This is a genomic window from Microcoleus sp. B7-D4 (assembly GCF_036705125.1).
Classification (GTDB): domain Bacteria; phylum Cyanobacteriota; class Cyanobacteriia; order Cyanobacteriales; family Microcoleaceae; genus Microcoleus.
This window is the reverse complement of record NZ_JAUBTT010000042.1, coordinates 1-57,671: the sequence shown is the minus strand read 5'-3', so window position 1 is coordinate 57,671 and position 57,671 is coordinate 1. Positions and strand designations below refer to the sequence as shown.

Genomic DNA, 57,671 nt, shown 5'->3' with positions numbered 1-57,671 from the left:
TTTGTTTAAATGAAATATTCCGTCAAATGTTGTAGTGTATCCCATGATTTCTACCTATTATAAATGTATGCTTTTTTTGTTTTAAAGACAGTTTATTGTTTGTGGAACGGGCTTCTAGCCCGTTGCTAATCTTGGCACAAAATGTAAGTTTAATCTCGTATGTTCAAATATTATAAAGAACGGGCTCTCCGGCCCGTTCCACAAGAATATTGATTTTTTTGGGTAACGGATTGCAACCCTATTTAGTCTTGTCCAAACTCCGCGACTCCAACCAAATAGGAATTGCAATCCAAGCAACTGCTAACAGCAAAGCAAATACCGCAAATTGAGCAGCCCAAGCTACCAATTTCTCTAAAGACACAACTTGTCCCAAGAAGTAGGATAAACTCACCATTACAGATGCCCAGCTTGCAGCACCCAGAACATTGAACAGCGAAAATTTCCAAAAAGGCATTTCGGCAATACCCGCTAGGGGGCTGGCAAAAATTCGCAGCAGTGCGATGAAACGACCCAAAAATACGGCTTTAGCTGCATTTTTGCTAAACTGTTCTTTTAAGTCAAACAGTTGTTCTTCTCGAAAGCGGAAAAATTGTCCCAGCTTCAGCAGGAGTGGCCAGCCGCCGTACCTGCCGATCGCATAACCCAAATTTCCCCCCACAGTCGCACCCGCGATCGCACTGCCGAGCACAAACCAGTAATTCAGTTCCCCACTGCCAGCTAAAAACCCGCCAGCAATCGTAATAGTCTCGCCTGGAAGAGGAACTCCCAGATTTTCCAGCAAAATTCCCAGAAATACTGCCCAGTAGCCGTAATCGCGCGCAAACTGCTGAATAGTCTCTAACGATAAAAACTCAAAAGACATTCGATACTGCCTTCGTAAACTTTTGCAAAGCTCAATACATTTATATATTGGCTCGATTCAGCCAATAGTGCAATCTTTCGCTGTGATGAAAAACACACTGTTGTCGCGATCGCTGGCCCCACTAAAAATTAGGCTTTCAGGCATACTAGAGGAATAGAGAATTGTTGCGGTTGCGTTCCGCGCGATCGCCAGCCAGTTTCCTACTAAATTTATCACGACGGCTCTCCCCACGGATTCCCACAAGGGCGAGCGGGCATCCTAAAACATACGCGGAAATCCCCTGAGTCTCTCAAGAGAGTCAGCAACTAAACTAACTTATTCATACTTTACGATCGTAGGATAACTGCTATGGAATTTCCCAACTTCAACCAACCCATCGTCCTTCAACCTCACAACTGCCTCGACTCCCAAGCCGGCAGCCTCCTCCAGCAACAGCTAGCCGAGATTGTGCCCGATCGCCACAAACTCTGGGTAATAGACATGGCCGCCGTAGATTTCATCGACAGTTCCGGGCTGTGTGCCTTAGTCGGCGGACTCAACGCCGCCCGCCACCGGGGATGCCGCCTCGTCATCTGCAACCTCTCAGCAACAGTCAGGCTAATATTTGAAATTACTCAACTCGACCAACTCTTTGAAATCTTCGACAGTTTCGAGCAAGTTATCTCCACTGAAACTCCGGCTTTAGTTGCCTGATTAAAATTAGCTGCCCAGTTCAAATCTCAAGTTTCCAATAGACTTCAAGCAACCGCAGAGCTAATTTCAATATCATAAATAGGTTGATTTGTCAAGCAATACCAATGACAAACAAATAAATCCGGCACTTGAACGCCGACAGAAGCGATCGCAGGTGCAGCCGGAAAAGGCCAAAGTCGATCGAAACAAATCCTTTCCCCTACAAACCCGAACTGCATCAAATAAGTCGCTGGCGGCGCATTTAAAAGATTCAGCAAGCGGTAAGCCAACTCATACAACTGCTGTCGCCAAACATCCGACAAATGCACCGGTTGAGAGTAACTCAACTCGCCAGACTGCTTAGAAGGTTCCCCACCAATCACCTCAGCATAGAGTGGGCCCTTTGCCGTCAACACCACAGGCAGCCAAAAATTGCCACCGCCGACGGGAAAAAGCAACTCCTGGGACACTCGATCGCGCGCCGCCGAAACATTGCTACAAAATCGAAACACATCTTGAGCAGGAAAAACCAGAGTTTCGGGTACATCCAGCGTCAAAGGACAAAAGATCGCCCCACCCGGAGCGATCGCGCCAGAATGGAGTTCAGAAACCCCACAGATATTGACTTCAGTTAAAGGATCAGATTGAGCGATCGCCGCCTTGAGACTTGCGGCCGGATCTTTCTCACCACCCGCGACAATCAAAACCTTAGACATTGCCAAAGCTCGGCATTTGAATTCCCCGATCGTCCTCAGCATCGACGCTCGGCAGATCCAAGCCCTTAGCCTTGCGGCTCCGCACCGCGAGACGGTAAGTTACGCTTTGCAACTCAGTGTGCAACTGGCGGTTTTCCTTTTGCAATTGCTCCAACTTTTCCTTAATCGGATCGAGCCGCTCGGCAAACTTCTGGCGGTAAACCCCCGGCAATTCCTGAACCACCTGTTCTAGCATCCGAGAGCGATCCGTCAATTCTTGCACCGACTGTCGCAGTTGGTAAACCTCAGCATCCCGCTCTGCGATTTGTTCCTGATAAAAACTCACCTGTTCTTCAACAGCTTGGAGTTGTTCCCGCATTGCCTGCATTTGAGCTTGGTGGCGATCGGAAACTTCCGGCGCCGGCACAAAATTAGAATTGCCCTTCACCAGCCTGAAAAGTTCTTGAGACAACTGCTGCACCAATTGGTCGCGCATTTGCAGCTCTTCGGTGAGACGAGATACCTCTGATTGCAGTTCTTTTGAGCTTACAAGTTTAGTTTGATTCATAAAAATGCTCCTCGGTAAGTGGGAAAATCAGAGGCTTGAGCCCTGAGAGGTAAACGACACGGGCGGTTTCAATATATTCGACGGAGTTTATCCTGAGCGAAGCCGAAGGGCGAGCGTGACCACAGGCTTGAATCCGCTTTCCCCTCCGGCGAGGGGTAGAGGGGTATAATTACCCCTCTGTGGAGATATGGTTATCTCCGGCTCCCTTTCGGGGTAATGTTCGCTTCGCCAATGTTATAAGAGCTTGTTAAGCTTGCAGCACTGCCTCAGTGACCTTAAGGCTGTTTAACTACAAGCGACAGATCGGAAAACTAGCGTCGCATTCAAGGAGTGTCATGACCCAAATAACGTAGACCTCTAAAGTCTTAGGCTGGTCAGTACAGCTTGCTCAATCAGTCGCGACCAAGCTCAGTCCCTTTAGGGCTGGGTTACTGACAATGACTCTCAGCTTTTACGATTGAATATAGTATATATCTGCTCTTTAGGATATCTTTCCATTAGCACAGAGGCAAGAGGCACTTGGCAATTTTTGAGCTGGTTGCGAGAGTTTGATGCTCGATCTTTACCACAACCCAGGCGATGGATCAACCGTTCGAGAGATCAACGCTCAACTCCAATCTCATTAATCACAGCCGAAAGCACTTTGCCAGCTTCGTCCACGGTGCTGCCAAAACAGATAATGCCGTCCTCGTGACCGGCCATGGCCAGAATTTTGCGATCGGCCAAATTCTCCTCCTCAAAAAGTCTAAACATTTCTAAGGCCATCTGGGGAGTGCCGTAAGGTATTTCTTTTCTAGTAGTAGGAATCTTAAACAGCAGTTGCTGCCATAGCTTAGGATTGTGGACGTGAATAATCCCGCCCACCTCCTCTCTCTGAAGGTACAGGGCCCCGTGAGTCAGGGACTCCGACGAAGCTTGTACGGGGCCCCGGCAGCCGAGGAAATTTTGTTCTAAGTTAAATTCGGTAACAGTACAGTAAAATTCTGGTCCCAGAGTTTTCAAGTGTGCAGTCTGGGTTCCCGAAATCACGAATTGGCCTGAATTGCCGAGTCTGACGCTGACGTTGCCAAACCCTATGCCATTTTCGTAGACGCCAATTAATCCCCAAGCGTGGAGCCGATCGCGCCAGTCCATCAAATCTGCTATGTTCCGGGCAGCTACAGGGTCTGCTTCTTCCCAGTCACAGCGGTACTTAACGACTCCTTCATCCATTTTTTTGTTTGATCAGACACGACTCTGACACGACAGACATGGCCCAAGCTGAGACTTAATCGAAGTTATCAAGAAGTTGTCAAACAGCTTTTTTTGCCTGCTGCCTTATGTCTCGGTGCATAAGTGCCTTAACTAATCTACATTCCAGTGTCGCCGTAATTAGCGACCGACATTAGCAAAAAGTAAGCTAGGAAAGAAGAACCAATTATTTCCAAAATCATGATTTAGCCTCTCGGTTATTACAAAAGTTCAATGTGAAAATGTACCCTTTCAGTCGGGGAGTTTGATTCTAGGCTTTTGCCCGATCGAGTTTCTGATGTGAAACTACATAACATCCCTGAATCGCTTATTGTTCTATACTACAGCATTTCTACTGAGTTTACTTCTAACTTAAGAAATATTTAAGGATAAAGTACCCTTAATCCGGTAAGTCCGGTAAAAAGCAACCGTAGATTTACTTATTTTTTATAATTGTACATATATTTAAGCAAAAAGCAAGCGGAACACAAAAATTTTTTTTTAGCCAGTCTGGGACGAACTGGCACAATCTTCGGCTGCTCTACGTTAGTCAACACCTATGTCTATCGAGCAATTTTTAGCTCCGGGGCATCCTACAACCTTAGAAACCGGGTTGAGCGTAATATCATGTCGGGTAAAATCACCGCAACGCCAGCTCGCGTCGGCGGGTTCACCAAAATCTGTAGTATTAGTATAAGTTATAGATCCCCTAAACCCGCGCCTACCTAGAGGGGGATAGTCGATCGACCGAACCTGATATAAGTCCTATTAAGAAAAAAACAAGCCGATCGAGCAGTGAGGGCCCGATCGGCTAAATTTTTCTGTGAAGCGCGATCGCCCCAGCCCTTTAAATGTGGAAGTGATACAAGATGCTGCCGTCGTCTTTAATTTCGCAATTGGCATTAAAGACTTCAGCTTGTTGGTTCAAAAAACGCTGAGCCACATCCGGCGACAGCCGCGTCTCCATCGCAAACCGCACCAGAGTGATTTCGCCCCGGCCTTCTTTGATCAGTCGGTACAAAGCACTTTGGAGCCTTTCGCTCTCTTCTCGTTGAAAAGCTGCTTTGTACCTCCAATCCGCCACCGAAGGAATCAAACCGCGGCTGACCAAAATCGCCAACAGCAAGCCAATTCCCAAAATCAGAGGCACTGTCGGATCGCTCGTGGGCGTCGCCACAATTTGTGGCACTGTAGCAGCGGCCAAACTGCTAACCATTTCTTTTTCCGACGCTTGCGTATCCGCCATTGCAAGCTGAGTTTTGTTGTAAAAGTCTTGCTGAAGCTTCATTTGCTGCAACAGGCGAGCGCGCTCTCTTTCGTATTGGTCGAGTTTTTGCTGAGCTTGTTTCAGGTCTTGAGTGACTTGTGCCAAGCGTTGGTTGAGCGACTGATTGACTGATTGCCACCGATATCGGTTAATCAGGCGGCTTTTTTCAACCATGCCCTTCATCAACATATCCGCCGTTTGGATTGCTTGCTGCTGATCGAGCGAGCGATACCCAACCACAATTTCTAGGGGTTGTTCCGCCTTAGAAATCTTGACACTAGCATTTTGTCGAACTTGCTGGGGCGAGAGCTTAACTGCATCTGCCACTGCTTTGACAACATTATCTGCTAGGAGAACCTCCGGGGTGAGTTGCTCTCCCTGCTTGAGAATTGTCGTGCCCGTGGTCGAAAATTTGACGGGCGGATTATTAGAAGTGAGAGTGCCTTGAGCCATGAATCCGGGGGGCGGGGCGAGGCGGTAGGCCAGGGCGCCTGAAATACCCATAATTACAGCAAAACTGCCTAGGGCAATCCATCTGTATTGATTTGCTGAAGATCTAAAACGTAAATTTCCCATTTTGATAGTCAAGTCATAACATTCGCTTGCCGCAGCTACTGCCAAACGCCAGAGCGATCGTTTCTTTCTGGTTAGTCCAATTGACTGCTGAAAATTTTCTCAGTTTGTACCTAAAAGCTATTAGCTTTTGAGAGTTGTCAATATTCATGAGCCCAAAAAACCGATCGCGCTTTTATTTGATCCGAGCTATAACTTCAGTTTTTGTCCTTAATAATTAATCTGTAACAAGGCTTCTGGAAGTCTACTGGCCTCAGACTAGCACTCAGGCGTGCGAGAGCCTCGCCTCCCCGTGTTTGTTGACATTCAAAACTGTCTCCTTTTCACCCTTGGCAATCCTCCAATTATCTTACGTCTTGGCGTCTTGCGGACGCGGTTGAAGAATAAAAAAAACCTTAAATACTGTGCCTAAAAACTTAACAAGCAAGAATTATACCATGCAGTTAAGAGTTTGCTGCATATTAAAAAAAATTGTGGATCGGGCCGCGAGACCAGATCCACATATTCACATAACAATTATGGTTCGATCGGTTGATGGTTCGATCGAGCTCACAAGGGCAAATGTTCAGAAGCCGATCGGCAAAATAAGACCCTCGCGGGCCATGACAGCCTTCGGAAAAGCGATTTGCACGTCTTCGGCGATGCGATCGAGAAAATCGTCTGTATGAGCCGGATCGTGGTGAAAAATCACCACTCGTTTCACGCGGGCCTCCTTAGCCATTCTCACCGCTTCCTGCCAAGTCGAGTGTCCCCAACCCACCTTCGGAGACTTGGGGTTGTGATATTCCTCGTCTGTGTACATCGCATCATAAATCAGCACATCAGCGTCGAGGGCTAAATTGTAGACATTCTCATCTAGCCGATCGGGAAAATGTTCAGTATCCGAACAGTAAACAACAGATCGTCCCTGCCAAGTCACCCGATATCCCATAGCAGTATTGGGGTGATTCAGAGAACCCGTCCTAATCTCAATATCGTCCAGCATCATCGTCTGGTTGTGATTGAGTTCGTAGAAATTCAAATCTGCCTGCAAACCCATCAGCGGTATCGGCGAATTCGAGTGGAGCACCCGTTCGACGAAGTGCCTTTTCATGCAATCTCCATCCGGCGGAGTCGCCCCGTAAATATCAAAGCTATTGCCGCGGATAAAAGCTGGGGCGAACAGCGGGAACCCTTGAATGTGATCCCAGTGATAGTGAGTAAAAAACATATAAGCTTGCACAGGCATTTCTTGCACCAACTGGTCTCCCAGCATCCGCAAGCCTGTTCCGCCGTCAAAAATCAAGCGTTTGCCAGCGACGCGCATTTCCAAACAAGAAGTATTGCCGCCGTAGCGAACAGTTTCCTGTCCGGGTGTCGGAACACTGCCCCGCACGCCCCAAAACTGTACTACAAAATCATCTATACCTTTTATTGATTCGGAGGGTTGAGGGCAATCAACGGGAGTTGCCGCTACTGAGGACAAGCTGATTTCCATTTTAAAATTCAGGCTTTAAGGTTCCACATTGTCCGTGATGGCGCAGCAGATGATCGCACAACACTAAAGCTACCATCGCTTCCACCATTGGCACAGCTCTTGGCAAAACACAAGGGTCATGCCGTCCCTTGGCAGCCAGCAGCGTTTCTTCGCCTTCTCGGGTAACTGTGCGCTGCTGCTGGCGAATTGTCGCAGTCGGCTTGAATGCCGCCCGCAAAATGATATTTTCGCCGTTAGCAATGCCACCCTGAATTCCGCCAGAGCGATTCGTCACTGTACGAATTACACCCTTATCATCAGTATAGTATTCATCATTATGTTCGCTGCCCTTGAGCAGAGTCCCGGCAAACCCCGAACCAATTTCAAAGCCTTTGCTGGCGGGCAAGGACATGATGGCTTTGGCCAAGTCGGCTTCGAGTTTGTCGAATACGGGCATTCCCAGCCCTTTGGGTACGTTGCGGGCGACGCATTCGACTACACCGCCGATCGAATCTCCACTGTCGCGAACTTTTTCGATCAGTTCAATCATCCTTTCGGCACATTCGGCATCTGGACAGCGGACGATATTGCTTTCTACTTGTTCTAAGGTAACAGTGTCCGGGTCGGCTACACATTCTAAGTCAAAAATGCGTTTGACGTAGCCGACTATTTCGACTCCTGCTGCTTGTTTGAGAATTTTTTTAGCGATCGCCCCTGCTGCTACTCTACCTATAGTTTCCCTCGCCGAACTTCTGCCTCCGCCTTCCCAGTTACGAATTCCGTATTTTGCGTCGTAGGTAGCATCAGCGTGAGAAGGGCGGTAGGTTGTCGCCATTTCTGCGTAGTCTTGGGGGCGAGTATTTTGATTGCGGACTAAAATTGCGATCGGCGTTCCCAGAGTTTTGCCTTCAAACACCCCCGACAGAATTTCGCAGGTATCTGCTTCTTTGCGGGGCGTAGTAATTTTGCTTTGGCCAGGGCGGCGGCGATCGAGTTCGGCTTGAATTTCCGATGCGTCGATCGACACCAGGGGCGGGCAACCGTCAATTACTACTCCGACACCGCCGCCGTGAGATTCCCCAAATGTCGATATCCGAAATAAATGCCCAAAGGTATTGCCCATTATGCTTTGCCCTGAAACTTGATAATTTTTAGCTTAAATGGAATAGAGATTTACTGTATTTATGAAAAATATACCATTGACGAGTAGGCGACCGGCGATCGCCCCACAGCATCACTCCCTTCCCACCCCTAGAAGAATATCTACCAGGGAGAGAGGGAGAGACAGAGAATAGGAGATATCTGGAAACACACTTAAATTCATCCGTGTATCCGTGTCCGAATCCGTGTTGTGCCTTCCTTCTTCTTTAGTCTTCGTGTTCTTCAAAAGGATCTCTCAATTCCTTAGCGGGAGGGCCGAAAGCCGTGTAGATCGAGAAACCGGTGATAGCCACCAGACACACGCCCAGTGAAATGCCAAGAACTGCTGCAGGTTCCATATTTTTGATCGATTATGAGTGCTCCACTCTATAATATTACAAAAAATAACAATCCGTCTGAAAGTCTCGTGATTTTAGGCGCTGTACGGTATGGCAGCCAACCCCCACTCCCCGTTTTCCGAGTCCCCCGGCAGCATTTCTGAGAAATTGCGATCGCAATTAGCGGTAGAAATATGTCAAACTTTTCTGTAGAGATTCATTGCAGGTGACTTATGGCACAACGGACTTGGTTAGGAGATATACTCAAACCCCTTAACTCGGAATACGGCAAGGTAGCCCCCGGCTGGGGAACCACGCTATTGATGAGCGTGTTCATTGGACTGTTTTTCGTGTTCTTGTTGATTATTTTGCAAATCTACAACTCTTCACTGATTCTGGAGAGTGTGGATATGGATTGGTCGAGTCTCGGCCGCTAAAAATTGATCGCAAAACAGTAAGGCTAAAAGTAAAAGCTGAGGGTTGAGGAGAAAGGGCAAAAGCTAAGTTTTCCCGTTTTTCCTTACCCTTTCCGATTACTTTTGCCATAAATAAACAAGAAGTAACTAAACAAATTGCAGGAGAAAAACCATGAATATTTTTGGCATTGGTTTGCCGGAAATGGCAGTTATTTTTACGATCGCCCTATTGGTGTTTGGTCCGAAAAAATTACCTGAAATCGGCCGGAGTATGGGGAAGGCAATTCGGGGCTTTCAAGACGCTTCGCGGGATTTTGAGTCGGAATTCACGCGGGAAGCTAAGCAGTTAGAAGAAGCAGTAGCAACTAGCCGCAAACCGGAAACTGAAAAACTCACGGCGGCTACTCCCAAGGAAGATAGCACAGACATTTAAATGAACAACACTCAGAAGTCGGAAACACCAGCGGAGTTAGTGATTCCCCAGCTAATAGTTGGCTTGGGAAATCCCGAACCTAAATACGATCGCACCCGACACAACATAGGCTTTAATGCTGTCGATGCCTTGGCTAAATCTTGGCAGATTTCGCTGTCGGAAAATCGCAAATTTCAAGGCATATTTGGCGAGGGAAACCGGCCGCGGGGACAGAAAATCCGTTTGCTGAAACCGCTTACTTACATGAATCTGTCGGGTCAAGCGATTCGGGCGGCGACGGATTGGTACAAAATACCTGCGGAATCGGTATTAATAGTATACGATGATATGGATTTGCCGATCGGGAAATTGAGAATGCGGCTTGCCGGTTCTGCCGGCGGACACAACGGCATGAAATCGACAATTTCTCATTTGGGCACAGACAAATTTCCCCGCTTGCGGATTGGCATCGGCAAACCTCAAAACGATGCTGCTAAAAATGAGAAAGATACGATTTCCTTCGTTTTAGGAAAATTTTCCTCAGAGGAAAGTCAGTTAGTAGAGAAAGTGCTTAAACTGGTTGTAGAAGCTGTGGAACTAAGCCTGCACCAAGGAGTAGAAAAAGCCATGAGCCTTTACAATAGTCGCACAATTGCAGAAACAAACGCGGAAACAAAAAGGTGAGTTCGAGACGTTTGCCTGAAACAACTGCATATGTCCGGGTTACTGGTCAATCTTGGCAAAAAGGCACGATTGAGGGTGAAGTGACTGCCGGCAATTTTGAGTGGCAGTTTCAGTGGCGTTTCACGTCAGAAAAAACACTGATACTTGAGCCTTCTCAGGGTAGGGCATTGATTCAGGAACCGCTGCACCGTTTTCTGGAAAAATGGGATTATCAATTAGAACCAGGTGGCGATTATTCGTTTACGGTTCGGGCTGAGTTTTAAAATCTTGGTAATGGGAAATGGGGAAAAGGCAATGGGGAATAAAAACTTCCTCTAGTAAAATATCCCGATGCCAGTCATTCTTTAATTAATTATGGGGAATTGCTGTAATGGGAAATTGCGAAACGGTAATCGGGAAGGCAAACTTTCTCTAGTAGTATCTCCCGATTCCAGTAATTCTTTAATTAAAGCAGGTGGCGTCCCTTCTCGGTAAGGCCCGCAATAATACATTGTCAAAACAGCTTTGTAAGCCCAGTGATTGGAAGGTACATCGGTAAAAGGATTTGGCAGGGTTTCAGCCCGATTCTGCACGCAAGCATTGAGAATTTGTTCTCGCATTGACTGCACTTGACCTAAAGAATTATTGGGCTTTATTGGTGCAGGATTTTGCGCCTGTGCGGGAGATGAACAACAGGCACTAACTAGCAGTATAATTGTGGAAACGATTCTGAGTTTAAGCATCTAATTTCCTCTTGTGCGACAATATATCCTAACTTCCACTGCATTCCCTGAAAACTATGCTGGGTCGTACCCTCCGCAATCATTATCAAATTATCAAATTCTTGGGGAAAGGCGGTTTTGGGCACACGTACCTAGCCAAAGATTTAGACTTACCCGGACATCCCCAGTGCGTTGTCAAACATCTTAAACCGCAAAACGCTGACCCTGACCTTTTGCTGATTGCCAGACGCTTATTCGACGCAGAAGCACAAACTCTGTATAAATTGGGTAAGCTACACGACCAAATCCCCAAGCTTTCCGCCCACTTCGAGGAAAATGGGGAATTTTATTTGGTGCAAGATTTTATCGCCGGACACGACCTTACGAAAGAACTGATTCCAGGTAAAAAATTAAGCGAATCATATACTATTAAATTATTGCACGATATCTTAGAAGTTTTAGCAATTGTTCATCAGCAAAAGGTGATTCATCGCGATCTTAAACCTGATAATTTAATGCGTCGCCAAGATGGTAAAATTATCTTGATTGATTTCGGGGCTGTCAAGGAAATTAGCGCAATGGTTGTTAATGCTCAAGGGCAAACTAGCTTAACTATTGCAATTGGTACTGCTGGTTATATGCCGAGCGAACAAGCGAAGGGCAAACCTAAACTGTGTAGCGATATTTATGCAGTGGGGATGATTGGGATTCAAGCATTGACTGGTCAACATCCTCATACCTTAGCAGAAGATCCGCAGACGGGAGAAGTTATTTGGCGAAATCGGGCGCAAGTTAGTAATAATTTAGCAAATGTGTTAGATAAAATGGTGCGCGACAATTTCAGTCAGCGTTATCAAAATGCAGAGGAAGCATTGCAAGCAATTTTATCTTTGTCGCGGTCTTTCCCGCCACCACCGCCACCACCACCGCCACCGACACGAACGGTGTATCAAAGTTTGGGGAACAAATCGCCTCAACCTGTAAAAGTATTGTCAAATTCCCTAAAAACAGTTCAATTTGAAACGGTGACAGTGAATTCAAAGGGGCAAATCATCAAGCGCAGCCAAAGTCAAGCACAGGTTTTTACAGAAACTATCGCCAATGGCGTTACTTTAGAAATGGTTTCTATCCCCAAAGGCAAATTCAAAATGGGTGCACCTGCAAGTGAAGCAGAAAGCGATGACTATGAAAGACCTCAACATCAGGTGACAATCAAACCGTTTCTGATGGGGAAATACCCGATTAATCAAGCACAGTGGGCAGCAGTAGCTAAATTGCCCAAAATTCAGTATTACCTTAAACCCGACCCTTCTCACTTCAAGGGTAAAAACCTGCCTGTAGAAAACGTTTCTTGGAATGATGCTGTTGAATTTTGTGTGAGATTGTCTCAGAAGACGGGTAGAAGCTATCGCCTTCCTAGTGAGGCGGAATGGGAATATGCTTGTCGGGCTGGGACAACTACTCCATTTCATTTTGGGGACACAGTTACCCCGGATTTAGTTAATTATCGTGGCAATAATTCCTACGGTTCTGCACCGAAGGGAATCTATCGTGAAACAACAACTGCTGTGGGTAGTTTTCCACCCAATAGCTTTGGACTTTATGATATGCACGGGAATGTCTGGGAATGGTGTCAAGATATTTACCACGATAATTATAACGGTGCGCCGAATGATGGAAGTGCCTGGGAAAGTGGTGGAGATAGTAATTACCCGGTGCTGCGTGGTGGCTCCTGGCTCAACTATGCGGTCAATTGCCGTAGTGCCAATCGTGGCTACAACTCGTCGGATCTCAGGTGGAGGAGCTGGGGTTTTCGCGTAGCGGTTGCTTCGGTTTCTTCGTCGTCCTAGTTTTCCCCGCGAGGACTCTTCTTTGCTATTTTGCCCTTTTGCTCTTTACTCTTTTTTCTTTTTCACTTTTTTGGTGACCTCTGGTGACTCGATTTTTTTTTGCACTCGTGGATGCACTCCCGACAAAGAAACCGGGTTTTTTACTTAATCTGTGGAGTACAGCGAAGGATATCCTCAAAAAACCCGGTTTCTGGGCACCTGTGCGTAAGTTCTGTTTGGGAAAATCACTGTCATTGTGTCAATGCTTTCTGTATAGACAAGTCTGCTGAAATAGTCTGGTTTATTTACGGAGGAGTTGGTGCTGATTTAGGATGGGTTCCAGCGTAGTAAACTATTTTTTTTTCAGATTCACCGCCGAACAGATTATAATTAGAAATATTGATTTTTCTCACGAATAGTCGCATAGGAGATTTACAAAATGAATAACCTATTAGCAGAAACTTTTGCCACCGTCTCTCAACTACCCGAAGCAGAACAAAATGCCATAGCATCCTTAATCTTACAAAAGATATCAGCACCCAGAGTCGCGCCTTTCCTCATTTCCCAATCAGACATTGAAACCCTAGAAAAATTATACATTTTCCGAGACAAAACAGAAGTTATTGAATTTATTAACAAATATCCGTTTTTACTTCCCGTTGTGCTAGAAGCACCCGTTCAGATTAGCAATTATTTTCCCGAACAAAAACTATTACTTCAAGTCATCAATGACCCCGAAATCCCTAACTATGTTCATCTGGTTCTCTCAATCATCTTGACAGACCTCGATCCCGATGAAGCAATGGATAGAGAAGACGAATTGCGTAAAAATTGGTCTAGGGAATTATCCCATGAAATTCGGGAGCATTTTTATACGATTTTGGAATATACTGATGAGTTTTGATTGGTCGCAATACCTAAATTTAGCAAAAGAACTTGCTGGTCAAGCAACTATTCCTGCTGAACAGGAGGCGCGATTGAGGGATGCTATCAGTCGTTCCTATTATGCTGCTTTTATCTTAGCGCGGAACTATTTGCGAGATAAACAAGGTCATTCCCTGCCAAAAACTAGCGATATTCACCGCTATGTTTGGCAAGAATTTGATATTAATCCTGACTCAAGATATCAATTAATCGCCGATAATTTAGCAGTGTTGCGCCGATATCGAAATCAAGCAGACTATGACGATAATTTTCCCTTATTATCTGCGATTGCTACTATTGCGCTCAAGCGTTCTCAAGAAATAATTTATAACCTAAATAATCTCTAAATATCAATTTAATCTGATAATGCTTTTTTGCTGGAGTCGGGTTTGTTGCTGGATAAGCCGGTGGAGTCATGGATCAAAATTTGGTGGATAAATCGGCTCAAACTCCAACGCTAAAAGTTGAAATAGCCTGGTTTATTTACGGAGGAGTTGGTGCTGATTTAGGATGGGTTCCCGCGTAATAAACAAGCACCTTGCGTTTGTGTTCATCCGGTACATAAAATACTCTGTCTGAACTTGTTACTTCATATTCCCACGCACCTTGATAAAGTTTGCCTTTTAACGGAAAAACTCTCCTCGGTTTTCTCACCATCGGGCTAGTACATAAATCTTGATAGCAGCGACGAGCATTTTCAGGGACACGTAACAATAAAGCTTCCCAATCCCGGTTAACCCGTCGGTTTTTTGCTACTACTAACCAGGGCGATTCAGGCAATTGCGCGATAATTTCGGCTGCATTTTCTTGAGTAGATAGGGATGTTCGGGGTGCTGTAAGTGCTTCTTCAGGCGGGATTACCAACTCGGAAAGCACGGGTACAGGTGCGGAAAGTTCTTCAGAGGAAACCCCGCTTTCTGAATCGTCTGGAGTGGGTGGAGTGTGCGTCATACCTGAGTCGATTCAGTAGTGCTTTCTATTTGAGGTGGTGTCAGCAAAACTTCGTCAATTTCATCGCTGAAAGCTGCTGCGAGTTCCGGGCTAGAAATTGCTTTAGCGCTTTCATGCCATTCATGAATTACAATCTCAATCTGATTCCACGCGCCCGATTCCGACTCAGCAAGTCGGTAAGCTTTTTCTAATTCAGCAATCAATTCGCTGAGTTCATCTGAGTCAAATGCTGTCAGCCAGTGATAGGGATTTTCTGAACTAATCGCTTCTCCCAATCGCAGCCGGTAAGCAGCGGCAGTCACTTCAAATACAGTCAAAGAAAGCGTCGCAGCTTTGACCCACAACGTCATCTCTTCCCGGCGCAGTAAAGCAAAATGCTGGTCGTTGCGAGTGATAGTGACAGGGTGCTCCATCGCCAAATCTAGAACTCGATTCGGTTGCTGGTTCAATTCTGTTGCGGTAATTAATTCATCGCCGTAAACAAAGCGCGAAGATTCACTTAGCATGGTTTTTGCGTCTGTATGAGTTCAGTATAACACAATTAACATCAATAATAAATGATTTGGGTTAGCGATAGCAAGGCTGATGCACTTAAAGAGCTATTCTGATAAGTTAAGGTTAGTGGCAAGTAAGGCAATGTACTTAATGCACCCAGTTGCGGAGCGATTTCAGTAAACGTAAATCTGACTTTATCAACCATAATTTACTGCTTTTTAATCTGATCAAGCCTTTGCTAAAACAGCAGCAGATTCAAAATAGTTGTAGGAGTTTGTGCTAGATAGTTTGCTTTAATTTTCTAGGAAAATTATGTGTGATTATTGGAGTAATTTCGATTGGATAAAATGCAGTAGTAAAAGTTTGTCAGCGTGAGGCAAATGCTTCAGGTGTGGTAGAAGTTCAGCAAGCTGCATAAAAATTTCCCAAGGTTGGTTGTAGAGTAGAGGAATCGGCGGTTGAAACCGCGTCTAGACAAACGATGTCCCTCTCTAAGAGACTAAAGAATAAAGGCTAAAAATTTGGGAAGAAGGACTAAAGTCCTGACTGCGAACCTTTTGAACGTTCGGACATCTGCCGCATTCCCACAGCCAATACGCTCAAAAACAACAGCCCGATCGCCCCAGCTAGCGGATTGCCGTTAACTCCTGTCACCCAGTCGGGAACAGATGCCGAATATCGCACTAACTGCCCGATGTTAATCATGTAATATCCCCAGACTAAACCTGCATGAAGCCCGATCGACAAACCGAGGCGATTTTGGCGCGATCGTTTTCCCCAAACCAGAATCAAACCCAGCAACAACAACCCCGGAAACTGCGGCCAACTCTCCAGCATTGCCGCGACAGGTTTGATAAAATGAGATAGGGCAAACACCAGGCTATTCACCCACAGAGATATTTTATAATTGTAATCCCGCTGCAACTCGTCCAGCAACCAACCACGGAATACCAACTCCTCCGCAAAACCGACTCCAAGGGCGCTTAACAGCCCTTCTGCGATGATTCTCGGCAAATTATCAGAATTTTGCCACGCGACTAAGCCGAACAGCCCTTGCACCGCAAATAAGCTGAAAGTGAGCAAAAGTCCGATCGCCAATCCGATTAAAAGCTCAAAACCGTTTTTTCGCGTATTGATTAAACCGTAACTTTTGAGTAATTGGGTTTGTCCGTAAACCTTTTTTCCCCAGATCCGCACCAAAAAGAGAAACTCTGTAAACAACAGCGCCATAGTGAGAATAGTTGCAAGGTTGCTATCTTTAACTAACAAGTAAATTGGTGCTGCTAGGGGCAACCAGATTGCTAGCAAAATTAATATAAAAATTATCACACGTAAAAGAAATGGATAACTGGCTATTATTTGGAGGCGGTTAATCATTGTTGTAAATGAGTTGAAATTGGGTAAATCGGCTTATTGGTCTGTCGGACTGTCCGACAGGGGTTAAAAACCCCTGTCTCATAGCGAAAGTCCTCTCAAAGAGGACTGAAATTTATCACAATCTAATTTAGGTTGGCAGTCGGTTTTAACTCACATCTTGCACCATTCTCAATTACTTGTTTAGGAACAGGCAAGATGCCTGTTCCACAAGAAGACTCATTCTTTGTGGAACGGGCATCTTGCCAGTTCTTGACAAGGGTGCAAGATATCAGTTTTAACCGACTTTTGCTATAAGACGGGGATTTAAATCCCCGGCGGGCTTGCGGGTGAATGCGAGAACTTTTGGCTGAGTCAGGCTTGAGTAAATCCGAGAGTTAGAATTTGGTAAATCCGAGAGTCAGGCTTGAGTAAATCCGAGAGTTAGAGTTGGATAAATCCGAGAGAATGTACAAAGCAGACGGAAAAAGCTAGAATGGCATCGTATCGGTTGAAACTTTAAATGAAGCAAAGCTATAACATAAGGTAACAATGACTGAAGCCTCGGATTTTTCAAATGTCGATCGCGAATTAGATGACACCATTTTAAGCTTCGCAGACATTCAGGCAGAACTCAACCTGCGCCACGCTAAAGATGCTCTGCGAGATATAGTAGAAAATCTCGACTTGACAGTTCAAGAGCGAACTGGACTAGAACCGGAAATTGGCGGGTTGGAGAAAATGCTCGACAAGCTAGAGCGCGCTTGCGTGCAAATAGCTGTGTTTGGGATGGTGGGAAGGGGAAAATCTTCGGTTTTGAACGCGCTGCTAGGTCAAAATGTGTTTGAAACTGGCCCGACTCACGGGGTGACTCGCACCACGACTATTGGCCAGTGGGATGTCGGAGAGGGAATTGATGAGAATTTGCCCGATGGCTTACGCCCCGCTACGCTACGACTTTCGCCAGTTATTTACCGTTTGTCGCAAGTAGAATTAATCGATACTCCGGGAATAGATGAAGTTGACGGCGAAACTCGCGAAATGTTGGCGCGTCGCGTTGCTCAACAAGCAGATTTGATTTTGTTTGTAGTTGCTGGCGACATTACAAAGGTGGAATACGCAGCACTTTCGCAGTTGCGGGAAGCCGGAAAACCGATGTTATTAGTGTTTAATAAAATTGACCAGTATCCTGATGCAGACAGGCTGGCAATTTATCATAAAATTCGAGACGATCGCGTGAGAGAATTGTTGTCTCCCGATGAAATTGTGATGGCGGCGGCTTCGCCTTTGACGGCGAGGGCGGTGCGCCGTCCCGACGGAAGTATGGGCGTGCAAATGACTCGCAGTTTGCCACAAGTGCAAGATTTAAAATTAAAGATTTTAGAGATTTTAGACCGAGAAGGCAAATCTTTGGTCGCGCTGAATACGATGCTCTGTGCGGGAGATATTAACGAGCAATTGGTGCAGCGAAAAATGGAAATTCGAGATAACGCGGCTAATCGAATTATCTGGAACGCGGTAATGACTAAAGCTGTGGCGATCGCACTTAATCCAATTACTGTAGTTGATATTCTTAGCGGTGCGGTAATTGATGTGGTGATGATATTAACTTTATCTAAAGTTTACGGCATTGCGATGACGGAAGCGGGCGCGGTGGAATTGCTGCAAAAGATTGCGATTAGTATGGGGGGAATTACGGCCGGTGAATTGTTGGCTAATTTTGGTTTGAGTTCTTTGAAAGGATTGTTGGGTTTGGCGACGCCGGCGACGGGGGGTTTGGCTTTAGGGCCTTATTTGTCTGTGGCGGTGACGCAAGCTGCGATCGCGGGGGTTTCTTCCTATGGTATCGGTCAAGTTACTAAGGCTTATTTGGCTAATGGTGCTTCTTGGGGAGATGATGGGCCAAAGGCTGTTGTGAGCAAGATTTTGTCTTCTTTGGATGAGGATTCTATTTTAAATCGGATTAAGGAAGAGTTGCGGGCTAAGTTGGATTTGGGAAGTGTGGAAAAACAGAAATTGCAGTGAGAAGAAGGAAGGCACGACACTGATTTTGACACGGATACACGGATTAATTATCGACAGTGAGTAGTTATTTGTTAGTTGTTATTTGTGAGGAACTACCAATAACCAATGCCCGATGTCCAATGCCCGATGCCCAATGCCCAATGCCCGATGCCCGATGCCCGATGTCCAATGCCCGATGCCCGATGCCCGATGCCCGATGCCCAATTCCTAATATTATGTTATTAACCATCTCTACAACTCGCGTACCTGCTACAGATTTAGGTTATTTGCTGCACAAACATCCCGATCGCCATCAATCCTTTCCGATGACTTTCGGGCAAGCCAGCGTGTTTTATCCAGAGGCAAATGCAGAAAGGTGCACGGCGGCTTTACTCTTAGATGTCGATCCGGTTGCTTTGGTGCGGGGCAAGTCGAAATCGGGCGATCGCCCCCTCGAACAATACGTGAACGATCGCCCCTACGTTGCCTCTTCTTTTCTGTCTGTCGCCCTCGCCAAAGTCTTTAGTACAGCTCTATCCGGTCGCTGCAAAGACCGCCCAGAACTCGCAGAAACAGCAATTCCTTTGACAGTTAATCTGTCGGTTTTGCCCTGTCGCGGTGGCGAGAAGTTCCTGCGGCAAATGTTTGAGCCCCTGGGCTATCAAGTCGCAGCAAAACCCCTGATTCTTGACGAGCAATTTCCCGACTGGGGCGCGAGTCCTTACTTTTCTGTGGAACTGCAAAATACAGTTCGTTTGGCGGATTTGTTAAGCCATCTTTACGTGCTAATTCCCGTCTTGGATGACGACAAACATTATTGGGTGGGCGATGATGAAATCGAGAAGTTATTGCATCACGGCGAAGGTTGGTTGAACGCGCATCCCGCCCGCGAACAAATTGCCAACCGCTATCTGAAACGCCAGCGCCGTCTGACGCGAATTGCTGTGGCACAGTTAGCAGAAGAAGATAATATTGACCCTGAGTATCTCGAAGTTTCTCATCAGCAAGAAGAGGAAGTTTTAGAACAGCGAATTAGCTTGAATCAAGAGCGTTTGGAAGCTGTGACGGAGGTTTTAAAGCAAAGTGGTGCTAAGCGAGTGGTAGATTTGGGCTGCGGTGAGGGAAAACTGCTGAAACTGCTTTTGAAAGAAAACTCGATCGAACAAATTACAGGCGTCGATTTGTCCTTTCGGGCATTGGAAATTGCCAGGGAACGTTTGCAAATCGATCGATTGTCTCCCGCACAGCAATCTCGCATTCAACTAATTCAAAGTTCGCTGATTTATCGGGACAGCCGCTTGACTGGTTTTGATGCGGCGGCGGTAATTGAAGTGATCGAACATCTGGATTTAGAACGGTTAGCTGCTTTTGAGCGGGTTTTGTTTGAATTTATCCGACCCAAAAGTGCGATCGTCACAACTCCAAATATTGAATATAATGTTCGGTTTGAAAACTTGCCTGCGGGCAAATTTCGCCACCGGGATCACCGCTTTGAGTGGACAAGGGCCGAATTTCAAACTTGGGCAAATGGGGTTGCCGAACGGTTTGGCTGTCGGGTAGAGTTTCGTTGTGTGGGAACTGAAGATTTAGAAGTAGGTTCGCCTACGCAAATGGCAATATTCGCCCAGTGAAAATAATACCGACAGTCTGTTTGTGCTTACAATATAGTTAAACTTGGAAAAAAGCAGGCTTCCGCTATGAGTAAATCTATTCAAACCCAGATCGTTGAAATTGACAATTCTCAGGGCATTCGCATTCCCAAATCTTTGTTAGATCAAATTGGTATTAGCGAAGCAGTAGAAATCGAAGTTCACGGCGATCGGATCGTCATTCGTGCAGCCCAAAAACCGGGTGCCGATTGGTACGTCATTGGTTCAGCCCAAAAACCGCCTGCCGGTTGGATCGTCATTGGTGCAGCCCCAAAACCGCGTGCCGGCTGGGAGGAAGCGTTCGCAAAAATGGCAGAGCAACATGATGATGTCCTTCTTGATGATGTCACCACTACGGAGTGGGAGGAGCTTGAGTGGCAATGGTAGTCTATCGTTTTGATGTTTTTCGAGTTAAGCTTGATCCCACTGTTGGCAGTGAAATTCAGAAAACTAGACCTTGTTTGGTGATTTCACCAGATGAGATGAACAAGCGCATTGCCACTGTCATCATTGCTCCAATGACAACGAAGGGGCGACCATATCCCAGCCGCATAGATTGTCATTTTCAAGGCAAAGATGGGCAAATCGTCCTCGATCAAATTCGGACTGTTGACAAAAATCGATTAGATGAATATCTCGGTCAAATCAGCGCTGACGAACAAAAAGCAGTTTTAGATACTTTGGTACAGATGTTTGCTGAATAATATTATTAAATGAAAATCACGATTCCCGAACTATCCCTAGTCGTTCTCATCGGTGCATCCGGTTCCGGCAAATCCACCTTGGCGCGGCAGCATTTCCTACCTACAGAAATCATTTCATCGGATTACTGCCGCGGTCTGGTTTCCGACGACGAAAACAATCAAGCGGCCACCGCTGATGCTTTTGAAGTATTGCATTTAATCGCGGCTAAACGTCTGGCCGCAGGTAAGCTAACTGTGATTGATGCCACCAACCTTCAGCCGGAAAGCCGCAAACCTTTGTTGGAATTAGCCCGAAAATACCATTGCTTTTTGGTTGCTATTGTGCTAGATTTACCAGAAAAATTGTGTGCCGATCGCAATCAACAACGTGCAAACCGCAATTTCGGAAATCATGTAATTCGCCGCCATGTTCAGAATTTAAAGCGATCGCTCAAATCTCTAGATAGGGAAGGATTTCGCTACGTTTACGTCCTCCGTTCCCCAGAGGAAATCGACGCCGTAGAAGTCGAAAGACAACCGCTGTGGAACAATCGCAAAGGCGACTGCGGCCCTTTTGACATCATCGGTGATGTTCACGGATGCTGCGACGAATTGGAACAATTGCTGCAACACTTGGGCTATCAAATTATCGAAAAATCCAGCGAATCCGATTGGGGGAATTTTCCCACCTACGCGCACCCAGAAGGGCGTAAAGCCGTGTTTTTGGGAGATTTGGTCGATCGGGGCCCGCGCATTCTCGACACCCTCAAACTCGTGCGAAACATGGTACTCGCAGAAACAGCTTTATGCGTACCTGGAAACCACGACATCAAACTGCTGCGAAAACTCAACGGCAAAAATGTCAAAATCAACCACGGACTCGAACAAACCTTAGCAGAAATTGCCGCTTTACCGGATGAATTGCGCGAATCAGCAGTACGAGAAATTCGCCAATTTTTAGATAGTTTGATTGGGCATTACGTCCTCGATGGCGGAAAATTAGTCGTCGCCCACGCTGGGATGAAAGCTGAATTTCAGGGACGTGCATCGCGCCGCATTCGAGATTTCGCCTTGTACGGAGAAACAACTGGCGAAATCGATGAATTCGGCTTGCCCGTCCGCTACAATTGGGCCGCCGAATATCGAGGTCAGGCAGCGGTTGTTTACGGACACACCCCCGTTCCAGAAACAGAATGGTTGAACAATACTGTTGATATTGACACTGGCTGCGTTTTCGGAGGCAAACTAACAGCTTTGCGGTATCCCGAAAGAGAATTTGTCAGCGTTCCCGCTGCTAGAATTTACTGCGAACCTGCCAAACCGATCCTCTTTCAAGACAGCCCAACTCCACTTAACAATAGAGACATTAATTCACCCGCGATCGATAGCGGTTTGGCGGCAGTGAATATCACCGCCCAACAGCAGTTTGATGACGTACTGGACATTAGCGACGTACTCGGAAAACGCATCATTTCAACTCGCCTGCAAAGTAACATTACGATTAAAGAAGAAAATGCGATCGCAGCCCTAGAAGTAATGAGTCGGTTTGCCGCCAATCCCAAATGGCTGATTTATTTACCGCCCACAATGTCTCCCGCTGCTACCTCCAAAAAACCAGGACTTTTAGAACATCCAGCCGAAGCATTTAGCTACTACCAACAGCAGGGCATATCGACAGTTGTGTGCGAAGAAAAGCACATGGGTTCCCGTGCAGTTGCGATCGTTTGCCGCGACGCATCGGCAGCTTTACGCCGATTTGGCATTCTCAGCGAGAGTATGGGCATTTGCTACACCCGCACGGGACGGCATTTTTTCGATAATTCTACCTTAGAAAGAGAATTTTTAGCGCGGGTAAATGTCGCTCTCACTGCCAGCAATTTTTGGGAGAAATTTCAAACTGATTGGGTGTGTTTGGACTGCGAATTAATGCCTTGGTCAGCCAAAGCTCAAGGTTTATTGAAAGAGCAATACGCCGCCGTGGGAACAGCATCTCGTCACGGGTTTGCGGAGGCGATTAAGAACTTAGAACAGGCAAACCAGCGGGGAGTTGAAATCAATTCTTTGCTAATCAGCTATCAAGAGCGAGCCGAACTAGCCGATCGCTATGTTCATGCCTATCAGCGCTACTGCTGGCCAGTAAAATCGCTCTCCGACCTCAAATTAGCACCTTTCCACATCTTGGCAACCGAGGGAACTGTTCACACTGACAAAAATCACTGTTGGCACATGGAACAGATTTCACAAATTTGTCAAGCTGACCCGGAATTCCTGTTAGCTACTGAATACAAAATAGTTGAAATTGCAGATTTTGACAGCCAATTGGCGGGGATTCAATGGTGGGAAAAACTGACGGCGGCGGGAGGCGAAGGAATGGTTGTTAAACCAATGGATTTTATTGTGAAAAATAGCAAAGGACTTGTACAGCCTGCGGTAAAATGTCGCGGTAAAGAGTATTTGCGAATTATTTATGGTCTGGAATATTCTTTGCCGGAACATTTAGAAAAACTGCGATCGCGCGGACTTTCCGGCAAGCGTTCTTTGGCGTTGCGAGAGTTTGCTCTCGGTATAGAAGCATTGGAGAGATTTGTTGCGGGTGCTCCTTTGAGACAAGTTCACGAGTGCGTTTTCGGAGTTTTAGCGATGGAGAGCGAACCTGTCGATCCGAGGCTGTAATCGGAAGGTAGAAAGCAGGCAAAAATCTCGATTTGACAGTAATCTGGCAGGGGTTTAAACCCCTGCCTCAAAGCTAAATTTGTCTGAAGACAGTTTAACAAATTATTAGAAAAACAACCAATTACCAATTACCAATTATTACTGTATTTTACTAACTCAGAACTTAGGTAATTGGCACAGGTTGGGCGAGTGCAGCAAATAAGGTTCGCCATGTACACCCTACTTTAATTCCACGAATCGGCGGCTGAACATCCAATAAGGTTCAGTTAAAACTATTTATTCCGGGCGAGATCCCCCTAAATCCCCCTTAAGAAGGGGGACGCAAGAGTAATTTCTTGTCCCACCCCCTACTCCCCTTCGTAGGGGCGGTGCCCCCGTGCCCGCCCTAGGCGCTAGGGGGGATCGAGCTTAACTGAGCCGTATTGGCTTAACATCAGGTTTTTAACCCTAATTGCTTCCTATTTGTAACCTCTATTTTTTTCCGACCAAATGCGGGTTGGTAGTCCCCAAACATAGACAAATCCTTCGGCAGCTTTGTGATCGAATTCGTCCTCTGCGCCGTAGGTTGCTAAGTCGAAACTGTACAGGGAATTTTCCGATTTGCGGCCAACAATTGTCGCATTTCCTTTGAACAGTTTGAGCCGCACGGTTCCAGTTACTCGCTTTTGCGTGTCCTGAATAAATGCGTCTAAAGCTGTTTTCAAAGGATTGTACCAAAGACCGTTATAAATCATTTGGCTGTAGGTTTCTTCGATGCCTCGCTTGTACCGCGTCACATCTGCTGTCAGCGTCAAACTTTCTAAGTCTCGGTGCGCGTGCATCAAAACTAAAATCGCTGGTGTTTCGTAAATTTCCCGCGATTTAATCCCGACGAGGCGGTTTTCAATCATGTCGATTCGGCCGACTCCGTGGTTTCCAACTATTTCGTTGAGTTGGGAAATTAAGGCGACTGGTGATAAATTTTTGCCGTTCAAAGTGACAGGATTTCCGAACTCGAAACCGATTTCAATATATTCGGGTGTGTCGGGAGTTTGTTCGATCGCCTTTGTCATCAAATAAACTTCCTCTGGCGGTTCCGCCCAAGGATCTTCGAGGATTCCGGCTTCAATTGCCATTCCTAATAAGTTGCGATCGATACTGTAAGGCGAAGACTTTTTCACCGGCGACGGAATGCCGCATCTTTCGCCGTATGCGATCGTTTCCTCGCGGCTCATTTTCCACTCCCGCGCTGGTGCTAAGATTTTAATCTTGGGGTTGAGCGCGCCGATCGACACATCGAACCGCACCTGATCGTTTCCTTTGCCGGTGCAACCGTGGGCGATGGCATCTGCACCGTATTTTTCCGCCGCTTCTACTAACAATTTAGCAATCAGCGGGCGAGCGAGGGCAGTCGAAAGGGGATAACGGTTTTCGTAAAGTGCGTTAGCTTGAATCGCTGGAAACGCATAGTCTTTGACAAATTCTTCGGTAGCATCAATAACTAAAGATTCCGAAGCACCGGATGCTAAAGCTTTTTTGCGGATCGGTTCTAATTCGTCTCCCTGTCCCAAATCCGCGGCCAGAGTAATTACTTCTTCAACACCCCACTCGTTTTTGAGGTAAGGAATGCAGACGGAGGTATCGACTCCGCCGGAATATGCTAGGACAACTTTTTTAGCGCGACTCATTGTTCTTTACATCCTGAATTTAACTGACATCTTGCACCCTTGTCACTAAGCTTTTCAGGGCGGGCTCTTCGACCCAACCCCTACTCCCCACAAAAAAATATCATTTTTGTGGAACAGGCATCTTGCCTGTTCGAGAGAATGGGGTAAGATGCCTGCCCCACAAGAAAATTAAATGTTTGTGGAACAGGCATCTTGCCTGTTCTGGAGAATGGTGCAAGATGTGATATTTAACCGACTTTTCATTATGCACCTAATTGAGATCGATTCTTGTCAGAAATAGTACAGATTTATATATTCTTTTTTTGCTAAACTTGGCTATTTACCGGGGGAGTTGCTGCGGAAAATCTGCTACCGTGGGATACGGTAACTGTGGCGATGGGGAAAAGCCGTGTTTTTTAGTGTTGTGATTCCGACGTATAATCGTAAACCGATTTTGGCAAAATGTCTACTGGCTTTGGAAAATCAGCAGTTCGGTGAGATTGTCAGAGAGTATGAAGTAATTGTCGTGGACGACGGATCGACGGACGGGACGCTGGAGTGGTTGGCCGCAAATGCTGACTTGTTGCCTCATGTGCGATCGATCTGTCAATCTCACCAGGGCCCGGCGGCGGCCCGGAATTTGGGCGTTGAAGATGCTAAGGGCGATACGATTATTTTTATTGACAGCGATTTGGTGGTAACAGAGCATTTTTTGCAAGCACACACCGATGCTTTACTACAGGGTTACAAAGATACTGATGCTGTTTTTACTTACGGCAGCGTGATTAATACTTGCAATTTCGACAATCCTACCTCAGAACCTTACAAAATTACCGATTTTTCGGCGGCTTATTTTGCTACGGGAAATGTGGCGATCGCCCGCCACTGGCTGCTGGCTGCTGGACTTTTTGACAATCGCTTTCAACTGTACGGATGGGAAGATTTAGAGTTGGGAGTTAGGTTAAAAAAATTAGGTTTGAAACTCATTAAATGTCCGGCTGCTGTCGGCTATCACTGGCATCCACCTTTTAGTTTAGAGCAAATTCCTGGCATGATTGACCGCGAAATTCAGCGCGGTAGAATGGGAGTTTTGTTTTATCAAAAACACCCAAATTGGGAAGTACGGATGATGATTCAAATGACTGTTTTGCACCAAATTCTGTGGGGATTTTTATCATTAGGTGGAATGCTAAATGAGCGAACGATGACTCCTTTTTTGCAGTGGTTGATTGACCAAGGCAAGCCGCAGTTAGCTCTAGAAATTGCTCGGATTTTTCTGAATTGGTATAACGTGAAAGCCGTGTACGCCGCTTGCGGGGAATTGCAGGCCGAGAACAACATACCATAAATCAGCCCGACAGCGCAAATAAAATATAATATATTGTAGGAGTCTTTCAGGGGCCATTGGTGTCAACTTAAGCTCATAATTAGTAACGGTATACTGTTTGACAATTATGCCTACACTGCCCTAGCGCTGCTTCAGAAGGGGGATTTAGGAAACAGGGCTGTTTCGGGGCAACCACGGGGGATTGCCCCTACGAAAAACCAGGCTTTTGTAGGGGGGTGCCAAGAATGCCCGCCCCCACCCAGAGATGATTTCATGGGCATTTCAGGCATCGGTGGAACCGGGCGTGGGTTTTGCCCCTACAAAAAAATGAAACCGCCCTGGATTTAGGGAACTCAAGACTTGGATACAAACCAGAAAAAAAAGAACTTTAGTCTTAAGTTGACACCCTTCGGTCTGTTTTAATTAACCTTTCGAGTGTGGGTATCTAGTGACCAAACACAATAGAGAGCCACCCGGTAAAGGGAGGAAAAACCGGGTTATAAAAATTGTAAAAGTACAAGTTTTACCTTTAATCAAAATTCCTTGCTTAGCCTGTGATTTGAGGCATCAAGGCTGTTTTCTAACTCGGCTCCGATAAGTTGAGCCACCAACATTTTCAAAAGAGCATTGTTTTTGATATAATGACAGATGATTTAGGAGTGTGCTATATAGTCAATAGTTGTGCTGGTTCATCGGAGAGTGTTAGCTACAAGCGGTTAATGACTTTAAAAATATTCCCACATATACAACTTGAAGAGTTGGAGGGTTTACTGTGAATACAACTGACGATAAAAATCCAAGACTAGAAACAATTAGACTTCAAAACACTGTCTTACAAGAAAATATTTTAATGGTGGACGACCATCCAGAAAGCTTGCGACTTTTATCCCAGCTTTTGTCTAAGCGGGGATATAAAGTGCGGCCGACACGAGATGGCAAATTGGCTCTTAACTTTGCTCTGTCGAGTCCACCGGATTTGATTTTGCTGGACATTATGATGCCCGGTATGGATGGCTATCAAGTCTGCGAACAGCTAAAAGCTTGTCCGCAAACCAAACACATTCCTGTGATTTTTATTAGCTCTTTAAATGAAGTTTTTGATAAAGTCAAAGCTTTTTCGGTGGGGGGGGCCGACTACATTAGTAAACCATTTCAAACAGAAGAAGTGGTGAGCCGTGTCGAAAATCAACTGCTTCTGAACCGTCTTTATAAACAAATTTTAGCACAAAATGCGCTGCTGCAAGCAGAAATAGAAGAACGCAAGCGGATCGAAGCCGAACTCCGAGACAGCCAACGCTGGCTGTCGGCGGTAATTCAAACACATCCTAATCTTTTGTACGTTTCCGATTTGATTGAACAGCGAACTCTGTATATCAACCGCGAAATCTATAGCGATATTGGCTACACCCTTGAAGAAATCCAGCAGATGGCAGGAGGATTTCTTCCTAACTTAATACACCCTGACGATTTGCCCGGATTCTTAGAACACATGAGCAGGATTGAGGCAGCAAAAGACGGTGAAAGCTTTGAGTTTGAGTACAGAATTCCGCACAAAAATGGTGAATATCGCTGGTTTGTTAGCGTGGATACAGTGTTCGCCAGAACACCAGACGACAAACCTTGGAAAATTTTAGGAACGGCTACTGAAATTAGCGATCGCAAACAAGCCGAACTCGAACTTAAAACAGCTTTAGCTGCTTTGGAACGGCAAATTAAGCAAAGATTTCTGCTAGAAACAATTACTCTGGAAATTCGTTACAGCTTAAAGCAGGAGCAAGTTTTTCAAACAGCGACTGCCCAAATTGGTCGCATTTTTAATGCTGATTGCTGCTTGGTTCACACCTACACAGAACACCCTATTCCCAGAATTGTTAATGTCGCTGAGTACAGAAAATCCGCCTCCAAATCGCTTTTAGATTTAGAAATCCCCATAGATGGCAATCCTCACGTTCAGTTTTTATTGTCCCAAGATCAAGCTGTAGTTTCTGACGATGTTTTTTCCGAACCGCTGCTAGAAAACGTCCGAGATTTGTGCGGTCAAATAGGTTTGAAGTCGATGATATCCATCCGCACTTCCTACCAGGGAAAAGCCAACGGAATGATATGCCTGCACCAGTACGATCGCCCGCGCCAGTGGACACCAGATGAGATCGGATTATTGAAAACTGTGGCGGCACAAATGGGAATTGCGATCGCTCAAGCCAATCTTCTCGAACAAGATAAACAACAGCGACTTAAACTTCAACAAAGCGAAGCTAGTCTAGCAGCAGCCCAAAAAATTGCCCATATCGGCAGTTGGGAATTTGATTTAGTCACAAATAAAATCACTTGGTCAGAAGAAGTATTCCGCATTTTTGGTCTTGACTCAAGTGCAACTGAACCGACATCTGCCAAACTTTTAAAGATGTGTCATCCCGACGACAGAGAATTATTTCAACAAACAGTCAGCCTGACTATCTCACAAGGAATTTCCTACAAAAGAGAGTTCCGATTTTTGCATCCTAGCGGTCAAATTATATACCTCGAAGGAAGGGGAGAAGCTGTTTTTAGTGAAACAGGGGAAGTAATCAAACTGTTGGGAACAGTGATGGATATTAGCGATCGCAAACAAGCCGAAGCAGCTTTGCAAATTAGCGAAGAACGTTTTTATCTGGCATTTGAAGGCAGTGCGATGGGATTGTGGGATTGGAATCTGGCCACGGGAGAAGTCTATTTTAATCCCCGGTGGAAAATGATGCTGGGATATGAAGTAGAGGAAATAGCAAATAGTTTTGCATCCTGGGAGCAACTGGTACATCCAGAGGATTTGTCTCCGGCTAAAGCAGCGCTAAATGCTCACCTGGAAGGCAAAAATCCTACTTACGAAGTGGAATTTAGGATGCTGACAAAATCCGGCGAGTGGAAGTGGATTTTAGCTCAAGCGAAGGTGATGGAACACGACGCTTCGGGAAATCCTTTGCGGATGACGGGCACCCATATTGATATTAGCGATCGCAAACAAGCCGAAGTAGAGTTGCAATTTAGCGAACAGCGAGAACGAGAAAAAGCGCAACAGTTAGAACTAACTCTAGCCGACTTAAAAAAGGCTCAATCTCAGCTTATTCAATCCGAAAAAATGTCAAGTATCGGGCAAATGGTAGCCGGAATAGCCCATGAAATTAATAACCCGATCAGCTTCATCTACGGCAATATTATTCCCGCCGCACAGTACGCTCGCGATTTGGTAAAATTGCTCCATATCTACCAGCAATACTATCCTGAACCAGTTCCAGAAATAGCCCAAGAATTGGAAGAAGTCGAGGTGGATTTTATAGCAGGCGATTTCCCGAAAATCATGGCTTCAATGCAAGAAGGTGCTAACCGAATTAAGCAGATAGTGCTGTCTTTGAGAAACTTTTCGAGACTCGACGAAACAGATCGCAAAGTAATAGACATTCATGAAGGAATAGAGAGCACGTTGGTGATTTTGCAGCACCGATTCCAGTCACAGCCAAAACGTCGGGAGATTCAAGTTATTAAAAATTACGGGAACCTGCCCAAAGTCGAGTGTTATCCGGCTCAATTAAACCAGGTATTTATGAATTTGCTGGTGAATGCGATCGACGCTATAGAAGAGTCATCAGCCCACTGTACTTGCAAAGTTAACCAGATTCGCATTGTTACTGAACTCAGCAGCGAAAATCAAGTGTGTGTGCGGATTGTTGACAGCGGACCCGGTATCCCTCCCGAAGTTCAGTCAAGGATGTTTGACCCGTTTTTTACTACCAAACCTGTCGGCAGCGGCACTGGTTTAGGGTTGTCGATTAGTTACCAAATAGTTAAAGACACCCACGGCGGTAAGTTGGAGTGTCATTCAGAAGTTGGCCGGGGAACAGAATTTGCGATCGAACTGCCGATTTCGCAAAAGTTGAAAGTTGAAAGTTAGGAGAAGCTGTCATATCATGTCGGGTAAATTAACCCTAATTCTGGTGGGGGCGGGTTCACCAACAATCTATAATATCAGCCACAGACGAGCGTAAACGCCCCTGCACCGTCAGATTAGGGGCAATTCAACGCACAGGATATTAATCGTCTACCAGAACCTATTTTAGAGTGCGTCATAACCTGACATTTTCTCCAGTATTTCCTGCGAACGGTCTGTCATTTAATGTAATCTCATCTTAAACATGATATAATAAAGAGTTAGCCTTTTGAGGCTCCAGACGTTGCGCTGCTAAAATTAGTAGTGAATATTACAGTTGCTATTATACAAACTCTGTCAACATACGTCTGCTGTAGCGTCTACCACATTTTAACTGAATTATGACTGACTCAATTCGCTTCCTCATGTGTGCTCCCGACCACTACGATGTGGATTACGTGATTAATCCGTGGATGGAGGGAAATGTCCACAAATCATCGCGCGATCGCGCCGTCGAACAGTGGGAAAAACTCTACCACGTCCTCAAAGACAACGCCGTTGTAGACCTCGTACCGCCCGCAAAAGGCTGGCCGGATATGGTTTTCACCGCCAACGCAGGCTTACTTTTAGGCAATACCTTCGTCCTCAGCCGTTTCTATCACAAAGAACGCCAAGGCGAAGAACCCTATTTCAAAGCATGGTTTGAAAGCAAAGGTTTCACCGTGCACGAACTCCCGAAAGACTTGCCGTTTGAGGGCGCTGGCGATGCTTTACTCGATCGCGAAGGACGCTGGTTGTGGGCCGGATACGGCTTCCGTTCCGAACTCGACTCGCACCCGCTACTAGCAAAATGGCTCAACATAGAAGTGCTTTCCCTGCGTTTAGTTGACGAACGTTTCTATCACCTAGACACCTGTTTTTGTCCTCTGACAGGCGGATATTTGCTCTACTATCCAGCAGCATTTGACTCGTATTCCAACCGCTTAATCGAAATGCGAGTTGCGCCGGAAAAACGCATTGCTATTGAAGAAGCCGATGCCGCAAATTTTGCCTGCAATGCGGTCAATATTGACAAAGTTGTGGTAATGAACAAGGTTAGCGAAGCCTTGAAAACGCGCATTACTCAGGCTGGTTTTCAAGTAATTGAAACGCCGATGAGCGAATTTCTAAAAGCGGGCGGCGCCTGTAAGTGTTTGACGCTACGGGTAACGGAACCAGTGCAAGAAGATCGATCGGCAAACGTGATGGTAGAAAGCCGCACAATTCGCATGGAAGGTCACTTGCTCGATGCGGGTTTAATCAGCCGTGCTTTAGACTTAATTGTCGATCTCGGTGGCAGTTTCCAAGTGCTCAATTTCAATCTGGGAGAGCAGCGGCAAAGCACATCATCTGCGGACGTTAAAGTTTCGGCTCCTTCCCACGATGTGATGGAAGAAATGATGGGAATGCTGATTGACTTGGGTGCAGTGCCGCCACCACAAGAGATTTGCGACGCTATTTTAGAACCGGTAGTGCAAGATGGCGTTGGCCCGGACGACTTTTATGTTAGTACGATTTATCCCACGGAAGTGCGGGTAAATGGTCAGTGGGTGAAAGCGCAAAATCAGCGGATGGATGGTGCTGTTGCTATTACTGAAACCGCTGATGGCCCAGTGGCTAAATGCAAATTATTGCGCGATTTAAAAGTAGGAGAAAAAGTCGTTGTAGATGTAGTGGGTATCCGCACCATCCGCAAAACAGAATCGCGGGAACAGCGCAATTCTCAAGAATTCAGCTTTATGTCGGGCAGCGTTTCTAGCGAGCGCCGCGTAGAATTGGTGGTGGAACAAGTAGCGTGGGAATTGCGCCAAATTCGCGATCGCGGTGGCAAAGTTGTAGTTACGGCGGGGCCTGTTGTTATCCACACTGGCGGTGGCGAACATTTAGCGCATTTGATTCGCGAAGGTTACGTGCAAGCGTTGTTGGGCGGAAATGCGATCGCGGTTCACGACATGGAACAATCGAATATGGGAACCTCTTTAGGGGTTGACATGAAACGCGGTGTTGCTGTGCGCGGCGGACATCGGCACCACTTGAAAATAATTAACACTGTGCGGCGTTACGGGAGTATTGCAAAAGCTGTTGAAGCAGGGTTGGTTACTAACGGTGTGATGTACGAGTGCGTGAAGAACAATATACCGTTTTCTCTGGCGGGTTCGATCCGCGATGACGGGCCACTTCCCGACACGCAAATGGATTTAGTTAAGGCTCAAGAAGAATATACTGAGCTGTTACGGGGTGCGGATATGGTGTTAATGCTGTCGTCTATGCTGCACTCAATTGGTGTGGGAAATATGACGCCGGCTGGTGTGAAGATGGTCTGTGTGGACATTAATCCGGCGGTGGTGACGAAATTGAGCGATCGGGGTTCGATCGAATCTACTGGAGTTGTTACCGATGTCGGATTGTTCCTAAGTTTGTTGGTGAATCAATTGGATAAATTGACTAGCCGCCATCATGTAGCTCAATCTGTTTAGATTCGGCGGTTGAAACCGCGTCTATACAAACGAAGTCCGCCTGCGCGGACTGAAGAATAGAGGCTGGTAGGGTGCACAATGTGCACCTTACAGAGCCGATAATAATGCTCATTATAATCGCTCAAAATGCGCCCCAATAAATTGAGCGATCGCCCTTTCGATCGCCCTTTTCTCCTGCAGAGGATGTAATTTCTAAATTAGGGGCGGTGACGGGAGACAAATCGCCCGGTAAAGACCTAATTCGCAACTCATTTAGCAAAGCATTAATATTGTTCGGCTCAGCATCCAGAATGCTTGCCAGCGGCAGCAGATTTTGCACTGCATATTCGCCGAGTCGAGCATTAATACTCTCTGCTAAATAGCAGAGCATAATGTATCTGCTACTGCTACTGATAATATGAAATATTTTATTCAACTCATCAAAGTATTGAGTCCCCGGTATAGATGCCGCGATTTTGGTTTCACCCTTCCAGAATAAATCTACATGAATTTGACTAGCTGGCGAAACTTTAGCCTTTGCAATCCAGATGATATTGAGGATTGGTTCCGAGTCGCGCTCGTGGAAAATCAGCCGCTTTAAACCCGATATAAATTCTGGGGAATTTAGCGTATTTTGCCATTCTCGACACCAATCATTACTTTTAGCATTTAGGGCATTTTTGACCGTCGTCGGATGTTCAATCACATCTTTTAATAAAGAAAGACTTCCCGCAGCTTTGGCAAAGTTTGGGGAGATTTGCTGGTGCAGTATCTGGTTGGGATCAATGTAATCTTTGCGCCAAGGTGCGTCGGGGATGAGAACTTGACAGGCGGGAGCAAGTGTGATGTTAGCAGTAAGAATCGGTGGGTTTTTAACTGTGCAGCCTTCTAATGACTGTTGAGATTCTAGACGGCCGATGACCTCGATCGCAGAGTTTTTATCTGCTGCGTTTAAAGGTGTGTTGCTGTACTCTGCTGCTAATTCTTCGAGAAAATCTAGGTAATCTTGTACAACAGGCGATCGCCCTTGTCCCAAAAGCTGATAGACTTCGGAAAATGGATGAGAAACCGCTATAGTTGTGCGGCGGTTGCCGAAAAAAGGCACGTCATCCAAAAAAGCGTATTTTGGCCGCCAAAACTTACCCCTAGACTCATCCCACAGACATTGACGGTGAGCAAAGCGCTTTTGAATTTGCTGGCGTTGTTCGCTGGAAATACTGCCTTTGATGAAAGTATCATCGAGATACTTGTAAATTGCCTTTACTGATTGTAAATGTGCGTTTAGAGCGTCGGATGTCGTGATTTCAACTGTCATTTTCCCAAGTTTTGATTAGTGTATCAAAGTGGTCGATAACTGTAGTGGTATCTACAGGCTGAAAACCAAGTGCAGTTCTGATTTCGGGCTTCAGCAAGTCGCGATCAGGGCGTGCAAATAAAAATTTTTGGCTAGCAACTAAGCGAACATCTTGAATGAAACAGACATCTTTAGCGCGATACAGCCTGGGTTCAGGTATCGCAGCGGCGGGATATTGGCTTAACTTCTCAGGATTTTGCTCGACAGGAAGCCAAGGTTTATCTGCGAGTGTTTCAGCCAGTGTTTTGTTGGTATTCCCAATTTGGGTATATTTTAGTGCCTCCCAATTATCAACTATGTAGTTAAAAACCGCAATACAAGCATCGGTTACTGCGCCTGTACCCGAACGATTGGCGGTTTGAATTAGATTGTCAACACAAGCTGCAATGTCATCTGCACTCAAGGTTTTTCGCATCCCCAAATTATCGAAAAAATCGAGCCAGAGTGCATAATCCTGCGAGTAAAATTCCATGTCTGGAATAGCTGCTAAATTTCCGAGAATGTTGCGGATTACTTGACTTTCGGGATTGTAAATTAGTTCGACAGAGCGTAATCTGCGATCGCTACAGCGTACCAAACGCGCCTTTTTCAGCTCTTCCTGGAATGAAAAAGCATTCTCTCCTGCTTTTTCTAGTTCTTTGCAAGCATCATTCAGATGCTCTCGAATCCACGCCAGCGCGATTAATTGTTCTTCAGGAGCAAATGAGGCATACTCAGGTAACAAACACTCGCGAATTAGTCTAGCGCGATTCAGTACCGGAACTTGCAAAAATTGGAACAGCCGCAGCCATTGCCTGTTTTTTTCTATGCGTAAAAGCCTCAACGTACCTGCAATTTCCGGCGGTTCGTATCCACCGCCCGGAAGGTAGACATTTTCATCGTTGAGGGAAACTATTTCGTGGGAAGTTGTGGGGTAAATTGGTAGTTGACGCAGCTTGTTGAGGCTATCTTGGTCGTAATTTGTTGGTTCTGAAGCTGCCAGGAAATTGAGGAGAGAGGTATAATGCTGTTGGTGGTAGGGCGGCAAACCTCGATCGCACCGCGAAGATACTGTGTCTAGGACATCTGGGCCTGTCAGAAAATAGACTAACAGATTTTTGTGTCTTTGAGCAAATTGGGCGATCGCACTTTCAAGTTTAGCCGGTGCTTTGACAAGCGTCACCCCAAAATACTGTACAGCCTCGATCGTTTCCGCTGCAATATTATCAGCGCACAACAAAGGAGTTTCCGCAGTTCCTCCTTTGTGAAGCTTACCATCATTTCCCGGAACCAGTGGAACTTTCTTTAATTCCTCGACTGTTTCTGGCGACAGATATCTGGGGGAGATATTAAAAAAATAATTGTATACGAGAGTCAACCACTCTGCATTTGGTGGATTTAGTGCATCAGATTGCCAATCGCATTGTGACTGCGTTGAACTAATGACATAAACCAATTTTCTCGCTACTTCTGTAGCCTTCATTTCTGACACGCCAATCATGTTATGTGTAGGCACTACCTGGCTTAAATCTTGATGCAAAAACCATTCTAGATGATCGGCAAATATCTGCCTTGATGTCTCTTCGGAAAAGTAAATAGTGCCTATCGGGTTGTAACCAAATACTTGCAGAGTATTATTAGCGAGAAAAGCTAGCGGCAAACCGCGCAAATCCCGGTGATTGTCGCTGATGCAATAGCGCAGCATATTCGCAATCCACTGTCTATTTTGCAAGCTGGGTTTCGGTGCATCTTGCAAGGGGACGCCTAGTTGTTTGTTTTCGGTTAAGTGTTGTCGCAAGTTAGCTGCCGTGAATGTTTGCAACAGCAAACCTGCATCTTTAAAAGCTGCCAAAATTGACTCGGGTAATGGCGGTTCGGGAATGTCGATATTGTCGGCGCGCATTGCTGCTAATAATTCGTCCCACAACTTTTTAGAAGGTAGATTTTTGACTGTCGGAGGCGTCACCCATCTTGTTTGTGACACCACGGCCCCGCTGAATAGATGTTGAGTTACAGCGTGTTCTACAGCCGATCGCACAACTGCTCTCTGATACAATAACTGTATGACAAAACGGTGCAGTTCTTCGAGAGCTTTGCTGACAGTAATTTTGCTAACAGGCCAAAGTTTGTAAAATTCCTCTGGCTGATACCTGCCAATATCTTGCACTAAATCAACAATTAAGTTAGCATAAGCGTGGGACAAAACGTGCTGTGCGAGTAGCTGGTTCCAAATAGCTCTCGGTCGGTCTTTTCCAGTTTGTCCGCTGTCGCTGCTGAGGTTATCCCGCGAACTATTTAAGTTAAAAAAACCGTTGATGTGAACGGGTAGCCCAGTTTCCAGGGGAAGTGGCAAAAAACAGTAAACTTTCCCGCCCACAGGTTGAGGATTTCCCTCGGTACTAACAGCATTAATCCTAGCAGCAGCGCCCGCCCAAGGCAATACTTTTTCTTGGCTTTCGTACATTGCTTTTATGACTTTTGCCAACTCGTCGCCTTCATCTGTGCGAATTAAACTTACTGTTCTCCAAGTTGATTTGGTATTCCGATTCCCGCTAATCGTTTCTATCTCGTGGCGGTAAGAAACTGATATTAAACCGGCTGGATTATTGTGGCACAATTCCAGCAATTTGTCTGGTGTCTGGGGAATTGCATCGAGGAGTTGTTGCCGCGATTCTCGTACTTCTTGCTGGTTCTGGGTAACAATCGCCAGAATCTCTTGCCTAGTTTCTTGACTGTTGGCGGGGATTTCGTAAACTCTAATTTCCTGAACCGATTTCAGGAATAGCAGCAGTTCTTCACCTGAATTAATCAGTGCGTCTAGTAGTTCATTGACGTTGGATTCGGTAAAAGCTTGTTTGCGAATTTCGCTATTTTTAGCGTGTTCTGCGGTTCTCAAGGGCAAGCGAAACAAAGTGCCTTGAAAATTTGTATCTCCTAATGGCAATCCTCCCGCTGCGTAGACTTGCATAAAATCGGGATATTTTTCGTACCATTTAGCGTCTGCCAAATTCCATTCGCGTCCCGGTTCTTGTCGGGAAGTGCCCGGAATCGCCGCGCCGTGAGGATCAAAAAAGATGATGCGATCGCGCGATACGAAACTCGGATAATCTGTAACATGATATATTGCATTAAACCCGACGCCAAATCTACCCGTTTTCTGCAAATCTCGGGCTTTTTCGCTTTGTCCCAGACTGCGAATGCTCTCAAAATCTTTATCTGCAAACACGCGATCGTTGTAGACTAACATCGCCGGCCCCATTAGCCGTACCATACGATCGTCAGGCAATTGTTTGACCGGATGGTGGCGCCAATCAAGAGTAATTTCTACGCGCGTTGCTTTAGCGTCGTCAGCATTTTGGATCAACTCTTTGATAATGCCAACGCCTTCGGGATAATCTCGGATAATCCCTCTCAAGCGGGCGATCAAGGGTTCGGATTGGTAGAAAGACTTGCCCTCAATTTCGCTGTTGCTGTAAGCCATAGATGTTCTGACGACTAAAAGCGGGAGGAATTTAAATGCGATCGCGCATCTTCACTTTGTATCTAATACTATACAAGCGAAGCGTAAATACAAGTAGGGTGCGCGCGCAGCAACCTACCGAAAGCTATTCGTAATATTGCAATAAAAAGCCTCAGACCCGCAAGTCTGAGGACCGGAGTTCCTGAAAATCGTCACTTCTTACTATTGTCGCCAACAAACACCACAACATACAAGAGGGGTGCAACCCAGCACGGCAGTTTTTGGCAGACAGAGATTGCTTCCTGACTCGGAAGGCGAAAACAATTTTTAATTCCACACTTCACGAAAGCAAAACAATTATTCTCGCCATTTACATATCTGGGTTGATAATTTAGCTTTAGGATGGGAGTCTGTCCTCGATCGCAATATAAGGAGCACCGTGAGTCCCCGTATATATTTGAGTCGGGCGGTAAATGCGGTTTGCCTCTAGCTGTTCCTTCCAGTGGGCCAACCAGCCGGCAACACGGGCGATCGCAAAAACTGGTGTAAATAAGTCCAGCGGAATTCCCATTTTGCGGTAAACCAAACCCGAATAGAAATCTACATTTGCATAAATTCCCTTGTGAGCTAGTTTTTCCTCAACCACTTCTTCTAACTTGATAGCAATGTCGTAATAATCGTCGTGGCCGAAGTTCTCAAACAACTGTTCCGCTAACCTCTGAAGAATAGTTGCTCTGGGATCTTTCACCTTGTAAACTCGGTGACCGAAACCCATAATTTTGTCCTTATTTGCAACGCACTTCTCGACAAAAGGCCGCACATTTTCTACCGAACCAATTTGCTCCAACATATCAATCACTTCTTCATTAGCTCCCCCGTGCAGCGGCCCCGCCAAAGTGCCAACTGCTGAAGCAATCACTCCGTAAGGGTCTGTCAGCGTCGAAGCTGTTACCATTGCCGAAAATGTAGAGGCATTAATTGTATGTTCAGCGTGGAGAGTCAGACAAGTGTCAAAAATTCTAGCTAACAGCGGATCGGGTTCTTGCTCGTTGAGCATATAAAGAAAGTTAGCCGAGTAGTCCAAGTCATCCCTCGGCCGCACCGGGTCATTTCCCCGTCGCATTTGCTGGAACGCTGCTACCATCGTGGGAATCTTCGCTAGCAGCCGCACTACAGCTTCTCGAATGTATGCTGGGTTAGCCAGAGCTCGGCGGGAGTAGAACAAGCCCAGGGCGGCCGCTGAAGCTTGCAGGGCGTCCATTGGATGTCCTCTTTCAGGAAAGCATTTCATCATGTCCCGGATGCGATATTTGATCCGGCGGTGATAGCGAATTTCATGCTCGAAAGCTTCTAGTTCTTCCTTTGTCGGAAGTACCCCCCAGATTAATAAATATGAAGTTTCGAGAAAGGAACTTTTCAGTGCCAGTTCCTCGATGCTAATCCCGCGATATTCCAGCAACCCTTTTTGTCCATCAACGTAGCTAATGCTGGACAAGGTGGCGGGAACACCTTCTAAACCTGGTTTGAATTCGCCGACGACCATTGCGATACCGTTTTATGTGAGTTCAATCTACTAAAAGTACATTACCAGAAACGAAGATAGTGTCGCAGTCTTGACAGATAATCATGTGAACAAACCTGACGGTCAACTGAGTACAGTTAGACCGCAGGCTTCTTTTTCCTTTTTTTCAAAGGCTTTTTATAGTGAGGTAGTTCCACCCCCACTTGCTAATATAGTATCAGAGTATTTCCCGATCATCAAGGGGTATAAAAGAATAATTGTCGCTTTGGGTACCTACACCCGACGAGCCTTTCATCCCAAGGAGTAATTCCCAACGGGGTACTTCGCGCAGCGCTCTGATTAATCCCCTCTAAATATACCGAGGGACTTCCCGGCTGGTAGTTAATTGGGGTTCACAAACCGGGTTTTTCAACAGATAGTCCGATCGCACCGCTGCGTATTGTCGCCCCTTTTTCCCGGTTTCCCCGTCCCAGAATGCCGTTTTAAGAGGGCTGGCGCGTCCTGTTAATGTCGGGGCGGTTCGCTGTTTCTAGTGCAGCAAAAACTTGGGCGCAGTTAGCCAAAACATTTGGCTGCGGCCCACAGGGGAGCCGGTCTCCGGGAGGATTAAGCCGATGATACCTGCTTTTTTGAGAATCAGGGCATCTTGCGATCGAGCCCAAAGCAAAGTTTCTGCCCAGTGGCCTAAGTCTGGTTGGTGGCCCACCAGGGCCAAGCTGCCGCTACCTATTTCCTGCCACTGTTTGTACCACTCCAGCCAGTTCCCGATGTCTCCTGAAGGTGCGAGGGCGGCGGATTCTTCTATTTGGGAACTCAAACCGACTGTTTGCAGGATTTGCGCCGTTTGCTGCGCCCGCAGTAGGGGACTCGTGAGAATCAAGTCAAACTGAATTTCGAGCTCGTACAGCCGTTGGGCAATTTTCCGGGTTTTACGATCGCCCTCTTTAGTCAGCGGGCGTTCAGAGTCTGTATCATATTCTTCGGGTGCGGCGGCGATACCGTGCCGGATCAGATAAATAACCATATATCAATACTTCCAGGCATTTTATTATCCCGTTTTTCTAGGAGCGGTCTAGGATATACCTACCTTTTGCCTATTCTACAACTGGATTAAGCTCTGGCGCCGTCATCTGGTTGGCGCTTGTGTAACGATCGCGCCCTTGTCGTTTCGCATCATATAATGCTCGATCGGCGAGGGCAACGAGTTCATCCGGTGATGTTTCCACAGTGGGAATCACAGTTGCAATTCCCATGCTAACAGTCACGATCGCGCTCACATCAGATTGCTCGTGAGGGATTCCCAAATCTCGGATTGCCTTTCGGATCGACTCAGCAACCGCGATCGCGCCATCCGCATCCGTATTCGGTAGGATAGCAGCGAATTCTTCGCCCCCGTAACGTGCCAACAGATCCGATGAACGTTTAACCGCAAGTGCCGCCGATGAAGCCACTTTTACTAAACAAATATCCCCAGCTTGATGTCCGTAGCAATCGTTATATCGCTTGAAATAATCTACATCCAACATAATCAACGAAAGCTGTTGTTTCCCCTGCATCAGTCGGTGCCATTCCGACTCCAATCGCTCATCAAAACAGCGGCGGTTTGCTACTTGTGTTAACCCATCTGTCGTAGCAATTAATCTTTCTTGTTCCGCCCGGTGTCTGAGCATCTCCTCGGCCCGCTTGCGTTCTGTAATATCAGCAAAAGTCGTTACTACTGCATAGGGTTGAGACTGATTCATTTGGAACAGCGGTTGCGAATTAATCGAAATCCAAGTCAGCGTTTTATCCGATTTGTGAATGCCCATCACCACATTTGATACGGGTTTTCCCGTCCGTAGGGTAATCATTGCCGGATGCTGTTGGCAGGGGAAGGGAGAGCCATCTTCCTGAACGGTTCGCCAGTCTAAATCTATGGATGTACGCCCCATCAGTTGTTCGGGGCTCAGTCCGAGAATCCTTCCGGCACTAGCATTACAGGTAGTAATTTTTCCGTCTGCTAGCTGAAGTACGACGCCTTCAGTCATGCTTGTAATCACAGAACGATACCGTTCCTCGCTTTCGAGTAATTGACTCAGGAGAATGTTTTTAGCATCAAACTCTGAAGCCAGATGCAGGCTACCCGCCAAAAACCCCGCCATCAGTTGTAAGGTATGAATATCTGACTCTGTAAAGGCACAGGGTGTACCGGAAACAACTTTTAAGACGCCAACCCGATCGTCCTGATAGAACAAGGGAACAACCACCAGTGACCGGATACCAATGCGCTGACAGGCAGACTGATCCACCCGTGTATCGGTTTGTGAATCATCGCAAAGCATGATTTGGCCGGTGGCAATACATTTTCCCGATAAACTTGTCCCTACTTTGATCCGTAATCCAACATAGGCGCTGGCGATACCGCTGGCTGCCCGATACACCAACTCATCCCCTTCCAGCATTTCAATCACGGCCCCATCGGCACCGAGCGATTTTTGAGTTCGCTCGGTAATCACCGCCATGACTGCATCGAGATTGGGATTGCGGATGGCGATTTCCTGTTGGGTGGCAATCACCACAGCCAGACGCTGGAACTCTTGTTGTAATGCTGCTTCTGCTTGCTTGCGAGCGGTGATATCCTTCATAAAGCAGTGATGCCCGATCGATCGCTCCTGCGAGTCGTAGGCTGCCAACATCACCACCTGCTTGTAAAAGATCGAGCCATCTTTCCGGATACCCCGGGCCTCAACCTCCACTCGGCCCTCGGCTAGCATTTTTTGATAAGCGACCCTCATCCTGTCGCAGTCTTCGGGATGAACTGTTTTCTGCCAACTCATACCAACCATTTCTTCAGGCTGATAACCTGCTAGATTCGCGTAGGCTTGATTAACGGTGATGTACCGTCCGAAAATATCCAGCCGCGAGATGCCCTCAACGGCATTAGCAAGAGCTATACTCATTTCTCTGAGTTCTGTTTCCGCCTGGACAAGATCCGTAATGTCTTGGGATGTACCAAACAACCGAACGACTTTTCCCTCTGCATTGAGTTGGGCCTGTCCTCTGGCTTCGGTATGGCGGATAGAACCATTCGGGCGCACGATTCTGAGGCGCAATAGATAAGGCTCTCCGTGAGTGAGCGCTCGTTGAACTACCCGGTGTAGCTGTCTGGCACTTTCGGGATGGTAAAGCCGCAGGTTTTCTTCATAGGTAGGTTCGCCTAGGGCGCTGGATCGTCCCAAAATCTCGAAGAGTTCGGGAGACCAGGTAATTTTACCGGCAATCACGTCAAATTCCCAGCTACCGATGTGGGCAACCCGCTGGGCTTCTGACAACCGGGTTTCACTCTTTTGCAGGGCTGTTTCTACCTGCTGGCGGTCGGTAATGTCTTTTTCGTTCACGAGCAACATCGGGTTGCCTGTTACCGGGTCGTCGGTACACCGCACGTCCATCCCATGCCAGCGAATTCCCGCCAGAGTAATCACTTGAGCCTCCGTGCTAAATACCTCACCGGACTTAAGAACTGCCATTGCTCGCTCTCCTACCTGAGAGTCAACAAAGCGACTCACAAAAGCATTGTCTGTCGCAGAGTGAGGGTGCAGCGCATCCCCATAACAGCGCAAAGCTGCGGGGTTTTGCAGCAGCGGCAGACCTTCGATGGTATATAGCGAAACCATGAGCGTGGTGTGTCGGAGTGCCTCGATCGATCGCAAGGTTTCCTGCTCAATCTGATCGGTAGTTTCAACCATCCCCTCTACCAGCATTGCCAAACGCCCGCTATCAATCCTGATGCCAGAGCAGCGACAGCCGACAGAAACAGGCTGACCGTCGGGGTAAAACGTCCATTGCTCGGACAAGGTTTTGCCTTGCTCAAACTGCTGTAAATAGCTCTGCAAGCGAATCCGAGTAGACTCTGACATATCGCTAAAGTTGCGACTTATGAGCTGCTGCTGCGTCGAAGCATTCCAAAGGCGTAAAGATGTCTGGTTTGCCCATCGCATTTGCAACTTTTCAATATCAAATACCCAGATCGGGTTTTGCAACAAGTCAAAGGCACTGAGGTGAAAAATATCTCCGCTAGGGGAATAGGCAAAGTCTGGTTGCAGGCAATTTTGATGATTGACTCTTGGCGCGCTTTCTGTATTAATCGCAGTTTGATTCGGTTCTGTTTCGAGTTCCGGCGGTTGATTTGGCGCCCGCACCGGGCGGTGAGATTCCAGATGCCGCATCCTCAACCCAAGCTGCACTGCAACGTATTGCACGATCTGAACGTCGAGAGGCTCCCACTGACGCGGACTTCGGCATTGATGAGCAATCAACAGTCCCCAAAGCTTCGGAGATTGCTGCTGTTTGCCATCTAGCAAGATTGGCACCACTAAATTGGCCTGAACCTGGATGCGATCGAGCAATTCGACATCACAAGCTTGAAGATGACCGCTGTGAATATCAGAAATGCTGCTCGTTTGTCCCTGGCTGTAACGCTCTACCCAGGTAGCTTCCAAGCAAGGATCGTAAATCTGTTTTCCTAGGATTCGTGGCCACTGGGCATCAACCGATTCAGCCAATACTACGCCATTTCTATGCGGTAGGAAGCGATAAATTATCACGCGATCGGCTTGCAGCAGCACCCTGGTTTCTTCTACCGCACATTGCAAAATTGTCTCCTCCTCCGCGAACTCGTTGATTTGAAGTGCAATTGCTGAAAATTTTTCTATAATTTTATCTAACGACCAAGAGGAATTCTGTTTTGTAAACATCTCCGTGTTCCTTTTTTTTCAATCTATTTTTTACAATTATAACCCCCGAAAAATAAATAATATAGAATTTTTTTTTAAGTCTTACCAACAGATTGTTTGCTTGAGGTAAAAAATGCAAAAGTTTTGCAAAGTTTTATTTGAAACTCACTAATCTCCTGCAAAAATATAAATTTTAGGCTTTTATGTGATTTAGCGAAGCCTTTATGTTTTTCCCTGTCTATTTGGCTGATTGTACGGCATTTTTTTATCAAAATCAGCCCAAACATCCTGGGTCGCCTCGAACAAAGTGTGATTTATTTAGCGATTTTATAGAAAAAATTCCAAAAAATAACCCTGTAAAATTATTAAAATTTTAAATTTCTGTTGTGGAGGTTAGTAAACTCTATGAAATTAAATTTGCCACCAAATCTTTTTTTTACCAAAATACTTCGTTGCCTTTTTTGACAAAAGTTACAAAAACGGTTTCTTGAGCGTGTAATTTTGGGAAATTGGTATAAAATTTATTACTCTTAGTCTTGGACGGAGCAAGGGGTTTTTTTAACCCCCTTACTTCGTTCAAACCCTCAATAAGAGTGAAAAACCCGGTTGATGAGAGTTGGAGTGCGGCCAGGACTGATTGTCAAATTGAAATTTTGCCCAAAAGCCGAAAAAAACGGCGCCAAAGCTCGTACTAAGCGGAGGTCTAACCCAGCGGCATTCCCAGGCTGTTGCTGGAATCAATACCGCACCTAGAAACCCCAGAGTTAATGATCGTAAACAGGATTGTCTTTAGGACTAATTAAATGCAGCAACTTTTGCTTAATCTGATCGTCGAATACTTCCCATTTCAGCCTTGCATAATCGCTGTTCTCATTGCCGCCAGAAAGAAATCCCACCGGAATTTCAAAACCTCCAGCTTGACTTCTGCCGCCACCAAAAAAGCGTCCTTGAGCATCTTGACCGAAGGCTTCTTTAATGAATTCGTCGGGGTCGAGAGTGAGTTTATTAGTTCGCAGCGAGCCAATTACTACTTCAATTTCTTCGTCTTTGTCGTGAACAATTGCGTAAACAACGGCTGTATGTACGTTCTCCTCTGTTACTAAAAAGTCCGCCGCTTGGGGAATAGAATCCCGATCGTCATAGCGGAGGTAGCCGATGCCGGCGATCGAAAAATTGTTCTGGACGGTGCGGTGTTTGAGCGATCGCTCGATCGCGTCCATCACCCACTTAGAACGAGACGACTGTAACACCGCATTCAGCAACTGCGGGTCGTAAAATCGGCTCAAATAAGCCGCAGCTAAAAAGTCTTCCTCCTGAGCTTGTCTGAGGGCGATCGTATCCGATCGCAAACCGTGCATCAAAGCTGTAGCGCACTTGATGTGCAGACTGACGCTGGCGTCGAGAGTTAGGAGTCCAGACTGTAAATACTCGGCAAAAATCGTGGCTGTAGCGCGGATTTGAGGGCGCAAATCGGTAAATTCTGCGTTCATTTCCCCCTGCAAATTGTGGTGGTCGATGACGGCGGCGATCGAAACTCCAGCCGCTAAAATATACTCGGTTAAGTTACAAGTAGTCCCTTGGTTGTCAATGAAAGCGCAGCCCTGAAACACCGACAAATCCTTAGTTTTTACTGTTTCCACCGTCCAGCGCTGCAACGGCAACCCTGTCAATTTAACTAAGGCAATATTTTCTTGGTGGCTGAGGGCGCCGGCGTAGATAATCTCGCATTGGATATCGTACTGTTCGGCGATTAATTTGTAAGTCCAAGCGCTGGAAAGTGCGTCGGGGTCTGGAAAATCTTGCAGCAATATTAATTGGCGATTGCCTTTGTGCCGATCGAACATTTGGCGCAATTGCTCGACTTTGCGATCGTGCAATTCTTCGCGGAGACGGCCGCGATTCTCTTCGGAAGCAACTTCGGCTTTGCTGCGCCGTTTCCCAGGGGCACTCACTGCGGGTACAACCTCGCTGCTGGAATCAAACTCAACTTTGGGGTTGCCAGATGTTTCATCGGAATTGGTAAGGGCGTGGTCTTTCATCATTAAAAATTAACAATTTAACTATTCAGCATTGGCACGACATTCGCTCTTAAACCCGGTTTCTTTGTAGATGCCTCGTTAACAAAGCCAATACTTATTACGAGAAACCGGATTTAAGAGGGTAAATTCTCTTTAACTTTTTACCTCATGCACGGCGTGTGCGTTGCAACGAAGCAATCTCAGGACTCTGAACTTCCGCAAAAAACCCCCGCGCTTGCGCTGACAGGGGTTTTAAAGGCCTATTACATATTTTTGCCATTCTTTGTGCATACCGCTCTTAACGTGTTTAGTCACTTCAAAATAAAGACCACTGTGAGGTTTCCTAGGCGGATAGCGCAGCGGCATTCCCGCTTCTTTTGGCGTGCGGCTGCCTTTATTGACATTGCAGCGCACGCAGGCGGTGACGAGGTTTTCCCAACTGTCCCCTCCTCCGCGCGAGCGGGGAATTACATGATCGAGGGTTAAATCGTCCCCCGTATAACTACAGTATTGACAAGAGTGTGCGTCCCGGTGCAAGATGTTCCGGCGGGTTAGCGGAATATCCTTATAGGGAACTCGGACGTAATGCCTGAGTCGGATCACAGTTGGTAGCGGGAAGTTTGGCGCAATAAATTTCCCGTTGTGTTCTACCTGTTCTGCTTTTCCTTTCAGCAACAAAACTACCGCCCTTCGCCAATTGGTGATGTTAAGGGGTTCGTAGGAGGCGTTCAGCACCAGAACATTGCCCATTGTTGATTATTAAAGAGAATATTTTTACCGATGGTAACACAGGTTCCCATTTAGGTGGGACGGGATCGGGAAGAGCGAGGCGATCGCAAAAAACGCTGAAAAACCGATCCTTTACCCTATACCTTCGCGCCTGCGCCCCCTAGGGCTGCATCTATTTTCTGCCTTTGGTGTTTCTCAGCGAGCTTTTTTCCCGGAGTTTTGGCCCAGATGAGGCCAGTGTGTGCGAAGGCAAAAATTTGCAAAATAAATTTTATTTTTTTCTCTAAATGCCTAATCTTCCCGGCAACAAACAGTTTAACTTTTTAGACTATTAGTAACCTTAAATGAAAAAGCTTATTACTGCTCATGAAATTTCGGCTCTTAAAGTCAGCTTTTAGCGCGTCAATTATTGCCCTTGCTGCTCAGATTTTAGCCAACAGTCCAGCCTTTGCCCAAGCGCCTTCATTCTTCTGCGGCGCTGCTGGCGGCCGCCCAGCTACAATTGCTGTCCAACAAGGCAAAAATATTCCCGTTATTTTGTGGCTAGCTGATAACTATTTTAATGAATCAGGAGAAGATGCGATTACTCGGTGCACCAGAGTCTCAGGAATTCTCAACAACTCGCAACCGCAAGGAAGCTGGGAGAATGTTGTCACAGCAGGTGCATCTAGCAACGGTCAACTAATTATTTGTGCAGCTAATCCTCAAGACGGTTCCTGTAGATTATTATATCAAGTACCCAAAGGTCAAAATCCCGAACAAGCCCGACAAGAACTCTTAAAAAGAGTTACAAATCCTAATGTAAGTGTTTCGCCTGTTAAAGTAAATTGATAGTCATTAGTAGGGACATGGCATTGCCCCTAGGTGTCAACTTAAGGTACAACCAATAGTCCGGCAGGGGTTGAAACCCCTGCCTCAAAGCTAAAGTCCTCTAAAAGAGGACTAATGAGTTGAGATTCTTCTCTTCAGTCCTCTTTGAGAGGACTTTCGCTATTAGACAGGGGTTTCAACCCCTGGCGGACTTGATGGATGACTAACGAACTTGGCGGGCTGGCAGCTTAAGTTGACACGCTTTGGGCACGGTGCGGTGTCCCTACTTGCAGATAGTTGAAACTCTTGTAAAATACTTCGGTTGAGTGGTGAAAAAATCGCAGCTTTGCTTCAGCAATTCTTCTAACCCTTCAACCTGCCTCAACCAGACAGTGCCGTTGCTTCCAGCTACAGCAATTTGCTTTCCCTCTCCACTCCAACTGACACTAACAACATTCTCCTCGAACTCAAATTGAGCAACCTGCCGCCCCGCTAAATTCCACAGCCGTACAGTCTTGTCAATTCCCACTGTAGCAAGCCGTTCTCCGTCGGGACTAAAACTAATTGATTTCGCATCAAAATGCAAGGTTTGAAATTCCTTAACTAATTCTTTTTCTGACAGATTCCACAGCCCAACTTTGCCATTCAATGTTACTGTAGCAAAGCGATACTGGTGTTGAGCCGGAGTGAAACTCAGCCCAATTGCCTGAACAGGCAGTGTTTTTTTCAGCTTGCCCGACAAATTCCAAAGTCGCACTGTAGATTTGCCATCTAAAGTCGTTATGAAATCGCCCTTTGGACTAAAATTTACGCTTCTCACTAAGCCGTTGTGACCTGGGAGTTTCAGGCTAGGCGATACTAATTGTGGCAGTTTAGACAAATCCCAAAGTGCAGCATAGCTGTCTATCCCTGCCGCCACTAATAACTTTCCTTCAGGACTAAAAGTGATGCTAGTAACAGAGCCTTTAATTCCTGTCAAAGTAGAAATATTTTTACCTGATAAATTCCATATTTTAACTGTGCTGTCCCTTCCGGCGGTCGCTAAAAATTTACCATTCGGGCTAAAGTTTACCATATTAACTGACTGCTGCAAGGCTTTCCATTCAGCAATTTTTTGCCCGGAAAAGTTCCAAAGCCGAACTCGATCGTCTATTCCTGCGGTTGCTAAAACCTGCCTGTTTGGGCTAAAAGTGACGCTGGTAACTGCACCTTTATGAGCTTGCCAATTTATCTTTGTTGGCAGAAGTGATGAGGCTTTTGTCTCCTGTGTTGCGCTAATTTTATCAAGAATTATTTGTAATGCTAATAGCGGTCTAGTTGCCGGGTATTGTTCTAGCTTGTGTTTATTTTGTACCAATGTTTTTAATTTTTTACCGGAGGCGATCGCCCTCAATAAAGCTTCTGATAAAGCTTCGCTGTTTTCTGTCTTTTGAGATACCGCTAACAATAAAGCATCGCTGCCATTTTGTTCGATTTCAATACTTGCTTGTGCCAGTTTAAACCGCTGGTAAGCGAGAGTTGAAAAGCCGATCGCCGCCAGTAACGATGCTGCCAGTACCGCAGAACCGATGCCGATCCACTGTTTGGCTTTTTGTTTGGCAGAGTCAGCTTCAATCAACGCTTTTTCGGCATCACAGACAGCTTTTTTGGTTTCGAGTGTAGCTAAATGCAGCAGTTGATTTTGGTCGCTCAAAATAACTTTCTGGCTGGCAGTCAAAAACTGAAAATCTTCGTTTCTCAAACTTTTTCCGGCCGCCCAAACTAATGCTGACTGCAAATCATCCCCTCGCAACAGTTGGGAATCATCTTCACAGCTAGAATTTAGCCAGACTTTGATTGCTTCCGAGTAAGGCGAGAGTTTTTGTAATTTTTCTTCAATTAACTCTTTGTTAAATACAGCTTCATAAATAGGATTAGAAATTGTTAGTTTTTCCCCGCGCTTAACGATTAATCCGCTTAATCGCAACTCCATTTGTTCGGCACTACCATCGGGCACAGTTTCAGTTTGTTCTAAAATTTGCTGATATAATCCTAGTCTCCTGACAATCCGCTGGTTTTCTTTGAAAAGCCGATCGCGAATTGTGGACAAATGTTCTGGGACATCCTGAGACTCCCAATTCCCCACTATTTTCAAGCGCACTACCTTCTCAACCCATTCTTGAGGATTTTGGATGGTATCTTTCCCCCCGAATGTAGGGGCGGTGCCCCCGTGCCCGCCCTGGGGTAAATTCGGGATAAATTCGGCATTTTCCAACAATAGTTTGCACAGCTTCTGAGTCAGGAACGGCTGCCCCCCCGTCCAATACAAAACCTCTCTCAAAACTTCCTGAGAGCTGTCTATAAGCTCTGCCAACCCCGCTGCTAGCGGTTGAGCTTCTGTTTCGTCAAAACCAGTTAATTCGATCGCCTTGCCAATATTAAAAGGGGTATTGCTGGTGGCATTTTGCTCGCGGCACAAATCCGTCGGCGATGCTACGCCTAAGAGGGCCCAAGTTAGGCGATCGAACTCTGAATTGTTGGCGCGCTTGTTGTAGCACGATCGAATTAAGGCTAAAAAATCGTCGGCGGGAAAATCTAGGGCGAGAATGCTGTCGATTTCGTCAATAAAAATGACAATATTGCTGGAAATGTTGGGTAAGAGTACGGTTTCGATGAATTCGCTCAATCTTTGAACCGGAGTTAAAAAATTGCGATCGCGCCACCAAGTCCGCACGTTGACAATATCCGACAGGTTAAAGTTATTTTCGAGAATGCGTAGCAAACCAGCATACCACTGTTCGGGAGTGACGCCGCGGTTGCCAATTTCCGAAATGTCGATCGCAGCACAAGCAATTCCTTCATTCCTCAGCCGCTGAATTGTCCGCACCTGCAAGCTAGATTTGCCCATTTGCCGGGAATTCAAAACATAGCAAAATTCCCCGGCTTTCAATCCGTTATAAAGGTCGTCGTCGGCTTGCCGCTTCACGTAATTTGGAGCGTTATTGGTGAGACTGCCGCCGACTTGATAGTAACTGGGTTTTGTGGTAAAATTCATAGGATAAGATGGTAAAGTTCAAAAAAAATATTGGGATCATTCGGCGGTTGAAACCGCTACTACACAAACAAAGTCCGCCTTCGCGGACTGAAGAAATGAGGCGTATTAAAGGAAACTTTTGTATGATACATTGTACCACAATAAAACATGAAAAGTGATTGGATTGGATATCACCGCGAAAAAGATAAGTTAAGAGGTGAAATTTGGTCTTTGCTGAAGCAGCAAGCCGCATCTATTGGCGATCCGTTTGGTCATATTCCCAACTTTGTCGGTGCACAGGTGGCGGCCGAAAAATTAGAAAATTTACCAATTTGGCAACAAGCAAAAACGATTAAGTGCAATCCAGATTCGCCACAAATTCCGGTGCGGATGCGGGCTTTGCAAGATGGAAAACGCCTGTATATGGCAGTACCGCGCTTGACAGACGATCGCTGTTTTGTTGAGTTGACTGCTGAGGATTTGCAGAGACAAAATATATCAATTGCCGAAAGTGCGCTCGCCCGCAAAGCACTTGCTTGCGGACAATTGGTAAGTTTTGCAGAAATGGAGCCGATTGATTTAGTAATAGTCGGCTGCGTAGCCGCAGGCCCCAACGGTGGAAGAACCGGTAAAGGTGCAGGATTTGCCGATTTGGAATTGGCTATGTTGCAAGAATTCGGGTTAGTACAAATCGATACGCCAATTGTGACAACAGTGCATCCTTTGCAAATAGTCGCAGATTCGCGTTTGCCAATGCAAGCTCACGATTGGGCGCTGAATTGGATTGTTACTGCCCAGGAGGTAATTGAGACTCATACAATTTATCCGCGCCCGAAAGGGTTAAACTGGGATAATATACGGCCGGAACAGTTAGAGCAAATTCCGATTTTGCGAAAGTTGAGAGCAAGACTAGATAACGAGTTTCTGTGCTAAAGTTGTCTACAGTTTACTATTGTAGAATATGAAAGTTATTTTGGGCGACATCACAAAACTCGAAGTTGATGCGATCGTGAATGCTGCAAATAGCAGCTTACTTGGTGGTGGTGGAGTAGATGGAGCAATACACAGAGCAGCAGGCTCGGAACTTTTTGAAGAATGCCGATTACTTGGAGGATGTAAGACTGGAGATGCTAAACTAACTAAGGGATATAAATTGCCTGCACGCTTCGTCATCCACACAGTAGGCCCAGTATGGCGGAAGGGTAATGATGGAGAACCGGAACTCTTAGCCGAGTGTTACCGTAAGTGTATGCAGATTGCCACAGAGCGAGAGTTTGAGAGTTTGGCATTTCCTTGCATTAGCACCGGCATTTACAGCTATCCTAAAGCTCTAGCAGGTGAGATTGCAGTGAAGGTATGCTGGGAATATATACAAAATAATGGTGGTTCTCCAAAAGTAATTTTTTGCTGTTTCGATCAAGAGAATTATGAAATCTATGAGAGGATTCTATCTAAATACAACCGTAAAAAATCTCTCTAAAACTTCATCTAACGCACCCGACAAGTTTAGAATTTACTCATTTTATCTTAAGGCAAAAGAGAATTTACAGCGATCGCCCCAATTTCTATCCCTTCAATAATAATCGGTATAACAGCCGATCGCCCAAAATCCAACCTTTGACTGTAATCTGGCTGCTCAACTTCAACAAGAGGTTGAGAGTACACCTCAACCAGTCCTTCAACAAGATTCACAATCCAATAAATCGCAATTCCAGCGCGGGCATAAATCCGTTTTTTGACAGTGCGATCGCGCTGAAGTGTCGTATCAGATACTTCAATAATCAGGGCAATATCTTCAGCACCCGGATGGCGATCGAGATACTGTCGCGTATCCCCTCGAACAACCACTATATCAGGTTCGGGTTCGCTGTTGGATAGCGTTATCGGTTCTTGGGAATCAACATACCACCCCGCAGGTAAAATATTCTCTAAAGCTGTTCTGGCAAGACGAGTTGTTGCTCGATGCGGTGGATTTTTTGGTATTTTGAAAACCAGCCAACCTTCCAGCAATTCTACAGAGTCATCATCCGTGAGAATGCCAGCTTGAATTATCGCATGATACTGCTCGATGCTCAAGCGCCAAATCAGATCGTTCGGAATTGCTGCAACAGTTTCGACGGGCGGCATAACTGTCTGGGCTAGTTGATTATTGTTTTATTTTACTGTTTCTTTAACGAACCGCGAAGGCGCGAAGCAAGACAGAAGAAGACTGTAAGTTGATGATATATCTACTTTGTGGTGAACACGCGCCATGCAATGAAAGCAGTAAAACCTAGATAACCAAACACGGCTATCCAATCTAGCCAATTATCGGATGTTATCAAAAAAATATCGTTCATGGGCTGTTTTAATCTAAAAAGAGGTAGATTGTGATTTGTCGTTTTGTGGGGGCGGGTTTATGAGATTGTTCATTTTAGGCAATTATTGTCGGTGAACCCGCCCCTACCATATCTGGAATTATAGGATAGCAGAGCGATCGGACTTAGACGATCGCGCTCAAGTGCGATCGAAAATATTGTCGGTACAGTTCGCACCTCGGCACGCACTCGTTCCCCTGCAATCTCACCAACCCCAAACTATCTAATTTAAACGCCTGCATCGCCTTTAATTGCACCGAAGAATCCGCCGCCACAATCTCTCTCATCCCCTGTGCCAACTCTGGATATTCTTCCAAATTCCACAACTGCCGGCGCAAATGGTCGCTGTAAATTCCAGCATCTGCGATCGCAGTTTCTTTTAATTCATCTAGTGTCAAATCCGATCGCGAAATGTGATATAATGCAACTCGCACTAAATACGGATGTCCGCCGACAATTGTCGTCAATTTTTCAACTTCTGCATCCGACCAATTCAAATTATGGCGCGCTGCTAAATCTTGTATTTGCTGAGAGTTGAATTCGGGCAAATCTACGGGAAGTCCGACGTTAAAAGGCGATTGATTGATGTTCATCGGGATGTAAACTTCGGTGGAGTGAACTACAATTAATCGCAGTTTTTTCCAGATGTCGCGTCGCTTCGATTCTTCGTGCCACGCCCGCAGCAGTCCTAAAAAGTCTTCGGCAATGTCGGGATATTGGAAAACGCGATCGATCTCGTCTAATCCTAAAATTAAAGGACTGTCGATTTGCGGTAAAATGTATTTTTCAAAGTAATCTTTGCAGTTGACTTTGCTGCCAAAAATCTCGTCCCAATAATCGTCTAATTGATTGGGTAAGTGCAACTCGCGGCCGACGTAAGCGCAAAACCACTTTAAGAATTTATCTAAGTTGGCGAATACGGCTTTATCTACTAACTGAAAAGTTAGCGGCACGGTGCAATAGCCTTGACGGGCTCCGTGATGCAAAATTCTTGCCATCAAGGAAGTTTTACCCATTTGTCTCGGTGCTTTAATTCTAATTAAGGCACTGGGCTGCACAATAGTTTGATAGCAGCGTTCTTCGATGGGCGGGCGTTCTACATAAAATTGAGAAGCGACATCGACTTGTCCTCCCGGTAATTCAGGTTCGGCGGCGGGTAGAGGTATTTCGTCGTTGCTAATTTCTAATAGCTGTTTTTGTGTTATATCTTCCGTTTGTTCAGTGACGGGTGCGGGTTTTTCTGCTAGCAAATTCAGAACTTCTTCGATAATAATTGGAGTGTCGGCGGTGGTTTTCCATTCCCTCTGTTTGATGCGGTACAGATAGCCCCGCAAGTCGTGATTTAGAGGCGCGTTCAGGGGAAAGCCGACGCGGATGGGGAGAATTATGGGTTTTCTGTCAGGCCGGGAGTCTTGCAGTTCTTTTGCTTGCTGAACTTGATATGTTAGCAGTTCGCTTTGGTTTCCCGTTGGTGGCAACAGTAGCAGCAAATAATCGCATTCTTGGAGGAAGAAATTAATGCGATCGAACCAATTATCTCCTAATCTAATGTTATTTTCTGCTGTGAAAACTGTATGACCGATCGCGCTTAAGGCCGTTTCTAACTGTTTTCCTAACTCGCGATCCGGTTCGGCGCTGCGATAACTCACAAATACTTTAACAATTCTGCTGCTGGTGGCTGTTTCCCCCGCTGCTGGCGAATTGTCCAGCTCGTCTAAATTTTCCGATTCCTCCAGTTTAGCCGATCGATGGTCGCTAGCAGCCAGAGTCATTTCAAAAGCCGCGAACAACTGTCGAATTTTACTCAAATCCGCACCTTCTCTACCCTGCTTAATTTTGCTGACTGTATCGGCACCGACGCCAGACTCAGCCTCGATTTCCGTCAGAGTACCTCTAATGTTATGTCGGTCAGACCATTCTTGGAGCGCCTCGTTAAGTTTCTTTAAGCCAGAGGCAGTGAGAATGCGACCACGATCGCGTTTTGACTTGAGCACTTCGCTTGCACTGAAAGGGGAACGAATCTAGAAATTTTAACGCCTTAAGTCCCTATTTTAGGCGATTTTAAGGAAGATAGTCAGCCAGCCGGAATTTAAGGGATTTTACTTGAAGAGGTTTTTGGGGCGATCGACTCCTCAAACTCTGTCCTGATAACGGCTTCAACAGTTGAATATATTTGAGGAGAAAAAGTTTTTCTTAACTCCCCAATCTCCGCCGCTAATGACGATTTAACTTTTTAGAGTAGATACACCAAGCAAAAAAGGAGAACCCAAATGAACAAAATCTTACACAGACTGGCAATGGCCGCTTTGGGAACTGCCGCCATTTTCACCATTAATACACTTAATAATTTAACAGAAGCATCAGCCGCTGGTAAATTTGACGAACCAGAAATTTATCAAAACACAGTTTTTCCACTTGGCGTACCGGGTCAGTTCCATAAATAGGCAAATTCATTGATTGATTTAATTTAATTAAGGAGAAATTATGAAGTCTACACTCTGTTCGCCGCAACCTATAGCTACAAAATCTGACTCGGTTGATACTGAGGCGATCGATGCCTGCACTGCACTTGCGTGGGTGGAATTGGTAGCATTAGATGCCAGCGATCTCACCGGGGATGATTGGCTGGCTTTGTGCGATGATATAGATAGCGGGGAAATCTACCGCTGCTGGTTTTTGTGGCGCGACCGCGAAGTTAGCGGTAATTGGGAAGCTTACGATCCTTTGAGCGATCGCCGATTTGTTGCTAAAGGAAAAGTTTTTCTCAAAGCCGCGATCGACTCCCTTGAAGATGCTAGAAATCGAGAAGTCGCTTAAGTTGAATTCATGTCAGGTGCATAAAATTTGTGCATACAAAACAAGAATTCTGCCAAGAGAATTCGCCACTGTACAAACTTTCGTCCGCCGACGCGAGACTGGAAGAAAAAGGGGTAATAGAACCGGATTTGATAGGAGTCCCGGAAACGGAATACTCTCAGAGCAAATAAAAAAAATACGGCTGCGGGCAAGAGTTGACTGTATGATGCTAGGTGCTTCGTCTCGAAAGCGGTCGAGAACACTGTGACCGCCGCTTTCTCGTTGCAGCCGTTAAATTCTTTCTCTTCAAACATGACTCCTAAACTGCGATGGCTGTTGCCTGCCGCCCTTAGTCTTTTCTCGATCGTCCTTCCCGCAAAAGCTGATACACTAACATCTTGGCACTTCGATGCCCGCGAAAACCAACTCAATTTAACAACAGATTCAGGAGTTCAGCCGGAAGTCAAACTAATCCCCAATCCCACCCGCTTAGTAATTGACTTACCGGGAATAGTCTTGGAATATCCCGAAACTCCTCAAAGTTACAACTCAGCTATTCAACAAATTAGAGTCGGGCAATTTGACACCGGAACTACCAGGTTAGTGATACAATTAACTCCCGGTTATAAGTTAGATCCGCAAAAAGTCCGAGTCATTAGAGAATCTTCCACTCGCTGGTCATTTCAGTTGCCGAATCCAGAGCAAATAGCGGGTAACGAGTTTTTTCAACCAACAGCTATTACCCAGATCGAACAAAAACCCAGTCAAGTTCCCCTAACTGTTTCTTCAGCAACTCCCAGAAATTATGCCGCTGACTTGGGGATTTCAACAGGTTCCGAAATGAGCGCAATCAAGCCTCAAATCGAAAGTGCGATCGAACAGTATAGATCCCTCAGCGCCGGAATGTTTTTTCTGGATTTAGATACAGGAAACTATTTGGATATCAAGGGCGATCGAGTATTTCCGGCCGCCAGTACCATCAAGTTACCAATTCTAATTGCTTTTTATCAAGATGTAGACGCAGGCAAAGTTAGCCTAGACGAAACATTAGTTATGAAGTCCGACTTAGTAGCCAGCGGTTCTGGAACTATGCAAGACAGACCAAATGGCACTCGGTTTAGCATCAGAGAAACCGTAGATAAAATGATTACCATCAGCGACAATACAGCCACCAACATGATTATTGAACGTTTGGGGGGAATTGCTAAACTCAACGAGCGTTTTCGCAGTTGGGGATTAACTGATACCAGAATTCGCAATTGGTTGGGAGATTTTCAAGGAACAAATACCACAAGTTCTGTGGATATGGTAAAGTTGCTGGCGATGCTGTCTCGCGATAAATTAGTTTCTGAATCGAGCCGAGAACAGGCTTTAGAATTATTGCGGCGTACAACAACTAGAACGCTGCTTCCTTCGGGTTTAGGGGCGGGAGCCGTGATTGCTGACAAAACCGGAGATATCGGCTTTGTAGTTGGCGATGCTGGAATTATTGATATGCCCAACGGTAAGCGTTATTTAGCGGCAATCTTTGTCAAACGTCCTTACAATGACCCGATTGTGAGAGATTTTGTCCGTCGAATTTCGCGGATTGTTTACAATTATTTAGACCAACCTGCGGCGAGAGTACCGGATAATTTGCGTTGATCTGAGATGTTGCACCATTGTCAATCAGCCTTTTGAACGGGCTCTGGGCCCGTTCCACAAGAAAATCTACTCTTTGTGGAACAGGCATCTTGCCTATTCTTGAGAATAATGCAATATCTCAGGTTGATCAGACAATTCGGCGATTGAAATCGCTACTAAGCTGTTGTGCATTTAAATAGAATGTCAAAAAACACTCTAATTCTTGTGGGGTGGGCGTCTCGCCCGCCCTGAATATGCAATTTAAATGCGTGACAGCTTAAGGATCGCGAATTAAATAACTTACAATTTTAATTGTTATTGTGGGATGGGCGTCCCGCCCGTCCTTTTTGGACG

The 57,671-nt window shown here is 46.0% G+C and carries 47 protein-coding genes (1 of these 47 running past the window's edge); 22 read left to right on the top strand and 25 right to left on the bottom strand.

Annotated features, from left to right (window positions below):
- The 3 genes from QUB12_RS18085 to QUB12_RS18075 form a co-directional block, all read right to left on the bottom strand.
- Positions 1-45 carry the start of a hypothetical protein gene (locus QUB12_RS18085; protein WP_333141901.1) on the bottom strand. The gene continues 690 nt to the left of window position 1, outside the view, so the window shows 45 of its 735 coding nt (coding positions 1-45); its start codon is at positions 43-45; its stop codon lies off the left edge, out of view.
- A gap of 193 nt (positions 46-238) precedes the next feature.
- Positions 239-862, bottom strand: a complete 624-nt coding sequence (locus QUB12_RS18080; RefSeq protein ID WP_333104443.1) for a DedA family protein — start codon at positions 860-862, stop codon at positions 239-241.
- A gap of 57 nt (positions 863-919) precedes the next feature.
- The gene (locus tag QUB12_RS18075; RefSeq protein ID WP_333141902.1) at positions 920-1,078 is read right to left on the bottom strand and encodes a hypothetical protein; all 159 of its coding nucleotides are present in this window, start codon (positions 1,076-1,078) and stop codon (positions 920-922) included.
- Positions 1,079-1,210: 132 nt separating this feature from the next.
- Between QUB12_RS18075 and QUB12_RS18070 the strand changes: the two genes are divergently transcribed.
- Positions 1,211-1,555 carry an STAS domain-containing protein gene (locus tag QUB12_RS18070; RefSeq protein ID WP_333141903.1) on the top strand — a complete coding sequence of 115 codons (345 nt, stop codon included), beginning with the start codon at positions 1,211-1,213 and terminating at the stop codon, positions 1,553-1,555.
- Between the two features lie 44 nt (positions 1,556-1,599).
- Here the strand turns inward: QUB12_RS18070 and QUB12_RS18065 are convergent, their stop codons facing one another.
- The 7 genes from QUB12_RS18065 to psbN all read right to left on the bottom strand — a co-directional run bounded on the left by QUB12_RS18065 (position 1,600) and on the right by psbN (position 8,822).
- Positions 1,600-2,250, bottom strand: a complete 651-nt coding sequence (locus tag QUB12_RS18065; protein WP_333141904.1) for a hypothetical protein — start codon at positions 2,248-2,250, stop codon at positions 1,600-1,602.
- Positions 2,243-2,797: an Npun_F5560 family protein gene (locus tag QUB12_RS18060; RefSeq protein WP_333141905.1), complete on the bottom strand. Its 555-nt coding sequence runs from the start codon at positions 2,795-2,797 to the stop codon at positions 2,243-2,245. The genes QUB12_RS18065 and QUB12_RS18060 overlap by 8 nt, the downstream gene beginning before the upstream one ends.
- A 600-nt stretch (positions 2,798-3,397) precedes the next feature.
- Entirely contained in the window at positions 3,398-4,009 is a 612-nt protein-coding gene (locus QUB12_RS18055; RefSeq protein ID WP_333307869.1) for a class II aldolase/adducin family protein, read from the bottom strand.
- Between the two features lie 865 nt (positions 4,010-4,874).
- On the bottom strand, positions 4,875-5,798 hold the full coding sequence (locus QUB12_RS18050; RefSeq protein WP_333141907.1) for a hypothetical protein: 924 nt from the start codon (positions 5,796-5,798) through the stop codon (positions 4,875-4,877).
- A gap of 634 nt (positions 5,799-6,432) precedes the next feature.
- Entirely contained in the window at positions 6,433-7,344 is a 912-nt protein-coding gene (locus QUB12_RS18045) for an MBL fold metallo-hydrolase (RefSeq protein ID WP_333141908.1), read from the bottom strand.
- A gap of 1 nt (position 7,345) precedes the next feature.
- Positions 7,346-8,446: a chorismate synthase gene (gene aroC / locus QUB12_RS18040; protein ID WP_333141909.1), complete on the bottom strand. Its 1,101-nt coding sequence runs from the start codon at positions 8,444-8,446 to the stop codon at positions 7,346-7,348.
- Positions 8,447-8,690: 244 nt separating this feature from the next.
- The gene (gene psbN, locus QUB12_RS18035; protein WP_190742515.1) at positions 8,691-8,822 is read right to left on the bottom strand and encodes a photosystem II reaction center protein PsbN; all 132 of its coding nucleotides are present in this window, start codon (positions 8,820-8,822) and stop codon (positions 8,691-8,693) included.
- A 212-nt stretch (positions 8,823-9,034) separates the two neighbouring features.
- Between psbN and psbH the strand changes: the two genes are divergently transcribed.
- The 4 genes from psbH to QUB12_RS18015 all read left to right on the top strand — a co-directional run bounded on the left by psbH (position 9,035) and on the right by QUB12_RS18015 (position 10,576).
- The gene (gene psbH / locus QUB12_RS18030) at positions 9,035-9,238 is read left to right on the top strand and encodes a photosystem II reaction center phosphoprotein PsbH (RefSeq protein WP_015176007.1); all 204 of its coding nucleotides are present in this window, start codon (positions 9,035-9,037) and stop codon (positions 9,236-9,238) included.
- A 151-nt stretch (positions 9,239-9,389) separates the two neighbouring features.
- Entirely contained in the window at positions 9,390-9,650 is a 261-nt protein-coding gene (locus QUB12_RS18025; protein ID WP_333141910.1) for a TatA/E family twin arginine-targeting protein translocase, read from the top strand.
- Positions 9,651-10,313: an aminoacyl-tRNA hydrolase gene (pth, locus tag QUB12_RS18020; RefSeq protein WP_015176009.1), complete on the top strand. Its 663-nt coding sequence runs from the start codon at positions 9,651-9,653 to the stop codon at positions 10,311-10,313.
- The gene (locus QUB12_RS18015) at positions 10,310-10,576 is read left to right on the top strand and encodes a DUF3146 family protein (protein ID WP_332958583.1); all 267 of its coding nucleotides are present in this window, start codon (positions 10,310-10,312) and stop codon (positions 10,574-10,576) included. The genes pth and QUB12_RS18015 overlap by 4 nt, the downstream gene beginning before the upstream one ends.
- 81 nt (positions 10,577-10,657) lie before the next feature.
- Here QUB12_RS18015 and QUB12_RS18010 read toward each other — a convergent pair whose 3' ends face one another.
- Complete coding sequence (locus QUB12_RS18010; protein WP_333141911.1) at positions 10,658-11,035, bottom strand: S-layer protein; 378 nt, start codon at positions 11,033-11,035, stop codon at positions 10,658-10,660.
- A 56-nt stretch (positions 11,036-11,091) separates the two neighbouring features.
- On the opposite strand from QUB12_RS18010, the gene QUB12_RS18005 reads away from it, so the two are divergent.
- The 3 genes from QUB12_RS18005 to QUB12_RS17995 all read left to right on the top strand — a co-directional run bounded on the left by QUB12_RS18005 (position 11,092) and on the right by QUB12_RS17995 (position 14,114).
- On the top strand, positions 11,092-12,864 hold the full coding sequence (locus tag QUB12_RS18005) for a bifunctional serine/threonine-protein kinase/formylglycine-generating enzyme family protein (RefSeq protein WP_333141912.1): 1,773 nt from the start codon (positions 11,092-11,094) through the stop codon (positions 12,862-12,864).
- A 418-nt stretch (positions 12,865-13,282) separates the two neighbouring features.
- Positions 13,283-13,747: a hypothetical protein gene (locus QUB12_RS18000; protein WP_333141913.1), complete on the top strand. Its 465-nt coding sequence runs from the start codon at positions 13,283-13,285 to the stop codon at positions 13,745-13,747.
- Entirely contained in the window at positions 13,737-14,114 is a 378-nt protein-coding gene (locus QUB12_RS17995; RefSeq protein ID WP_333141914.1) for a HEPN domain-containing protein, read from the top strand. Before QUB12_RS18000 ends, QUB12_RS17995 begins: the two co-directional genes overlap by 11 nt.
- Before the next feature lie 136 nt (positions 14,115-14,250).
- Here the strand turns inward: QUB12_RS17995 and QUB12_RS17990 are convergent, their stop codons facing one another.
- The 3 genes from QUB12_RS17990 to QUB12_RS17980 all read right to left on the bottom strand — a co-directional run bounded on the left by QUB12_RS17990 (position 14,251) and on the right by QUB12_RS17980 (position 16,590).
- Positions 14,251-14,718 (bottom strand): hypothetical protein, encoded by a 468-nt coding sequence (locus QUB12_RS17990; RefSeq protein WP_333141915.1) that lies wholly within the window; start codon positions 14,716-14,718, stop codon positions 14,251-14,253.
- The gene (locus QUB12_RS17985) at positions 14,715-15,224 is read right to left on the bottom strand and encodes a hypothetical protein (RefSeq protein ID WP_333141916.1); all 510 of its coding nucleotides are present in this window, start codon (positions 15,222-15,224) and stop codon (positions 14,715-14,717) included. The genes QUB12_RS17990 and QUB12_RS17985 overlap by 4 nt, the downstream gene beginning before the upstream one ends.
- Before the next feature lie 523 nt (positions 15,225-15,747).
- Entirely contained in the window at positions 15,748-16,590 is an 843-nt protein-coding gene (locus QUB12_RS17980; RefSeq protein ID WP_333141917.1) for a type II CAAX endopeptidase family protein, read from the bottom strand.
- Between the two features lie 528 nt (positions 16,591-17,118).
- On the opposite strand from QUB12_RS17980, the gene QUB12_RS17975 reads away from it, so the two are divergent.
- From QUB12_RS17975 to QUB12_RS17955, 5 genes are all read left to right on the top strand, one after another.
- On the top strand, positions 17,119-18,591 hold the full coding sequence (locus QUB12_RS17975; RefSeq protein ID WP_333307867.1) for a GTP-binding protein: 1,473 nt from the start codon (positions 17,119-17,121) through the stop codon (positions 18,589-18,591).
- 119 nt (positions 18,592-18,710) lie between these two features.
- A complete protein-coding gene (locus QUB12_RS17970) occupies positions 18,711-20,201 on the top strand; it encodes a 3' terminal RNA ribose 2'-O-methyltransferase Hen1 (protein WP_333307866.1) in 1,491 nt (496 codons plus the stop codon).
- A gap of 66 nt (positions 20,202-20,267) precedes the next feature.
- Positions 20,268-20,606, top strand: a complete 339-nt coding sequence (locus QUB12_RS17965) for an AbrB/MazE/SpoVT family DNA-binding domain-containing protein (RefSeq protein WP_333307864.1) — start codon at positions 20,268-20,270, stop codon at positions 20,604-20,606.
- Entirely contained in the window at positions 20,600-20,923 is a 324-nt protein-coding gene (locus tag QUB12_RS17960) for a type II toxin-antitoxin system PemK/MazF family toxin (RefSeq protein ID WP_333307862.1), read from the top strand. Before QUB12_RS17965 ends, QUB12_RS17960 begins: the two co-directional genes overlap by 7 nt.
- Positions 20,924-20,932: 9 nt before the next feature.
- The gene (locus QUB12_RS17955; RefSeq protein WP_333307859.1) at positions 20,933-23,575 is read left to right on the top strand and encodes a polynucleotide kinase-phosphatase; all 2,643 of its coding nucleotides are present in this window, start codon (positions 20,933-20,935) and stop codon (positions 23,573-23,575) included.
- 458 nt (positions 23,576-24,033) lie between these two features.
- On the opposite strand, the gene QUB12_RS17950 is transcribed toward QUB12_RS17955, so the two are convergent.
- On the bottom strand, positions 24,034-25,242 hold the full coding sequence (locus QUB12_RS17950) for an argininosuccinate synthase (protein ID WP_333141923.1): 1,209 nt from the start codon (positions 25,240-25,242) through the stop codon (positions 24,034-24,036).
- A 388-nt stretch (positions 25,243-25,630) separates the two neighbouring features.
- Between QUB12_RS17950 and QUB12_RS17945 the strand changes: the two genes are divergently transcribed.
- The 3 genes from QUB12_RS17945 to argZ all read left to right on the top strand — a co-directional run bounded on the left by QUB12_RS17945 (position 25,631) and on the right by argZ (position 32,965).
- On the top strand, positions 25,631-26,569 hold the full coding sequence (locus QUB12_RS17945; RefSeq protein ID WP_333307857.1) for a glycosyltransferase: 939 nt from the start codon (positions 25,631-25,633) through the stop codon (positions 26,567-26,569).
- A gap of 751 nt (positions 26,570-27,320) precedes the next feature.
- The gene (locus QUB12_RS17940; RefSeq protein WP_333307855.1) at positions 27,321-30,473 is read left to right on the top strand and encodes a PAS domain-containing protein; all 3,153 of its coding nucleotides are present in this window, start codon (positions 27,321-27,323) and stop codon (positions 30,471-30,473) included.
- 377 nt (positions 30,474-30,850) lie between these two features.
- Entirely contained in the window at positions 30,851-32,965 is a 2,115-nt protein-coding gene (gene argZ / locus QUB12_RS17935) for a bifunctional arginine dihydrolase/ornithine cyclodeaminase (RefSeq protein WP_333141926.1), read from the top strand.
- A 121-nt stretch (positions 32,966-33,086) separates the two neighbouring features.
- On the opposite strand, the gene QUB12_RS17930 is transcribed toward argZ, so the two are convergent.
- From QUB12_RS17930 to QUB12_RS17900, 7 genes are all read right to left on the bottom strand, one after another.
- Positions 33,087-34,259, bottom strand: coding sequence for a hypothetical protein (locus tag QUB12_RS17930; RefSeq protein ID WP_333141927.1), 1,173 nt, complete (start codon positions 34,257-34,259; stop codon positions 33,087-33,089).
- The gene (locus QUB12_RS17925; RefSeq protein WP_333141928.1) at positions 34,249-37,758 is read right to left on the bottom strand and encodes a sacsin N-terminal ATP-binding-like domain-containing protein; all 3,510 of its coding nucleotides are present in this window, start codon (positions 37,756-37,758) and stop codon (positions 34,249-34,251) included. Before QUB12_RS17925 ends, QUB12_RS17930 begins: the two co-directional genes overlap by 11 nt.
- A gap of 376 nt (positions 37,759-38,134) precedes the next feature.
- Positions 38,135-39,280, bottom strand: coding sequence for a citrate synthase (locus QUB12_RS17920; protein ID WP_333141929.1), 1,146 nt, complete (start codon positions 39,278-39,280; stop codon positions 38,135-38,137).
- Between the two features lie 508 nt (positions 39,281-39,788).
- Entirely contained in the window at positions 39,789-40,283 is a 495-nt protein-coding gene (sixA, locus tag QUB12_RS17915; protein ID WP_333141930.1) for a phosphohistidine phosphatase SixA, read from the bottom strand.
- Positions 40,284-40,353: 70 nt separating this feature from the next.
- Positions 40,354-43,992: a diguanylate cyclase domain-containing protein gene (locus QUB12_RS17910; protein ID WP_333307853.1), complete on the bottom strand. Its 3,639-nt coding sequence runs from the start codon at positions 43,990-43,992 to the stop codon at positions 40,354-40,356.
- 743 nt (positions 43,993-44,735) lie between these two features.
- The gene (locus tag QUB12_RS17905) at positions 44,736-46,013 is read right to left on the bottom strand and encodes a bifunctional oligoribonuclease/PAP phosphatase NrnA (protein WP_333307851.1); all 1,278 of its coding nucleotides are present in this window, start codon (positions 46,011-46,013) and stop codon (positions 44,736-44,738) included.
- A 228-nt stretch (positions 46,014-46,241) separates the two neighbouring features.
- A complete protein-coding gene (locus QUB12_RS17900) occupies positions 46,242-46,739 on the bottom strand; it encodes an HNH endonuclease (protein WP_190659271.1) in 498 nt (165 codons plus the stop codon).
- Between the two features lie 345 nt (positions 46,740-47,084).
- On the opposite strand from QUB12_RS17900, the gene QUB12_RS17895 reads away from it, so the two are divergent.
- A complete protein-coding gene (locus tag QUB12_RS17895) occupies positions 47,085-47,549 on the top strand; it encodes a COP23 domain-containing protein (protein ID WP_333141933.1) in 465 nt (154 codons plus the stop codon).
- Between the two features lie 262 nt (positions 47,550-47,811).
- Here QUB12_RS17895 and QUB12_RS17890 read toward each other — a convergent pair whose 3' ends face one another.
- Positions 47,812-50,562, bottom strand: a complete 2,751-nt coding sequence (locus tag QUB12_RS17890) for an AAA-like domain-containing protein (protein ID WP_333307849.1) — start codon at positions 50,560-50,562, stop codon at positions 47,812-47,814.
- Between the two features lie 147 nt (positions 50,563-50,709).
- Between QUB12_RS17890 and QUB12_RS17885 the strand changes: the two genes are divergently transcribed.
- Positions 50,710-51,474: a 5-formyltetrahydrofolate cyclo-ligase gene (locus QUB12_RS17885; protein WP_333307847.1), complete on the top strand. Its 765-nt coding sequence runs from the start codon at positions 50,710-50,712 to the stop codon at positions 51,472-51,474.
- Between the two features lie 28 nt (positions 51,475-51,502).
- Positions 51,503-52,021 (top strand): O-acetyl-ADP-ribose deacetylase, encoded by a 519-nt coding sequence (locus QUB12_RS17880; protein WP_333141936.1) that lies wholly within the window; start codon positions 51,503-51,505, stop codon positions 52,019-52,021.
- Between the two features lie 47 nt (positions 52,022-52,068).
- Here QUB12_RS17880 and QUB12_RS17875 read toward each other — a convergent pair whose 3' ends face one another.
- Entirely contained in the window at positions 52,069-52,668 is a 600-nt protein-coding gene (locus QUB12_RS17875; protein ID WP_333141937.1) for a Uma2 family endonuclease, read from the bottom strand.
- A gap of 355 nt (positions 52,669-53,023) precedes the next feature.
- Positions 53,024-54,892, bottom strand: a complete 1,869-nt coding sequence (locus tag QUB12_RS17870) for an AAA-like domain-containing protein (RefSeq protein ID WP_333141938.1) — start codon at positions 54,890-54,892, stop codon at positions 53,024-53,026.
- A gap of 276 nt (positions 54,893-55,168) precedes the next feature.
- Here QUB12_RS17870 and QUB12_RS17865 point away from each other — a divergent pair, with 276 nt between their 5' ends.
- From QUB12_RS17865 to QUB12_RS17855, 3 genes are all read left to right on the top strand, one after another.
- Entirely contained in the window at positions 55,169-55,342 is a 174-nt protein-coding gene (locus QUB12_RS17865) for a hypothetical protein (protein ID WP_333141939.1), read from the top strand.
- 40 nt (positions 55,343-55,382) lie between these two features.
- Entirely contained in the window at positions 55,383-55,715 is a 333-nt protein-coding gene (locus QUB12_RS17860) for a hypothetical protein (protein WP_333141940.1), read from the top strand.
- Positions 55,716-55,958: 243 nt separating this feature from the next.
- On the top strand, positions 55,959-57,338 hold the full coding sequence (locus QUB12_RS17855; protein WP_333300553.1) for a serine hydrolase: 1,380 nt from the start codon (positions 55,959-55,961) through the stop codon (positions 57,336-57,338).
- The last annotated feature ends 333 nt before the right edge of the window (positions 57,339-57,671 follow it).

Coding starts and splice junctions, on each gene's coding strand:
- psbN (WP_190742515.1), bottom strand. CDS start 8,822: ATGGAACCTGCAGCAGTTCTTGGCATTTCACTGGGCGTGTGTCTGGTG.
- QUB12_RS17955 (WP_333307859.1), top strand. CDS start 20,933: ATGAAAATCACGATTCCCGAACTATCCCTAGTCGTTCTCATCGGTGCA.
- QUB12_RS17965 (WP_333307864.1), top strand. CDS start 20,268: ATGAGTAAATCTATTCAAACCCAGATCGTTGAAATTGACAATTCTCAG.
- QUB12_RS17895 (WP_333141933.1), top strand. CDS start 47,085: ATGAAATTTCGGCTCTTAAAGTCAGCTTTTAGCGCGTCAATTATTGCC.
- QUB12_RS18025 (WP_333141910.1), top strand. CDS start 9,390: ATGAATATTTTTGGCATTGGTTTGCCGGAAATGGCAGTTATTTTTACG.
- QUB12_RS17905 (WP_333307851.1), bottom strand. CDS start 46,013: ATGATGAAAGACCACGCCCTTACCAATTCCGATGAAACATCTGGCAAC.
- QUB12_RS17860 (WP_333141940.1), top strand. CDS start 55,383: ATGAAGTCTACACTCTGTTCGCCGCAACCTATAGCTACAAAATCTGAC.
- psbH (WP_015176007.1), top strand. CDS start 9,035: ATGGCACAACGGACTTGGTTAGGAGATATACTCAAACCCCTTAACTCG.
- QUB12_RS18045 (WP_333141908.1), bottom strand. CDS start 7,344: ATGGAAATCAGCTTGTCCTCAGTAGCGGCAACTCCCGTTGATTGCCCT.
- QUB12_RS18000 (WP_333141913.1), top strand. CDS start 13,283: ATGAATAACCTATTAGCAGAAACTTTTGCCACCGTCTCTCAACTACCC.
- QUB12_RS18070 (WP_333141903.1), top strand. CDS start 1,211: ATGGAATTTCCCAACTTCAACCAACCCATCGTCCTTCAACCTCACAAC.
- QUB12_RS17925 (WP_333141928.1), bottom strand. CDS start 37,758: ATGGCTTACAGCAACAGCGAAATTGAGGGCAAGTCTTTCTACCAATCC.
- QUB12_RS17995 (WP_333141914.1), top strand. CDS start 13,737: ATGAGTTTTGATTGGTCGCAATACCTAAATTTAGCAAAAGAACTTGCT.
- QUB12_RS18005 (WP_333141912.1), top strand. CDS start 11,092: ATGCTGGGTCGTACCCTCCGCAATCATTATCAAATTATCAAATTCTTG.
- QUB12_RS18065 (WP_333141904.1), bottom strand. CDS start 2,250: ATGTCTAAGGTTTTGATTGTCGCGGGTGGTGAGAAAGATCCGGCCGCA.
- QUB12_RS17900 (WP_190659271.1), bottom strand. CDS start 46,739: ATGGGCAATGTTCTGGTGCTGAACGCCTCCTACGAACCCCTTAACATC.
- QUB12_RS18010 (WP_333141911.1), bottom strand. CDS start 11,035: ATGCTTAAACTCAGAATCGTTTCCACAATTATACTGCTAGTTAGTGCC.
- pth (WP_015176009.1), top strand. CDS start 9,651: ATGAACAACACTCAGAAGTCGGAAACACCAGCGGAGTTAGTGATTCCC.
- QUB12_RS17930 (WP_333141927.1), bottom strand. CDS start 34,259: ATGACAGTTGAAATCACGACATCCGACGCTCTAAACGCACATTTACAA.
- QUB12_RS17975 (WP_333307867.1), top strand. CDS start 17,119: ATGACTGAAGCCTCGGATTTTTCAAATGTCGATCGCGAATTAGATGAC.
- QUB12_RS17980 (WP_333141917.1), bottom strand. CDS start 16,590: ATGATTAACCGCCTCCAAATAATAGCCAGTTATCCATTTCTTTTACGT.
- QUB12_RS17910 (WP_333307853.1), bottom strand. CDS start 43,992: ATGTTTACAAAACAGAATTCCTCTTGGTCGTTAGATAAAATTATAGAA.
- QUB12_RS17885 (WP_333307847.1), top strand. CDS start 50,710: ATGAAAAGTGATTGGATTGGATATCACCGCGAAAAAGATAAGTTAAGA.
- QUB12_RS17875 (WP_333141937.1), bottom strand. CDS start 52,668: ATGCCGCCCGTCGAAACTGTTGCAGCAATTCCGAACGATCTGATTTGG.
- argZ (WP_333141926.1), top strand. CDS start 30,851: ATGACTGACTCAATTCGCTTCCTCATGTGTGCTCCCGACCACTACGAT.
- QUB12_RS17960 (WP_333307862.1), top strand. CDS start 20,600: ATGGTAGTCTATCGTTTTGATGTTTTTCGAGTTAAGCTTGATCCCACT.
- QUB12_RS17950 (WP_333141923.1), bottom strand. CDS start 25,242: ATGAGTCGCGCTAAAAAAGTTGTCCTAGCATATTCCGGCGGAGTCGAT.
- QUB12_RS18060 (WP_333141905.1), bottom strand. CDS start 2,797: ATGAATCAAACTAAACTTGTAAGCTCAAAAGAACTGCAATCAGAGGTA.
- sixA (WP_333141930.1), bottom strand. CDS start 40,283: ATGGTTATTTATCTGATCCGGCACGGTATCGCCGCCGCACCCGAAGAA.
- aroC (WP_333141909.1), bottom strand. CDS start 8,446: ATGGGCAATACCTTTGGGCATTTATTTCGGATATCGACATTTGGGGAA.
- QUB12_RS17920 (WP_333141929.1), bottom strand. CDS start 39,280: ATGGTCGTCGGCGAATTCAAACCAGGTTTAGAAGGTGTTCCCGCCACC.
- QUB12_RS17985 (WP_333141916.1), bottom strand. CDS start 15,224: ATGCTAAGTGAATCTTCGCGCTTTGTTTACGGCGATGAATTAATTACC.
- QUB12_RS18055 (WP_333307869.1), bottom strand. CDS start 4,009: ATGGATGAAGGAGTCGTTAAGTACCGCTGTGACTGGGAAGAAGCAGAC.
- QUB12_RS17890 (WP_333307849.1), bottom strand. CDS start 50,562: ATGAATTTTACCACAAAACCCAGTTACTATCAAGTCGGCGGCAGTCTC.
- QUB12_RS17970 (WP_333307866.1), top strand. CDS start 18,711: ATGCCCGATGCCCAATGCCCAATGCCCGATGCCCGATGCCCGATGTCC.
- QUB12_RS18080 (WP_333104443.1), bottom strand. CDS start 862: ATGTCTTTTGAGTTTTTATCGTTAGAGACTATTCAGCAGTTTGCGCGC.
- QUB12_RS18050 (WP_333141907.1), bottom strand. CDS start 5,798: ATGGGTATTTCAGGCGCCCTGGCCTACCGCCTCGCCCCGCCCCCCGGA.
- QUB12_RS17990 (WP_333141915.1), bottom strand. CDS start 14,718: ATGACGCACACTCCACCCACTCCAGACGATTCAGAAAGCGGGGTTTCC.
- QUB12_RS17880 (WP_333141936.1), top strand. CDS start 51,503: ATGAAAGTTATTTTGGGCGACATCACAAAACTCGAAGTTGATGCGATC.
- QUB12_RS17865 (WP_333141939.1), top strand. CDS start 55,169: ATGAACAAAATCTTACACAGACTGGCAATGGCCGCTTTGGGAACTGCC.